We start from the raw sequence: 57,671 nt of genomic DNA, 5'->3' as shown, positions 1-57,671 counted from the left end.
GATGCGATGAAGGACTCCGGCGAGGCCGCCAAGCTGGAAATGCTCAGCCGCCAGGGCATGACGCAGGAGCAGATGGAGCAGTTCCTGGCAGAAACCATCGAGCAATACAATGCCGACCAAGGGAACATCGTCATCGTCAAGCGCATGTCGGATCTGTATGAGCGCCTCGGCCAGCTCGATACGGCGCTGATGTTTTACGATTACGCCCTCACTCTGAACGCCGGTGACGTGGCCCTGCAGCGCAAGGTGGAAATCCTGCGTGACAAGGTGCAGGAACAGAAGATCGCGGATTATGAGCGCGAGATCGAAACTGATCCTGATGCGCCCGACATTGACGACAAACGCGCGCAGCTGGCCGAAATCCGCCGCCAGCGTGCGAGTGTGGTCATCAGCGAGGCCAAGACCCGTGTGGACCGCAACCCGACCGACAAAGGACTGCGCTACGAACTGGGCCAGGCCTACTTCAACGCAGGCATGTACGGCGAGGCGCTGCCGGAGCTGCAGCAGGCGAAGTCGAACCCCAACATGCGTATCAAGGCGATCCTCATGCTGGGACGCTGCTTTGAGCGCAAAAACATGAACGACCTGGCAAAAACCTCGCTGCTGGAGGCTTCCAAGGAACTTCTCGTCATGGATGCCACCAAAAAAGAGGTGCTCTACGAGCTGGCCAACGTGCTGGAAAAAATGGGCGACAAGGCGGGAAGCCTGGACGCGCTGAAGGAAATCTACAACGCCGACTACGGCTACCGGGATGTGGCGCACCGAGTGGAGTCCTCCTACTCATAACTGATCATTTCAGATCTCCCCTGCTGACACCCCGTTTCGTATTCCGAAACGGGGTGTTTTTTGTTTGCCGCCAAATGGTACTGGAAAGCCGGGGCACGTCCGCCATCTTGCAGGCTGATGATATTCGAATTTCTCGCCGCCACTGACGTCTGGACCACAATCAAAGACGGTGCGCCCGTCGTTCTCGCCCTGATCCTGATCGAGGGTCTGCTCTCCGTGGACAACGCGCTGGCGATCGCCGCGATGGCATCCCATCTGGATGAAAAGCAGCGCAAGATGGCGATGAACATCGGCTACATCGGCGCCTATGGTTTTCGCATCGTGGCGCTGCTGACCGCCAGCATCATCATGGACAACCACTGGCTGATGCTGGTGGGTGCGCTCTACCTCGTGTGGCTGATGTGCGCGCATTTTGCGGAACAGGAGGAAGGTGATGAGGATGGAACGGTGAAGGCAGCCCAGCACAGCTTTGGCAAAACGATTGCGATGATCGCTTTTCTCGATCTGAGCCTGAGCTTTGACAACGTGGTCGCCGCCGTGGCCTTCGCACGTGACAGCAAGGTACTGGTTTATGTCGGCGTGACACTCGGCATCATCACGCTGCGACTGGTGGCCGGTTACTGCATCAAGCTGCTGGCGCGGCAGCCCTGGCTGGAACACACGGCGTTTCTGCTCGTGGGGTTCGTGGGTCTGCTGCTGGGGCTGGAACTCTTTTGGGACCAGAGCATCAAACAGGTCGTCGAAATCGGTGGTGTCAGCCTCATCAGCGAGGCGGGCGGGCATTACCACATCGCCAAGGCGGTTAAATTTGCCGGCATCATTGGAATCATTCTGGTGCACCTGGCGTATGAGAAAAACGCGGCGGTCAAAGGCGTGGTGCGCCCGGTGATGCGCCTGCTGCTGCTGCCTGCGCGATTGATTTCTGGTGTGGTCGGGGCTGTTTTTTCTGTGATCTCCTGGCCGTTTCGTGCCGCGTGGTCAGCCGTGACCCGAAAATAAGAATCCCCCGGCTGTGAGGCCGGGGGACTCCGTGAATCATGTGACAGCGTTTTGCGGAACTGATTTCCGGCAAGCGAGTTTGGAGACACTCGAAGGCGGCTTGAGGACAAGCCGCCCTACCTCGCGGTGGGCGAAGCCTGTCTGTTACTGCTTCGGCTTGGTAAGCATTTCGAAGTCGTCGCTGCGGAAGGGGGTCACTGGCAGGCCGTCGATGCTGTAGAGATTGCAGACAGGATTGTCGGACCATGCGTAGCGGACAGCCACGGGTTTGGCGACGCCCTTGGCGCTGACTTCGATCTTGTCCTTGCCGGTGATTTTAGCCTCGGCCCAGGTCCACTTTTTGTCTTCGCCGCAAACCACAAAGCCCTTCACTTCTGTGACATCCACCGTGCGCAGGCTGCTGCCGAAGGTGTCGAGAGTGACAATGGCTTTGTCTCCTGCGAACTCGGCGGCTTTGAACTCGGGGCTGCGATAAGGCAGCTTCATTCCGTAGTCCTTCACGAGCGCCAAACGGGCGAGACGCTCGGCCACGTCACGCTTGTTTTTGGGATGAATGTCATTGGCCTCACCGAGGTCGATGATGACGGCCTGGCCACCGTTTTTGATGGCGTTCTGGGTTTTCGTCTGGCTCTCGCGCAGCTCGGCCCATTGGCTGGCCGTGGCCTGCCCGGCGTCGGTTTTTTCGGCCATGAAGTCGGCCAGTTGCACCCAGTAGAAGGGGAAATCTCCCTGCTTCCACTCATTGCGCCAGTTCTGGATCATGAAGGGGAAGAGGCTGGCGTACTCATAGGCACGTCCGGCATTGCTTTCGCCCTGATACCAGATGGCCCCTTTGATGCCGTAGCCGATGGTGGGGAGGAGTGCGCCATTGTAGATGTTGCCGGGGCGGGCATTGCCGCGCAGCCAAGCATCAGGTGGGGCAGGAGCGCGGGCGGTGAAGGGTTTGCCGACTTTCTTGGCTTCATCCGCCTGCTTCTTCCAGTTGGCGAGATCGGCGTCGTATTTGGTCTTCGCGGCGGGGGAAGTGAGGAAGGCTTCGTTCTTCTTCGTGTTTTCCATCAGCAGCTTGAAGCGGGCGTCTTTTTCGAGTTCGCCGCGATTCACCCATGCCTCGGCAGCACTGCCGCCCCAGGCGTTGTTGATCAGACCCACCGGCACGTCGAGCATGTTGTGCAGGACGCGGCCATAGAAGAAGCCGACGGCGCTGAAGCCGCCGACTGTTGCAGGCGAGCACTCTTTCCACTCGCCTTTGAAGTCCTTTTGCGGCTCCTGAGTGCCCAGGTTTGGCACGGTGATGAGGCGGATGTTCGGATACTTCGCGGTGGCGATCTCCAGATCGGAATCCCAGCTGGAACCGACATTCCACTGCATGTTGGACTGGCCGGAGCAGATCCACACCTCGCCGACGAGCACGTTTTTGAGCTCCTTGGCGGTGGTGCCTTTGATCGAAATCGTGGCAGGTTTCGCGTTGGCAGGCACGGGATCGAGTTTCACGGTCCATTTGCCATCGGCGCCGGCCTTGGCGGTCTTGGTTTGGTCTCCAAATTTCACGGTCACTTCGGTGCCGGGAGCATCCCAGCCCCAGAGCGGATTGGTCTGCTTCTGCTGCAGGACCATGTTGTCGCCAATGATGGCGGGGAGTTTGAGTTCAGCGCGGGCAGTACATGCCAGCGCAGCGAGGAGGGTGGTAAGTGAGAGGAGTCTCATGAATGGGTAAAAAGCAGGACGGAACAAACGCAGCCCGAGGCTGGGTTTCAACAAAGTTTCCATCTTCCTGAGTCAGGCCTGAGCCACCCGCTTGAACCAGCTTCGGAGGCATGGTTCATTTCACGGTGGCCTGCGCCGTCCTGGCTTTCTTCACATCCATCTGTTTTTCAGCCTTTTTCTCCGGCGTCCACAGCTTCCAGATGGGGAGCATGCTGCTGGTGGTCTGGGCGGTGGCGGGTGAGGCACGCTCCATGATGGTGACGTAATCGGACTGATTGACAGGCATCGCTGCTAATTGCTCCAAACGTTCAGAGACCTTTTGATAGGCCTCCCGGGCCGTATCGGCCTGAGTTTTGAGTTTGTCATGATTCGCTATCTTGGATCCCAGATCCAAAGCAACGGCACGCTCTTCCTCGATTTTTTTGTCGAGAATATCCACCTTGCGTTTCAGGGAGAGGATGCCTGCCTGCAGGCCCTGCTGAATTTGCTGCGAAACTGACTCGATCAGATGCTTCGCCCTGGCTATTTTTTCATCGATAGCGACCACTTCGGGATGATCCGCCTTGTGGCTCTTCAGCAGATAGTCGCGATCGTTTTGCAGCACAAAGATCTCCGCCTGCGTCTTGAGATAAATCTGGTCCATCTCCGATAAATGACGTTCCGAAGTCCTGCCCAGGGACTGATAGAAGGCCGAGATGTCCGTCTCGGCGAGTTCCAGATCCAGAATTTCGGTGCGCACCTGCTCCCGCTGCAATTGGAGAGTCCCTAGAAGCTGCGCCGCCTTGTCGTTGCCATTGGTGACGGCGGTCAGGTTGTTTTCACGCTGAAAAACTTCCAGGGCCTCCATTTTATCCTCCATCATCTTCCGCTTTTTCACCGTCTCCTCCAAGAACGTCTTCAAGACCTTCCCTTGCGCCTGCTCGCGAACACTTTGTCTAAAGGCGATGAACTCATCCAGCAGCGCATCGAGATAAACATGCGTATACTTCGCATCATCACCCGTCCCCATGACCTGAATGAGGCCGCTGCCCTTGTTCTGGGATGCGTGGATTTCCACTTTGTGATCCGCCAGCTTGGGATTCAAAACGCGCACACGCTCCGCCGCTCTGTGCTGCATTTGCGAGCTTTCGAGCGTTTCGATGATCGTGCCGTAAAAGTCCTGCATTTGCTCCTGCCAACTGAGGGAATCATTCGCCTCCAATTTTATGCCCGAGACCAGCTTTGCCGTGCTGCGATACACCGGCTGCTGCGGCACGAATTCCACCTTCGTGGCCGCCAGCACCGCCAGCAAAACAACAACGACTGCAAGCACGCTCAGAGCGCCCATGCCAATGCGACCGCGCCAGCGGTTTGTCTTGATGAGGGCCTGCACGCGCTGCTTCACACCGTCGTTGCCGAACATGGTCACGCCGAGACCGCTTTTCATGCGTGAGGGCAGGCCTGCGGCGATTTCGACGAGAGTGCGTGCATACTCCGGCGCATGCTCGGCGTCGCTCACAGCCAGGTCATCCGCCGCGTGCTCTGTTTCGATGCGGAGTTGTTTCCGCGCCAGCCAGGCCAGTGGCTGCCACCACCAGAGGCAGAGCACGGCCTGAGAGAGCCACTGCCACAGCCAATCACCGCGCTGCCAGTGCGCGGCCTCGTGTCGAAGCACTGCGCTAAGGCGGCTCTCATCCCACGAGGCGGATTCGGCGGGCAGCCAGATGACGGGTTTGCGCCAGCCTGTGAGCATGGGTGACGTCAGCTCACTCGCCAACCGATATGCCGTCCCGTCTGGCAGTCCGGCTTCGCTGCCGATTTTCTGCATCATTCGCGATGCGGCACTGCAGCGCCGGCTGAGGGCACGCAGACCCAACAACACCCCAACTACACGGAGACAGAACCACAGTGCCGCCATGCCCAGCCAGAAACACACCGCCCATCTGTCAAAACCATCTGCGATCTTTTCCCATGCACTTTTCTCCGGAAGTTCGAAGAGCGGCAGTTCCACCACGGTCGTTTCGAGCTGAAGCGCCGGAGTCACGTCCACCTGCCATTCCATGACAGCCACTGGCGGCGTCAGATCGGGCATCAGCCTCCATGCGCCGACAATCAACAGCGCCACGACACCCAGCCGCCAAACCGCGCTGCGTGACCGGGCGGAGCGGTGTCGCAGCCCCATGGCAGCCGCCGCTGCCACGCAGAAGACTGCAGCGCTGGTGATGAAGGCGGAGACGAGGAGAGCCAGACCTTTATGCAGAGACAGCGTCAGCAGAGCATGATTGATGAAAGTGTTCATGGCTTGCGTGCCTCCTCGATGAGTTGAATAAGCTTTTGCGCCTCTTCAGCGCTGAGTTTCACATTTCGCTGTCCGAGAAGGGCCAGTGCGGCCTCGCCGACAGAATTGTCGAACAGCTGATTCACCATTCGCGTCAGCACGCCCGCCCTGGCCTTCTTGGTCGAGACAGGAAGCGAGAACCAATCCCGTCCGTTTTCCTGGGTCTTCACCAGCAGGTCTCTTTCGACGAGCAGGCGCAAGATCGATCTTACCGCCGAGTAAGTCGGCGCGTCCGGCAGCTTCTCCTCGATCTCACGAGCGGAAACCCGTTCGTGCTTCATCACGATTTCTATCACCTGCCGCTCGCGGCGGCTCAACTCATTGGAATGTTTTTCGTCCCACATGAGTGTTGATTTTTCAACACCTTTGGCGATTCGTCAAGCGTGATGTTGAAATTTCAGCAGGCCATGCCGGACGGCCGATGACTGGGGTACTGGATGATGATGGAAGTCAGCGCTTGAAACCCTGACGCTTTCATCCCATTTGCAGGTCGCGGGCAGGCATGCGATTCAGCGTGGACCATGCGCTTCCGGCCTCATGACTGATGATTGAAATGGATTCCAGAGAACCAGGCAGCTTCCTCCCGAAGAGTGTCAGCAAGTCCGTGAGAACGGGCCATGGCATGAAGATCGGCATCTTCGCCGGGATTCATGGGGATGAAGAGGCGGGCACGCTGGCCACGCATGAACTCATCGAGTGGGCTGCTGAGAGGCCGGAGGAACTGCATGACTATGAGCTGCATTTTTTTCCGGTCTGCAATCCTACCGGGCGCACGCTGGGCACAAGGCACAGCCACAGCGGGCTGGATTTGAACCGTGAGTTTTGGTTTGGCTCCACTGAGCCGGAGGTCGTCTATTTGGAAGCTGAGTTGCGGCGTGAGCGCTATGACGGGATCATCTCGCTGCACTCTGATGACACGTCTGACGGCTGCTATGGATTCGTCAGCGGTGCGCTGCTGAGCGAGCATCTGCTGGAACCTGCGCTGCAGGCCGCGAGTGAGTTTTTGCCGCGCAACGAGCAGCACATCATCGATGGCTTCCTGGCCTCACGTGGCATCATCAAGGAAGGCTATCTCGGCATCCTCAGCGCGCCGCCAGAGCAGCGGCCGCATGCGCTGGAGATTGTGTTTGAGACGCCTGCGCTGGCGCCGATGGACGCGCAGGTGAAAGCGACGGTGGCGGCGGTGAAGAGGATTCTGGTGGAGTATCGTGAACTGCAGGCGTATGCGGCGAATCTTTGACCTGTTGAAGGTCCCCTCACCGCCCCTGCTTCACACGCAGCAGTTTTTCTCCTGCCGCGTTGAGCGTCTCAAGCTGCTTGGCGTAATGGAAGCGGATGAAGCGGTGTTCGGGTTCGCGGAAGAAACTGGAGCCGGGGACGCCGGCGACGCCGACTTCGCGGACGAACCATTCGGCGGCTTCGGTGTCGGTGGGGAAGCCGAGGGATGAGATGTCCATGAGGACGTAGTATGCGCCGTGGGGCTCGGTGAATGGGAGGCCGGTGGCGCGGAGGTGATTGAGGAAGATGCCCCGCTTCTCGGTGTAGAGAGCGCGCAGGCCGTGGTAGTAGCTGTCAGGCAGTTCGAGTCCGGCGACGGCGGCTTCCTGCAAGGGTGCGGCGGCACCGACAGTGAGGAAGTCGTGCACCTTGCGCGCCTGCGCGATGATGTGCGGGGCGGCCTGCACATAGCCAAGGCGCCAGCCGGTGATGGAGTAGGTTTTGGAGAGCGAATTGCACACGATGACACGCTCCGCTGCGCCGGGCAGCGAGTGCATGTAGACGTGCTCATGCGGTTCATAGACGATGTGCTCGTAGGGCTCGTCAGTGATGACGAAGGCATCGTGCTTTTCGGCGAGATCGAGGATCATCTGCAACTCGGCACGGGTGAAGACTTTGCCGGTGGGGTTGGAGGGATTGCAGACGATGATGGCCTTGGCACCCTGCGCAAAGGCGCGTGCGAGTTCATCGGGATCAAAGCCGAACTGCGGCGGGCGGAGGGGCACGTAGATGGGCTCGGCCCCGGAGAGGATGGCGTCTGCGGCGTAGTTTTCGTAGAAGGGTGAGAAGACGATGACTTTGTCTCCGGGCTCGCAGCAGGTCATCATGGCGCACATCATGGCCTCCGTGCTGCCGCAGGTGACGACGAGGTTTTGATCCGGATCAACGGGGGTGCCGGAGAAATGGGTGATCTTTTTGGCGAGCGCCTGGCGGAAGCGCGGCGCGCCCCAGGTGACGGCGTACTGATGGAACGGGCCACGGGTGGCGCGCTCCAATGCGGTGAGGAGTTCCTCCGGCGGATTGAAGTCGGGAAAGCCCTGGGAAAGATTGATCGCGCCGTGCTGATTGGAGAGGCGCGTCATCGCGCGAATGACGGATTCGGTGAAGGCGTGGAGGCGGCGGGAAGTTGCAGGCATCCTTGCGATTTGGGCGAGAAGCCGCCAACGTGCAACCAACCAATCTGACCCACATGCGCCGCCGAATCTCCCTGCTTGCCCTGCTGCTGACGGCCCCCTGCCTGTTTGCCGCCGAGGAGTGGCAAACCTTGTTCAATGGCCGGGACCTGAGCGGCTGGCGGGCCAATGTGATGCCGGAATCTTTCTCCGTGGTGGATGGAGCCATCCGGGCGCATGCCACCAAGCCCAGCGCCCACTTGTTTTATGCGGGCGACATGAAAACCGGCTTCATGCGCTTCAAGAATTTCGTGTTTGAAGCGACCTGCCGTAGCGAGCCGAATTCCAACTCGGGCATCTTTATTCACACGGACATGACCACGCGGGACAGCGCGCTACATCTGGCCAAGGGCTATGAGATCCAGCTCAACAGCACGACCAAGGAGAAGCGCAAGACCGGCAGCCTGTATGCGGTGGTGGATCTCGCGCAATCGCCGGTGGATGAAAGCCAGTGGTTCAAGCTCCGTGTCACGGTGAGCGGCAAGCGCATCATGATTCATCTCAATGACAAGCAGGTGGTGGACTACACCGAGCCGGACAACGTCAAGCGCCCGCCGGAGCGTGCCGGACGCTTATTTGATCCGCAGGGCGGCGGCATCGCCTTGCAGGCGCATGATCCGGGGAGTGTGTTTTACTTCAAAGATCTCCGCATCAAGCGCCTGCCTTGAAACCTTGCTGATCATGCCTCCTGAACCCTCCCCCCCGCCACAGCTCAAAGAATGGTTTGATGCCGCCCGCTATCGGGCCATCGCCAAGGAACTCGCCAGCATCGCGCCGAAATTTCGTGCGGATGATTTCATGAAGACTGTGCTGGATGGGCTTGAAGCCCGCAGCCTGATGCAGCGGGTGCATCAGTGCGCGGTGGCGGTGGATGCGGCGCTGCCGGGGACGTATCAGCAAAAGGTCCGGGCTCTACAGAAGCTGGCGCCGCGCATCGGGCATGAATTCGTGACGATCTTCCTCGGCGATTTCGTGGCGACGTACGGCCTTGATGATTTCGATTTCTCCATGGAGGCGTTGAGGTTTTTCACGGTCTTTGGCTCGGCGGAGTTTGCGGTGCGACCGTTCATTCTGGCGGATCAAAAACGTGCGTTGCAAATGATGCACGAATGGACGGCTGACCCGGATGATAAGGTGCGCCGCCTCGCCAGCGAGGGATCACGGCCGCGCCTGCCCTGGGGCATGCGTTTGCAGGCGCTGGTGCGCGACCCCGAGCCGACGGCGAAGATTCTGGAGGCGCTGAAGGATGATGACTCGCTGTTTGTGAGGCGATCGGTGGCCAATCATTTGAATGACATCACGAAGGATCATCACGATTATGTTTTGCAGCGGCTTGAAGCCTGGGACCTGGAACGCGAGCATCTGAAGTGGATCGCGAAGCATGCCTGCCGCACGCTGATCAAACGCGGGCATCCGCGTGCGCTGAAGCTCTTTGGCTTTGGCAAAAAAGCGGAGGTCACAGCGAAGCTGGCGGCTTCTCCTTCACGCCTGGAACTTGGGCAGCGCCTTACGTTGACGGCTGCGCTCACTTCGACTTCAAACCGCTCACAGCGACTCGCGATCGACTACGTGGTGCATTATGTGAAGGCGAGCGGAGGCAGTGCGGAGAAGGTTTTCAAGTGGACAGAGATCGACCTGCCGGCGCATGCTGAAATTGAGCTCGTCAAATCGCAGGTGGTGCGCGATTTCACGACGCGGAAACACTACTCAGGCAGGCACCGAGTGGAGTTGCAGGTGAATGGGCAGCGGGTGGCGGAGACGATGTTTGTCCTGGCCTGAATTCTACTGCAGGCTCAGCGATAGAAGGTTTCGAGAATCAAGGTGCAGAGCGCCTGACGATACGTGGCATCTGCGGCATCGCCGGCAGGCCAGTTGGGACGGCCGCGTTTGAAGGAGCCGTCCGGCTGCTGGGCTGCGAGGATTTGCGGCATGACCTGCGAGGCGAAGGTCGTCCACTCGGCCCCGCCATTGAGGAAGAGCGCATTGCTGTAGCCATGCCAGCAGTAGAGATTGCAGTTTTTTTCCCAATCCGGGGGCTCGGCCTGGAGGAAGCCTGAGATGAATTTGACGCCTTTTTTAGCGGCTGGTGTGCTTTTTCCAGCAAGCATGAGATGGCCTGCCGCAGCGCCACCACTGAGGCTCCATTGGTTGTAATGTGCTTCGCGGCTGGCACCGCCGAATCCGCCGTCCTTGGTTTGAACGGAGTCGATGTAGGACAGCGCTTTTTTGATGCAGGACTCCAGCCCGTCGATCTTCAAGCTGGTGGCCTTGGCGACATTGAGCGCCTGGAAATGCCAGTTGGCCAAAGACAGATCTGAACCGCTGCCTGGATTGTAAACGATGGTTTCGCCGCCGTAGGTCCAGGAGCCGCGACTGGTCTGCTGGCTGATGATTGTCTTCATGGCTGTATCAAAGGACTCTCGCAGTCCAGGAAGGCTTTTTGAACCCAAGCGGGCCGTGATATAGGCTTCGCCAACGGCAACGGTGGCAATGGCATGCTCGTAGGTTCCAGCTCCGCCACCACCCTGCCCCTGCCATTTTTCGCTAAAAATGCCGCTGGGGTTCTGTTTGGCGAGGGTGATCAAATAGAGCAACGCTTTCACCACAGAGTCTCCATACTCGGGAGAATCGGGTGTCTCACCGTGGCCAAGGAAACACTGGAGCACGAAGCCGGTCATCGCGCCTTTGTTGCTGCGGCCCCATGAGCCGTCGGGGTTCTGGCTGGTTTTAAACAGATTCAGGGAGGTCACCACCGCTGCATCCATCTCTGGAGTGCCTCCGCCGCGGCGGATGGCCTCCAGGCGAGTGGCGGGCAGAAAGCGGGCGCGGTAAGATTCGGGGAGGCTTTTGAGAGAGGCTTCCGAAAGGCCACCGGGGGCGGTGCTTGCCGGAGCATTCTGCATGGCCAGCCAATGGTCCTTGGCATAGGCCTTGTCTGGGGGGCTGAGATTGTCGATGGCGATCTCAAAGTCCGCGCCGTTCTTCAGGCGGACTTTGACCGCACGCTGGGCGACATTCACGCCGACCATTTCGGCCTCGATGATCTGGCCGCTGGTATTCGTCCAAGAACGCATCTCCGCCACTGCTGCGCCATGCAGCAGCAAGAGACTGAAGGCGGCGATGCACGCGGCGCGCTTCATGATTACTTCACTGCCGCTTTGGCCTGGGCCTGGCTTTCGGCAGAGAGCTTGCTCAGTGCCAGAATGTGCGTGACGCCGGTGGAAGGAATTTTGAGGAGCACGCTGTCGCCCTGAAGTCCTGCGAATTCGGCCTCGATGGTCTTGCCTTCGGTGTTGGTCCATTTCAGGACGCCGCCGGCTGCTGCGGGCATGGCGGCAGCAGGAGCTGCGCCACCGCCGGTGAGGCTGGCGCCTTCATTGATCCAGGCTTTGAAGACGTCGAGCTCAGCAGCGGTGAGTTTGTTCTTGCCTTCCGGAGGCATCACGTCGGCATCGTCATCTGGCAGTGTGCAGTTGATGAACATCGTGCTCTTCATGGCTTCGCCGGGAATGATGTTTTTTCCGGCACCGATCTGCTCGGGCAGCTTGTCATCATCGAGGGCGAGCTTGCCTTTGACCTTCTTGGTGGTGCTGTGGCAGGCATAGCACTTGGTGCGGAAGATGGGGGCGATCTGCGTTTTGTAATCGACCGCAGAAGCAGCGGTGGTGGTCAGGACAAGAGCGAAGAGAAGGCTGAATTTCATGGTTGAGTGCGACATGGAACGATCAAACGGGCGGTTTGCCTAGATTAATTTATGGATTCCGTGCGTTCAGCGAGCGGAGGGGTCGAGCTGACGCAGCTGCTGCAGGGTGAGCAGAATGGCGTCGCGCTGGGCCTGCAGGCGGCTGATGCCCAGCACAGCGCGGCTGCCGGAAAGGGTATTGAGCAAGGGGCTGGCCTCCGGCTGGGAGGAATTCCACAACACGCCGCGCATGGCGCCGGGGTTCTTGGCGGCCAAGGCCTGGTAATCTGCGTTCAAGGCCTGACGTTGTGCGGCAAGCTGCGTGCGGAGAATATCCACGACGTTGCGGGCGGGCATGGCCGCTGATGAATCGGGAGTCTGGGAGGGACCGGCCTGCTCACGAGCCAGCCGTGACTCCATTTCGCGGGCTTGGAGCAGCATTTTCTCGCGGGCTTTTTCTGCGGCCTCCATCGGATCGTAGCAGGCCTCCCAGCGGAGGTCCGGGGTGGTTTTCGCGAAGGCGACTCTGACCAAGCCATCGGCGTGCCGGAGGGAAACATCCTCGGCGCTGACGGCGGTGATCTCGGCGTCGCGCAGGACTTTGCCATCGTCCAGGCTCAGCACGGGAAACTTCCTGCCCACCATGGCGCTGCGGCGCTGGGTGCGGAAACGGTCAAACTGAGCTTTGAGAGCCTTGAGCTCCTCCTGCGTCTGGGAGAGCTCCAGCTGGGTCTTTTTCAGAGTGGTCTGTACCGCCGCAAATTGCTGCATCTGTGCCTGCAGGGAGGACAAATCTGCTTGTGATTGCTCCAGGAGATGGTTGGTCTCATCGACACGGGTCTGCAGGGTCTGATTCTCGATCTGCAGAGCATCGTACTCGGTTTTTTTGACACAGCCGCCCAGCAGCAAGAGCATGGCGGCTGTCACTGGAAGAATGCGAGTAGGGTGCCTGCTCATTTCCAAAGAGAATGTAATCCTATTCAATCCCGTTTGTCACGCATCCCCTACCATGATTTTCAGAATGACGGCCTGGCCTCAAGGCTTGCATTCAAAGTATCCTAGCCGAGACTGAAAGCCCCCCAAACCACCCTTTATGAGCAAAGCCTCCGTCGAAGACATCAAACTCGCCTCAGCAGGCCTCCGTGGCCAGCTGGCCGAGCAGTTCGCTGATACCAGCACCCCGAACATCCCGGAGGACTCCAACATCCTGCTCAAGCACCACGGCTCCTACCAGCAGGATGACCGCGATGTGCGCGCCGAACGCACCAAGGCGAAGCTGGACAAGGCCTGGAGCTTCATGATCCGCAGCAAGATGCCCGGCGGCCGCATCACCGCGAAGCAGTGGATGATCCATGACGACCTGTGCACCAAGGCCTTTGGCAACATGCGCCTGACCAACCGCCAGGGCATTCAGCTCCACGGCGTGCTCAAGGGTGGCCTGAAGGAAGTCATTTCCAACGTCTGCCACAGCGGCCTCAGCACCATGGGTGCCTGCGGTGACGTGGTGCGCAACACCATGGGACCGGCGGCTCCAATCAAGGACGCCGTGCACGCTGATACTCAGAAGCTTACGGAGGAAATCAGCCAGCGCTTCCTGTGGCGGAGTTCGGCCTATGCGGACATCTGGCTCGACGGCGAGAAGCTGGAGCCCAATTGGATCCAAGATCCAGAGGTGAATCCTGCCGTGCGTGAGGTGACAAAGGCCCCTGAAGGTGATGACCCCATCTACGGCAAGGTGTATCTGCCGCGCAAATTCAAGATCGGCGTGGCCATCCAGCCCTGCAACGATGCGGATATCTACTCTCAGGACCTGGGCCTCGTGCCGCACGTGGTGGACGGTGCTGTCGAAGGCTACACGATCACTGTGGGTGGTGGCTTTGGCATGAGCCACGGCCAGCTGAGCACCCGCCCCTTCCTGGGCCAGCCGCTGCTGTATGCGAAGCGTGCGAACGTGGTGGATGCCGTCGAAGCCATCGTGACCACCCAGCGTGACCACGGCAACCGCACCGAGCGCAAAAACGCCCGCATGAAGTACACCGTGCAGAGCATGGGCCTCGACGGCTTCCGCGCCGAAGTGGTGCGCCGCCTGCCGGGCATCGAAACCTTCCCGCCGAAGGAGCTGAACTTTGACAGCGTCGAGGACAAGCTCGGCTGGTACGAGCAGGGTGACGGCAAGCTCTACTGCGCCGTGCATGTGAGCATGGGCCGCATTGTGGACCGCGAAAACGGCCCGCACTACCGCAGCGCTTTTGTGGAGCTCTGCAAGACGCTGGATCTGCCGCTGATCGTGACGCCGAACACGAACATGATCATTGCTGACGTGGCACCCGATCAAAAGGACGCCGTGGATGCCATCCTGGCCAAGCATGGAGTCATCCACGCCGACGGCATGACCCGCGCCCGCAAGGTGGCCCACGCCTGCGTGGCCCTGCCGACCTGCGGTCTGGCTCTGAGCGAGTCTGAGCGTGTGCTGCCGGGCTTCATGGACAAGATCGACGAAGCTCTGCGTGAACTGGGTCTGGAAGACGAGCCGATCCTCTTCCGCATGACGGGCTGCCCGAACGGCTGCGGCCGCCCTTACAACGCCGACTTCGGCTTTGTGGGTCGCTCGCCGAACAAGTACGCGATGTTTGTGGGTGGCAGCATCCGCGGCAACCGCCTGGCCGGCCTGGAGTACAAGACCGTCCTCGGTGAAGAAGTGCCGGTGAAGGTGCGCGCCTTCCTGGAAGCTTTCAAAGCGGAGCGCAAGGATGGTGAGATCTTCGCCGACTGGTTCGCCCGCACCCGAACCACGGGTGAGGCGCCGACGCCGGAGCAGTTCCACATCGAACTGGCTGAACGTGCCGCCAAGCTGGCTGAAGCCAAGACGACGGCTGCTGAGGCGGGTTAATCCTCCCAAAAGCATCGAATTCGAGGCGGCCCGCACCTAGCGGGCCGCCTTTTTTGTGCAGATGGAGCCCACCAACTGAAGAATAAGCACGGAACCAGAACTCACTGTGCTGATTTCCGTGTATTCAGGGGATTCCGTGGCTCAACTCAGGTAATTTCTGAACATTACGGTACTTGTGTGTCGCGTATCTTTGGGCCACAGACTCCACCATGTCTCTCCCGTTCTATCATTACCTGCATCTCATCGGCCTGATCCTTGTTTTCATTGGCTTTGGCGGTCTGTTCTCCAGCGAAGGCGCCAAGAAGGCCATGATGTGGCATGGCATCGGTCTGGTCATCAGCATTGTCTCCGGATTCGGCATGCTGGCGAAGCTGGGCATCATGGGCACGATGCCAGTGTGGGCCTGGATCAAGATCGGCCTGTGGCTGGTGCTGGGCTTCCTGCCGGTGCTGGCGAAGCGTCGTGTGATCGCCGCGCCGCTGGTGGTGCTGATCGCTGCAATCGTAGGTGCGACACTCGCATTCATTGGTTACACCTACAAAACTGGGTTTTCGCTAGGATCGTAAAATCTGCGTTGGCGTAGTGATCACGGTCCTCGGGTTTCTCCAAGGCCAGCCGTTCGCAGCCATCCTTCCATATCACTTCAACGGACTGGCGCTATCGCTGGTCGGTTTGAGGCTGAGCGTGGGCGAGGGAGATTGAGGGGGCGCTGGTCGACGGGCAGGAGTACCCATCGTACTGCTGAGGGGTTCTGTCTTCAGATTTCAGATCGAAGGCGAGACGCCTCGAGCCGTTGACAGGCCGGAGGCCTATCCTCCGATTAAGAGCCGAGGGCTTTGCTTTTTTCGGTGGCGGCGCGGACGGCTTGAATCATGGCGTTGCGGAGGCCGTGCTGCTCGAGTTTTTCGAGGCCGGCGATGGTGGTGCCGCCGGGGCTGGTGACTTCATCGCGCAGGGATGCGGGGTGTTTGCCGCTGGTGAGGACCATTTCTGCCGCACCGGCGACGGTTTGTGCCGCAAGGCGCAGGGCTGCGGCGCGTGGCAGGCCCATGAGCACGCCGCCATCGGCGAGGGCTTCGATGACGGTGTAAACATAGGCCGGACCGCTGCCGGAGAGGCCGGTGACGGCATCGAGCAGTTTTTCGGCGACTTCATCGGCCGTGCCGACGGCTCCGAGAATCTTCTCCGCGAGGGCGGCGTCTTTGGCGGTGGCTTTGCTGCCGCGTGCGAAGGCAGCGGCTCCTTTGCCGACAAGTGCGGGGGTATTGGGCATGCTGCGAATGACGCGCTGCTTGCCGCCGAGCCAGGTTTCGAGATTGGCCAGCGAAACGCCGGCGGCGATGCTGAGATAGAGCCGCGAGCCTTTGACCTGGGAGAGGGCCTCGCACAGGGACTTCATGTCTCCGGGTTTCACGGCGAGGATGATCACGTCTGAGGCTGCCGCGACTTCCGCCGGCGTGCCGGTGATGGATTTGCAGGCGAGGCATTTGCGCAGGGAGTTCACGGCCTCGGGCATCACATCGCTGAGCGCCACATTCAGGCTGGTTTTGCCAAGCGCCTGCTCCACGCCGCGCAGGAGCGCGCCGCCCATTTTTCCACAGCCAATGAGTCCGAGTTTCATCATGAGGCGAATTTGGGGCAGATGTGGCGGCGTGCAAGTACGCCAATCTTGTCTTGCGTTTGGCCCCTGAATTTTGCGATGATACTAGAAATAACCGCTACAAATGCACGTTGACCAGTTTCAGCCGGAAAAGATCCTCGCCGCAGGGCCCTCCGCCAAAGTCTATCGCGGAGTGGAGACAGCGACGGGACGAAAAGTGCTGATCAAAGCCCTGCTGCAGAATCACGAAACCGTGTGTCCGCTGGACCGTGAACGATTCCAACAGATAGCGCCCTCGCTCATGCAGATGCGGCACCCGCACATTGCGCGCCTCATCACACTGCTGCCCACGGAGGATGAATTTGCCTTCGTGTCTGAATTCATGCCCGGAACGAACGGCCGGTCCTTTGACGCCGAGCACAGGCTTTCGCCCAGCGATGTGCGAATGCTGGCGGTGCAGCTCATGCATGCGCTGCAGGTGGGTGAGGAGCTGCGCCAGCCGCACGGCGACCCAAAGCCGAGCAATCTCATCATCGCCGACCACCCGAGCGGCGGTTTGTTTCTCCAGGTGCAGGACTGGGGCCTCTCGCTGGCCCGGAAGACACAACCGCCGGAAACGCTGTGGTTTCGTGCACCCGAGCTGCATGCGGGCGGCGCTCCCACGATGCAGAGCGATTTGTTCACGGCAGCAGGCAGCCTGTTCTGCATCGCCACAAACACCGCGCCGACACTGGGAACGACGGTGGAGGAAATCATGCAGGACTGGCTGGCCTTTGACGCCTGCGAACTGCTGGATCATTTGCGACCGGACTTGGACGAGCCGCTGCGCGACTGGCTGGCATGGCTGCTGAGCCTGGCGCCACAGCAACGCCCAAAGTCGGTGTCGCAGGCGCTGAAAGTACTGATGCAGAGCATGCCTGCAGGCAGCACTTACCAGACCAAGCAGCCGCCCGTGATGGCACCGGGTGCCAAGACCACACAGCTCACATCCAAGACGCTGAAGCCCCGGCCCGTTCTGACCAAAGCTGCGTCAGGGCCTGCTGCCGCATCCCAGCCACTGACAGCTGCCCCAAAAAAACCGTCCCGCAGCCGTGGCCTCGCCACTGTGCTGTTAAAGATCGCAGCACTCGCAGTGATCGGATTTTTCGTCTGGTCCGTGGTTCAGAAATTCGTCCCCGGAGTGTGCCCACCCGCCGCCATCTACAGCAAAACAACACACGCTGTCGCCGCTGCTCCCCAGATCAGGATCAACAGCCACCAGGCGGGCTCCCCAACTCTGGCACTTCCGAAGACCGGAGCCGAAGTCCGCTGAGGGACGAAGCTCCGCCGACAGCATTCTCCATGCGGCAGGCGCTGATTTCGCATGCAGGATGTGCGTACTCCTCTCGTGAAAAGCTCCCCTGCCCTTCTCCTGCTGCTCCTCACCGCACCTGCCTCTGCGGCGGTCGATTTCGTTCGGGACATCCAGCCGATCTTCAGCGAGCACTGCTATCAATGCCATGGCGGGCACAAGCAGGAGGCGGCCTTTCGGCTCGACAACAAACCGAGCGCGCTGAAGGGCGGAGACTTTGGTGTGGCCATTGTCCCCGGCAAAGCGGATGACAGCCGCCTGATGCATGCGGTGCTGGGCACGAACCCCAAAATGCGCATGCCGCGCAAGGGTGATCCGCTGAGCGCGGAGGAGATCGGCAAGCTCAAGGAGTGGATCGATGCGGGTGCCGTCTGGCCTGACAGCGCGAGCGTGAGCATCGAGAGGAAAACTGACCACTGGGCCTTCAAGCCGCCCGTGCGGCCACCCGTGCCTGCGACGGCGAAGCATCCCATCGATGCTTTCATCCGTGAGCGTCTGGCGAAGGAAGGGCTGCGGCCCTCGCCCGCCGCAGCTCCTGAAACGCTGCTGCGCCGAATTCACCTGGATCTCACCGGCCTGCCGCCGACGCCGCAGGAAACTGCGGGCTTTGCCATCGCCTACCAAAAGGATCCCGCAGGAAGCATTCAACGGCTGACCTCCAACCTGCTCGCCAGCCAGCACTTCGGCGAGCGCTGGGCGCGGCACTGGCTGGATGCGGCGCATTACGCAGACAGCAACGGCTACGAAAAGGACCCGATGCGCTTCATCTGGTTTTACCGTGACTGGGTGATCAGCGCCTACAATCGCGACCTGCCGTATGATCAGTTCATCATTCAGCAGCTTGCTGGTGATGAGCTGCCCCAGGCCACGCAGGATCAGATCGTGGCCACCGGATTTCTGCGCAACACGATGGTGAATGAGGAGGGTGGCGTGGACCCTGAGCAGTTCCGCATGGAGTCGATGTTTGACCGCATGGACACCATCGGCAAAAGCGTCCTCGGGCTCACCATCGGCTGCACGCAGTGCCACAACCACAAGTACGACCCCATCTCGCAGGAGGAGTACTACCGCATGTTTGCCTACCTGAACAACGACAACGAGCCCTGGCGCGTGGTGTATACCGCCAGCGAACAGATGCAGCGCGCGCAGATTCTCACGCGCACGGCTGAGCTGGAAGCCAAGCTGAAGCATGACCACGCTGACTGGCAGCAGCGGATGAAAGAATGGGTGGCTGCTGTGAAAGCCGCGCAGCCGCAGTGGCACACGCTGGCCTTTGAGGACGATCCTTCAGGGGGAGAGAAGGCACTGCGTCAGCCGGATGGGAGCATCCTCGCGCAAGGGTATGCTCCGACGAAGAGTGATGTGAAGTTTGCGGTGAAGGGATTCCATGAGGCGAGCGTTCCCGCTGCATCACGCACCATCAGCGCCTTTCGACTGGAGTTGATGAATGACCCCAATCTGCCTGCGTATGGACCGGGGCGATCGCAAAAGGGCACGGCGGCGCTCACGGAATTCCAGGCCGAGATGAAGATCGACGGCAAGATGACGAAGCTAAAGTTTGTGAAGGCCACTGCGGACTATGGCGAACCGGAAAACACGCCGTTGGCCCCCTTTGCCCGTGATCAGGATGTGAAGAAGGACAAGCGTGTCACGGGCCCCATCGCGTATGCGATTGATGGCAAAGCGGAGACCGCCTGGGGTATCAACGCTGGTCCTGGTCGGCGCAATGTACCGCGCAATGCGGTCTTCGTTTTGGAGAAGCCCGTCGAACTCAAACCTGACAGCGAACTGAGCGTGACGCTGAGCATGAAGCATGGCGGCTGGAACAGCGACGACCTGCAAACGATGAACCTCGGGAGGTATCGCATCAGTGTGACTGATGCGCCGAATGCCGAGGCTGATCCTCTCTATGGCAAGAAATCTGAGTTCAGCGCCTTCCGCACCACCGTGGCGGAATGGCAGCCGGTGAATGACGAAATTGAATCGCTGTGGAAGCAGCATCCTGAAGGCACCACCACCCTGACGCTGGACCCGCGCGCGGAACCGCGCATGACCTCGGTGCTCAAGCGCGGTGATTTCCTCAAGCCCGACAACCGCGTGACCGCCGGTGTGCCTGCGGTGCTGAATCCGCTGCCGAAGAATGCGGATGGCTCGCGCCTGACCTTTGCCAAATGGCTGGTGGACAAAAAATCGCCCACTGCCGCCAGGGCTTATGTGAACCGCGTGTGGCAGGCCTGCTTTGGCACCGGACTGGTGGAGACTGCGGAGGACTTCGGCACGCAGGGCTCGCCGCCGAGCCACCCAGCGCTGCTCGACTGGCTTGCGGTTGATTTCATGGAGCATGGCTGGAGCACGAAGCATCTGCTGCGCCTCATCACCAGCAGCGAGACTTACCAGCAGTCCAGCAAGGTGACGCCCCAGCTTTTAGAGCGTGACCCCTACAATCGCCTGCTCGCGCGTGGTCCGCGCTTCCGTGTGGAGGGCGAAGTCGTGCGCGACATCCAGCTCGCGGCGAGCGGTTTGCTCAATCCAGCCATCGGTGGGCGGCCCGTGATGCCGCCTGCACCGGCGTATCTGTTTGAGAAGCCTGCCAGCTACGCGCCCTTCCCGTGGAAGGTGGATGAGGATGAGAACCAGTTCCGCCGCAGCGTCTATGTCTTCCGCCGCCGCAGCACGCCGTATCCGTTTTTAAGCACCTTTGACGTGCCCAATGGCGAGAGCGCGTGCATCCGCCGCTCGAAAAGCAACACGCCACTGCAGGCCCTGATGACGCTGAATGAAACCATGAGCATGGCCGCCGCCAAAGCTTTGGGCGAACGCATGTGGAAGGAAGGCGGCAGCGATGATGCCGCGCACATCGCCTACGGCTTCCAGCTTTGCACCGGTCGCCAGCCGAGCGCCAAAGAAACGGCTTTGCTAGTGGACATGCTCAAGCGCCACCAGCCCAAGCCTGGTGAGATCGACTCGCATACTTTGATCGCGCGCGTGCTGCTCAATCTCGACGAGACGATCACGAAGGAGTGACGGTTCACGGCTCGCGCTTCATGCGCCATAGCCAGTCTTTGTCTTTGGTTCCACCGTCGTCCTTCGCATCGGGTCCGGCGGACCAGAGCAAGTAGCCGCCTTTTTCGAAGCGATAGCCCAGCGGCTGTGTGGGCCGTGATGGATCCGTGACATCGAAGAGCTTCAGGTCGGTCTTCACCAGATCGAGCGATGCAGGAAAGCTGCCGTTTTTCATGCGATGCTTCTCCAAGGCACAGGCCATGATGAGGCAGCGGCGGTGGAAGAGCCTCTCGGCGGCGGCTCGCGTGATATCGCCGATTTGCGGAATGGCAATGGCTCCGAGAATGCGACGAGGATTGGGCCAGGAGTTTTCCATTTTGCTTCGGCGGTGCACGATTTCCGCTCTGGAACCTGACGTGAGCCAGGCTTCGGGACCGGGTGGTCCAAGCTGATCAAGCATGCACTCAGCATAAAAGGCGATGTTCGCTTCGTGCCAGCCGATGGGGCCGTTCATCATGGCAAAATAAAAGGCATCCTCCGCCACTCGCTCCAAGAACGGCGCTTTTAAGGATCGGTTGGTTATGTCATGCAGCAAGTGGCGGTGCTTTCTCAAATACTCGAGCTGGAAAAACATGCCGAGGATCTCCTGGCCATGAGCGGATTGATACTGCTGCAAATCATCAAACTGACCCAACCGCACCTGCAGACGGCTCAGTGACTCTTCCGTCCAGGCGGGATGGCCGAGGGCCTCGTGCAAAGCGTCAAACGTGACCTCATGCAAGGCTGACGGAACCAGGCAGCCGATGATACCACCACGTGCCATTCCCTCGCTGATGCGAAGCATGATCAAGGCCGTGCTCACGGTCTTTGCCGCATCCCCGACCAACGCCGCGCTGCGCAGATGGAGGCCGAGCTGAAGCTGGAAATCGTTCAGTCCGAGGAAGTCGGGAAAGGATGCCTGCCAGGGATTATCTCCGACGGCCTCCAAGGCTTCCCTCTGGCCCGGTTTGATGACTGAGAAAGGTTTGTTCAGGCCCACAGCAAGCTTGGGCAGCAGGCCATTGCCATCTCCCAGTTCGCGGGCAAGGACCGTGGCGGGTGACTCAGGAACATTGATACCCCGGTTCTTGATCCAGGTGACCAGATCGAGCCTATCGCCTTCGCCATCCTTGGATTTGGCGATCTCCGGGCGGATGAAGTCCTTCGGCAGCAGTGCGTTTTGGGGAGGAACGTATCGCAGGTTCAGCGTGCCTGGCTTCTTCACACGCAGCCAGCTTTCGAGCATTGGATTGGCGAAGTAGTTCTCCTCGTCGGTCACCTTCGGCGGCATGAGGGCTGTCGGATCGCCCGTGCCCAGCCGCTCCACCATACGGCGATGGACTGCCGCCAGTTCACGGGCACTGCGCCAGTTTTCCCACTGCCAGAGAACGGTGATGAGAGAGATGAGGCAAACGAGCGTCCAGCCCATGCGGCGATTCCACACGAGGCGGGCCAGCCAGCGGGCGAAACGAACAGTATACCAGGAGTTCATTGCAGTTCCGTATTGAGTTTCATCCGCCACAGCATGTCCTTGTCTTTTGCACCGCCATCATCGTTTGCATCCGGTCCGGCGGACCAGAGCAGGTAGCCACCAGATTCAAGACGATAGCCGGGCATCTGTTTGGGTCTTGCTGGATCGTTGATGGGGAAGGGCTTCAGGTCATCCAACACTGCATCAAGCGACAGAGGGAACGAGCCATGCTTCATGCGATGCTTTTCCAAGGCGCAGGCGATGATGAGGCAACGGCGGTGGAAGAGCACACGTGCAGCGGCATCAAAAAGATTGCCTATGTTCGGCAGCGTAAGCGCACCGATCTTTCGACGCATGTTCCAGCCGAGGTGGCGATATTCATCATCGCGCCGTTTTTTGAGAACCTCGCCACGCGCTGTGCCGTCCATCCATGCGTTCTCACCCTTCGGCCCGAGCATGTCGAGATAGGTCTCCGCAAAGAAGGCGATGTTTGCGTCATGCCAGCCGCTGGGTCCGTAACGGTACGCCAGTCGAGTTGCACGAGTAGCCCATGAGTCATCTTCGTTTACAAGAAGGAGCTCTTTGCTGGCAGAGCCACCTTTGCGGCAGCTTTCGCGGATGTGAATGCCCGCGCCAAAGCCAGTGAGGATTTCCATGCTCATGCCGCGCTCCATGACGTCAAGGTCGTTGATCTTGCCGAGCTGCAACTGCAGCATTCGCAAGCCTTCCTCGTTCCACGCCGGCTGGCTGAGCGCATCCTGAACCGCCTCGAAGGCGAGTCCGTGTGTGGCAACGCTGACCAGCGAACCGATAAGCCAGTGATGCGAAGTGGCGGCCTCTGGAATCAACCGCAGCAGGATGAGCGCGGTGCTGCGTGTCTTCTCCACATCGCCCGCTGCCGCTGCCACACGCAGGTGAAGCCCGAGATCACGCATCGTGTCATTCACATTGCCCATATTTGGCTGGATCGCTGCATAAGGATTGGCCCCGGCTGTGGCGTATTCTTCGCGTTGAGCTGGTTTCAACGCAGAGAACGGCCTTGAGAGGCCCGCAGCGAGCTGGGGCAGCAGACCATTGCCGTCACCGAGTTCGCGGTTCATGACGATGGCGGGCTTTTCTCCTTTCAAATCTTGGGCAGCGGCCCAAGCGCTGAAGTCGATGCGGGAAGTTTTGTCCGCGTCGTTTTCGATGATTTGCGGCTTCACAAAGCCAGGAGGCAAAAACACGTTTTTCGGAATGATGTAGCGAAGCTGCTTCCCATCCCGATGCAGCCACTGTTCGACGACGAGCAGCGCGAAGAGATTTTGCTCATCTGGCACGCCCGGTGCCGCGAATGCGATCCACTCATCGGTGCCGATGCGCTCAACCATTCGTTGATGGGCGGCCTTCAACTCAAGTGCGCTGCGCCTGTTCTCCCACTGGTAGTAGAGTGTGAGTAACGAGATGAGGCATACGAGTGTCCAGCCCGTGCTGCGATTCCACACGAGGCGGGCCAGCCGCCGGACGACGCGCACACTATAAAGGCGGAATGGGGCCTTGGTGCCGGGGGTGGAGGAGTTCATGGGCGAGCTGTTCGATTTGCTGGCGGTTGGCGAGGAGTTGCGCGGGTGTTATCGGGGGCAGCTTGGCGTAGCTGCTGAGGGTGGATTGCGGAATGGCCTCGGGCGTGGTGATGCGGAAGAAGAAGGCCAGCAGCCAACACGCGACGAGTGGCAGGCGGAGGGGGCGAGGGATGGAGGAGAGCAGGCGGAGGAAGAACTTCGGCGTGGCAGTGTTTTGGAGTGTGCCGGGCCTTAAGCGTTTTTGAGCATTCTCTGGTTCGCGAAAAGCTCCAGAGGGCTGGAGCACTCCAGGACGCTGTCGCGAGGCTTGGAGGGCTTCTTCCAAAACACGCTCAAGGAAGGCGGGCGGAGGATCGCGCCAGCGCTGGGCGCGGAGGGTGGATTCGATGTCTTGGTTCATACCAGGGTGTGTTTTTGGGCGCGCAGTTTTTCGAGGCCGTAGCGGTACCGGCTGGCGACGGTTTGGGTGGGAAGGCCGAGGAGTTCGCCGATTTCGCGAAACCCCAGGTCCTCCCACACATGCAGGTGGATGACGCTGCGCTGTTCTTCGGGAAGAGCGGCGAGTGCAGCGGTGATTTGAGCGCGTGTTTCCTCGGCCTCGGCATCAGCGGCGGGCAGAAACCAGCCGGGAGATTCGTCTGCGAATCTTTCCATCGCATCTTCACGAGTGGAACGACGACGCAGGGCATCGAGAGCGAGATTGCGCGTGAGCGTGAAGATGACGGCGCGCTCGGACTGCGCAGTGGTGATCACCGCAACATCCCGGGCGAGCTTGAGAAACAATTCCTGCACCACCTCCTGCGCCAGCGACTCATCCTTCGTCACCGACCACGCAAACCGATACGCACTGCTGGCGTAGTCGGCATGGAGTCGGGCGAGGGTGGCTTCAGTGGGCGGCATCCGTGGTCAGTTTGACAAACGACGCACGGGTTGGGAGATTTTATTTAATTCAAATCGCCAACGCGTTCTCAGCGTCACCGAAATGGCCGACATGGAGGCCCATGCGGTCCATGAGGGCAATGTGGAGGCGGCAGAGTTTGCGGTTCGGATCGGCGCTGTGATCGTGGAAGCGACCGCCCTGGATGGTGCCGCCACCGCCGCCGGCGAGGACGACTGGGAGCTGGCGGGAATCGTGGGCGTTGCCATCAAAGAGGCTGCTGGTGAGCATGATCATGCTGTTTTCGAGGAGGGTGCGCTCGCCTTCATTGGTGGCCTGCATTTTGCCGAGGAACTCGCCCCAGAGCTTCACCTGGTGCTGGTTCACGCGCTGATACATGTCCAGGCGGTGCTCGTCATTGGCGTGATGTGAGAGCTCGTGAATGCCGCCGCTGATGCCTTCCAGGCTGGGGAAGCGCATGTTGGAGAGGTCGTTGTTCATCATGAACGTGGCCACGCGGGTGCGATCCATCTGAAAGGCGAGGAGCATGATGTCGAACATGAGGCGCAGATGATCTTCCGCGCTGGTGGGGATGCCGGCGCCGGGGCGCTGCATGGTGGGCACCTTCACAGTGGGCTGCCAGCCAGTGCCTTTGGTTTCGGCCTGGCTGATTTTTTCGGCCAACGCCACGCGCTGCTCGATCTCGCGCACGGAGGTGAGGTATTCGTCGAGCTTCTGCTTGTCGCGCTGGCTGAGCTTGGGCTTCAGCGCACCGGCGTCTTCGAGCACGAGGTCGAGGATGCTCTTGTCACGCTTGCGCTTGCTGCCGTCGTCAAAGAGCTGATCAAAGGCCTGCTGCGGGAAGATTTCCTTCGGCGCGGGTGTCGTGGGTGTGCTCCAGGAAATGTAGGCGGAGTAGATGGAGGTGAAGCCGGAATCCGTGCTGTAGCTGGGGCGCTCGGTGCCGAGCACGACGCTCGGCATGGGCGTGAACTTGCCCGTTTGTGCCGCGACGAGCTGATCCATCGTGGTGCCTACTTCCACATCGGTGGTGGTCTTCTTCACCTTGAGGCCGCAGAGCACGTTCATCTTCGGATAATGACCGCCTTCACCTTCCACGGTGGTCGGATTCCACAGGCCCTTGAAGACGCTGATGTGTTTCTTGAGCGGCTCCAACGGCGAGAGCGACTTCATGAACTCCATGCCAGCAGGGCCCTGCGTGGCGCCCCAGTGATGAGGATTGACGCCGTTGCCGGTGAAGCACACGGCGAGACGGCGTGGTGCGGTGTTGTTTTTGACCGCTTCGGCTCCGAAGGAGCTGATCGATTCAAACCACGGCAGCCCAAGGGCGACACCGGTGCCACGGAGAAATTTGCGACGGGAAAGGTTCATAGGGGTAAGGCGGTTTGTTTATTGATTGGCGGCCACGGCGGGTTCGCTGCGGCGGTTGAGGAACTGGCGGCTGTTGACGACGTCGAGCACGGCGGCGGAGAACTTGCCGTTGTTCTGCTTGAGCGCGGCCTGCATCTGACGGAGCAGCGCTTTGTCGCTGGGCATCGTCTGACGGCCCAGAGCGTAGCCGAGGAGCTTGCGGCAGAACTGCGCGTTGAAATTGGTTTCGTTCTTTTTGAGGTAGTCGCGCAGTCCGGCGAGGCCCTGGAATTTGGTGCCGTCTTTGAGCTCGCCGGTGTCGTCGATCTTGCCACCGGTTTCATCAGCGACGCGGAAGCGGCCGATGGGGTCGAAGCTTTCGAGGGCGAAGCCGAGGGGATCGATGCGCTCATGGCAGACGGCGCAGGCGGCATCGGTGCGATGGATCATGAGGGCTTCACGCAATGAGGCGGGCTTCACGGCGCTGTCCGGAAGCTTCGGCACGTTCGGTGGTGGCGGTGGTGAACTGAAGCCGAGCACGACCTGATAGAGGTAGTCGCCGCGGACGACGGGGCTGGTGCGATTTGGGCGCGAGGTCTTGGTCAAAATGGCGCCCATGCCAAGCAGGCCGCCGCGATGCTGCTGCCCGACTTTGACTTCGCGGAACTCGCCGCCGGTGACGCCGGGAACGCCGTAGAATTTGGCGAGGCGCTCGTTGAGGAAAGAGTAGTCGCCACCGATGATGTCTCCGACGCTGCGGTCATCACGCACCAAGTGAGCGAAGAACTCGATGGTCTCGCGCTGCATGTCGTTGCGGAGTTCGGTGGTGAACTCGGGATACTTTTTCTCATCGACGGTGCTCTTCTCATCGAAGCCGTTGAACTTCAGCCACTGGCCGGCGAACTCCTTGGCGAGGGCGGTCGCTTTCGGATCACGCAGCATGCGCTTCGTCTGTGCGGCGAGGACTTCAGGCTTCAAGAGGCTGCCATCGTCTGCGGTCTTGCGCAGTTCCCAGTCGGGCTGTGAGGCCCAGAGGAAATAGCTGAGGCGGGAGGCGAGCTCATGGGCGTTCAGCTTCACGTCACCGGGAGCGGCGTTGGCCATGGGCAGCGTCTCGGCTTTGAAGAGGAAATAGGGGGAGACCAGCACGCGCACGACGACCTCACGGGCTGCCGATTCACGGTCGAGCTCCTTCTTGCGGCCTTCAAAGTAGAGCGCATCCAGCTTCTGGATTTCTTCGCTGGCAAGCGGCCGACGCCAGGCGCGGCCGGCAAATTGATGCAGATGTCCGAGCATGGCTCCATCATACTCTTTCTGCTGCTGCGGATTGAGATTTGGCTGGGCAGTGTAGCCAAAGTCCTTCTTCATTGCCGCGAGATAGTCGCGGTCTTTGGGGCCGAGAAGCTGCCCGAGCTGATCGTCGCTGAAGTAATAGACGGTGATGCCGGGCTTGCGGCGGTAGAGATTGCTGGCGACTTCTTCAAGACGGCGCTCAAACATGTCCGGGAAGGCCTGCTTCATGACACCAAAATCCCTCATGGTGTTGCGAGCCGCATCGGTCTGCGTTTTCCAGACGGTGAGAATGCCCGGCATGATCTTGGTGACATCCCGCGGCTTGTCCGCTGTGAGTGCCCACTGGATGGTGCCGTCATTAATGTCGGGATTTTCCAGATCCAGCCGGGCCTCGGCGTGGATCCAAGTGACGTTTTCCGGCAGCGGCAGATTGACCACAAGCGGTGCGGCGATGGCGAGAACCCCAGGCTCGATCTTGCGGCCCTGCGGATGTTTGCCGAAGGCGCTCTTCACGCGTTCGAGTTCGGCGATGCGCTGCTTCAGAGCCTCTGCATTGGCAGGAGGGGGAGTCGCGCCGAGGGCTTTGTTGTCTTCGGCCAGCTGCTTGTTGAGCCAGTCCATGTAGATCAGGGGGCCCTTGGTGGTTTTCACATCGAGCTTGGTGATGAGCGCGATGTCACCTTTGTTGCCGTCGCCGTCATCGCCAATGCAGAGGAAGGCCTGCTTTTTGCCTTTCACCTCAATGTTCATCTGGTAGGGACGGATGCCATCGGCGTCCTGCTGCTGGCGCTGCACGCCGCTGCCAGCCTTCTTCGGATTGTTCCAGGAGAGCAGCTGCGCCTGGATGGCCTTGGCACCGTCTGTCACCGCCTGCGGCACCTGGCCGGGCTTCGTGGCATCCGGGCCGGGCAATTCACGCCAGGCAACGCGGGTGAGATCAAGGAAGCGCGACTTCGGCTCGGTGGCGTTCACGAGATTGTTCCAGTTCTGCAGGAAGGGCAGCTTCAAGCCGGTCTCTTTGGCGAGCTGTTCGAGAGGTGTCTGGAAATGCTTGTGCTTCCAGCAGGCGACCATGTAGTCCGCCTCACGCATGTCCTCGCCGTCCTGGGGCAGATGAGGCGCCGACTTCTGCTGGTACCAGACGTATAGAGCCTGCTGCGCCTGGGCTTTGACCTGCTCAGGCCCGCGCAGGCCGATGCGCTGCGGATTGAAAACGATGCCTGTGCCCGGCATGATCGTGGCGTGATCAGCCACCTTGCGTGCGGCCCCGAAGTATTTGTCCAGCGCCGCCGGGCTCATAAAGAGCACATCGCCCGTATTGCTGAAACCTTCACCGCCGCCACCGTCAGTCTGGAATTCCTTGGCGAAGCCGTAGTCGTGACGGGTGAGATCACGAATGGTGTAATCATATTCGGCGTTGGTAAGCCGGCGCATGGTCACAGGACCGGGATCGCCGGACTGCGCGGCGGCGAGGGCGTCGAGTTCGCCATTCACCCAGCCGAGGAGCGCGGTGTGCTCCTGATCGCTCATCTGGTGCGCCTTGGGCGGCGGCATGTCGCCGTTTTCGATGGTGTCCTTGACCTTCAGCCACACTTCAAAATGCTTGGTGAGCTGTGGATCCGCCGCAAACTGCTGCAAATCGACGTCGCCTTTGGTCTTTTTGGGGTTGTGGCACTCGTAGCATTTGGCCTTCAAAACGACCTCCGCGTCCTTCCAAGCGGGAGCAGCGGAAAGTGAGAACGAGCCGACGACAAAGGCGGCCAAAGAAAGATGGCGTGTATTCAGAGACATTGGGGGTACAAAAGATACGAACAAAAGACGGCATTTAATCAGCAGCTTCCGCTCCTTTTTTGCGCTTTCTTGTGCTAGGAATCATGCGAAAGCATCTGCTGGCTGAGACGTATCATTCATACCCCCATGAGTTCCTCCTTTTCACATCATGCCCCGAATCTGGAGCATGCGTTTTTGACGCGCCGCGAACTGCTGCAACGCGTGGGCATGGGCTTTGGCACGATGGCGGCCGGATCCTTGTTCACTTCGCAGGCTTCCGCAGCCACGATGGACCCGATGGCGGTGAAACGGCCGCACTTTGAGCCGAAGGCCAAGCGGGTGGTGCATTTCTTCATGAACGGCGGGCCGTCCCACGTGGACACCTTCGACCCCAAGCCGATGCTGGACAAGTACGATGGCAAACCGCTGCCGAACGTGCTCAAAACCGAGCGCCCGACCGGGGCGGGTTTCAAATCCCCCTTCAAATTCACCAAACGTGGCGAATGCGGGCTCGAAGTGAGCGAAGTCTTTGAAAAGACCGGTGCCTTTGCGGATGACATGTGCGTGATCCGCTCGATGCACGCCGACGTGCCGAACCATGAGCCCTCGCTTGGCCTGATGAACAGCGGCGAAGGCCGGCTGAACCGCCCGACGATGGGCTCCTGGGTGACCTACGGTCTGGGCAGTGAAAATCACAACCTGCCCGGCTACATCGCCATGTGCCCCGGTGGCATGCCAACGCGGCGCACGAAGAACTGGCAGTCGGCCTTCCTGCCCAGCGCCTATCAGGGGGCCTACATTAATACGGAGGACACCCGGGTGGAAAAACTCGTGGAATTCATCAAGAACGGCTCGCTCGACTTGAAGCAGCAGCGCCGCCAGCTGGACCTGCTGCAGGAGCTGAACCAGCGCAATCTGGTGCAGCAGGACCGCGACCAGCAGCTGGAAGCCCGGGTGCAGAGCTATGAACTGGCCTACCGCATGCAGATGGAGGCCACGGACGCCTTCGACATCATGAAGGAGCCGGAATCGATGCGGAAGATGTACGGCGACCACGCTTTCGGCCGCCAGTGCCTGATCGCCCGGCGTTTGCTGGAGCGCGGGGTGCGTTTCATCCAGCTCTGGACCGGCGCGGGCCAGCCGTGGGACAATCACGACGAAATCCTTGAGCACCGGAAGCTCGGTCAGCAGACAGACGGGGCGATTGCCGCGTTCATGAGCGATCTGAAGCAGCGCGGACTCTGGGATGACACCCTGATGATGTGGGGCGGCGAATTTGGCCGCACGCCGGCGGTGGAACTGCCGACGCCCGGCGCCAATGCTGGCAAGCAGCACGGCCGTGACCACAACCACTACGGATTCACCATGTGGCTGGCGGGCGGCGGGGTGCGCGGCGGCTACACGCATGGCTCCACCGATGAATTTGGCTTCCAAGCGACCGAAAATCCGGTGCATGTGCATGACCTGCACGCCACGATTTTGAACATCCTGGGCTTCGATCACGAAAAATTCACGTACAAGTATGCCGGGCTCGATTTCCGCCTCACGGGTGTGAACGAGTGTAAGGTGGTGCGGGAACTGCTGGCCTGACGGGACCGGGAAAGCCAGCCACCGGCCCCTTGCAAGGCTGGCGCACACGTTTACAGTCGCCGCCTCATGCATCGAAAAATCTTCTTCGCCCTGGCTGTGCTGGTGGCACTCGTCTTCACGATGACCCTCAAAGCCCAGGCCCAGCAGCCTGCGCCCGCCGCTGTTTCAGGAGCCGCCGTGGTCACGCATGCTCCCGCCGAAGACAATCCCTATGGGGACGTGCTGACCTTTCAGGGATTCGTCAAGCGCACCGGCGTCATGGCCTACCCGCTGATCATTCTCTCCATGATCGCGTTTTTCATGATCGTGCTGTTCGCCTTCACCGTGCGTCAAGGCACCGTGGTCAGCGATGCGTTTATGAATTCAGCGGACGCCCTGATCCGCAAGCAGGACTACCTGGGGCTGCTGGCGGTGTGCAACCGCCGCAACGAGTGCATCGCCCGCATCACCTCCAAGACCCTGGACTTCGCCACACGCAACCCGACCGCGAGTTTTGAAGAGGTCAAGGAAGTCACCGAAGCCGAGGGCAACCGCCAGTCCAGCCTGCTGCTGGCCCGCATCGCTTATCTGGGTGACGTCGGAGCCATCGCTCCCATGCTTGGCCTGCTCGGCACGACGCTGGGGATGATCACCACCTTCCATGAAATCTCCGGCAAGGGTGTCGGCGGCTCGAACCAGCTGGGACTCGCCCAGGGGGTGTCCGAAGCGCTGCTTTGCACGGCCTCGGGCCTCGTCATCGGCATTCCATCCCTGATGTTCTACGCCATCTTCCGTGGCAAGGTGAACCGCCTGATCTCCGAAATGGAAGCTGCGACGACCCATCTGATGGCCCTGCTCGCGGTGCAGTACAAGCGTGCCGCACGCGCCGTGGCCGGTCAGTAAACAGGCAGATCACCACCCGCGATGAACTTCCGCAAACAGCATTCCATCGAACCCTCGCCCATGCAGCTCGCGCCGCTGGTGGACGTGCTGTTCCTGCTCGTCATTTTCTTTGCCGTGACCTTCCAGTATGCCAAGGAGGAGCAGGTCATGGACGTCAGCGTGCCTGCCGCCGACGAAGGCAAGGAGAAGGAGTCCCGCAATGTGGGCGAGATCATCATCAACATTAAAAAAGACGGCGAGATCCTCGTCAACGGCCAGAAGTTCAACACCGACGAGTTGCTGGTGAAACTGAAGAACATCGTCGCCCTCTACAAAGACCAGGCGGTGATCCTGCGGGGTGATGAAGGCACCCCCTACCAGAACGTGATCCGAGTGCTGGACACCTGCCAGAAGGCTGGCATCTGGAACATCGCCTTTGCCACGCGCAAACCTGAAGCCGACCAACCTGCTGCCACGCCCAAGTGAGATGACCGCCGCGAAGTTCCCAACCGCCTCGCGCAGTCATGCGCCCCGTTTCATTCCAGCGCTTTTCTGCCTGGTGGCGTTTTCGTCCATGGCCCAGCAGCCCGCCCCGCCGCGTGCCCTGCCGGTGGAAGATGATGTGCCGAAGGCCATTCCTGTGAGCCCGCCGAAGGCACAGCCCGTGCCGGATGCGCCGCCGAGGACCAAGGGGCCTGATGATGACATGTTCGACTTTGCCACGCTGGCCTATGACCGCCAGGAGTGGGGCATGGCCGCGCAGTCGTATGCGAAGTACCTGCAGCAGTACCCCAGCGGCAGGCAGGTGCCGGACGCGCTCTACCGCATTGGTGAGTGCTACATGAAGCAGAACCAGCTCAAGCAGGCCGCGGGCTATTACGAGGAAGTCGTGAACCGCTATCCGGACAGCGAGGGAGCCCCCTCCTGCGCCTATCGCCTCGGCGCGATGATGTTCAACGATTCCAAGTTTGCCGACTCGGCCAAGTTTTTCGGCTTTTCCGAAACCAAAACCAAGAGCGCCGCCGTCCGGCTGGCCGCCGCCTACAACAAAAGCCGCGCCTATGAAATGCTCGGGGACAAGGCCAAGCAGGCCGCCGCCTTGAGCAGTGTGATCGCGGTGACAACGGAAAATCCTTACCGCGAAACTTCGCTGCTCACGCTCGGCAGCATCTATCTCGGTCAGGACAAAAAGGCCGAGGCACTGCCTATTTTTGACGAACTCGTCAAGACCAGCGCCGACCGTACCATCATCGCCGAGGCCAGCATCCGTGCGGCGGTGCTCTATGCCGAGCTTCAGAAGCCGGAAGAGTCCATCGCGATGTTTGAAAAGGCGCTGCGCATGCCGGAGACGACCGAGCAAAACCGGGCCATCTCCCTCGTGGGCATCATTCAGGCGCTGTTTGCCAAGGGCGATTACGACGGGGTGATCGACTACTACAACAAGAACTCCGAGATCCTGCCGCAGGGAGACTCACGTGCGAAGATGCTGCTGCTCGTCGGCCACGCCTACCGCATGCGGAAGAGCTACGCCCGCGCCGTCGAAGTTTACCTGCTCATCGAGCAGTACCATCCCGACACTGAGGAAGCCTTCAGTGCGGGATACTGGAAGCTGTACTGCTTCTACCTGCTGAATGACAAAGACCTGGGCGAGTTCGCCACCGCCTTCATCACACGTCAGGCACCGAAGCACCCGAATCATGAATACCTTTCGCTGGCACGCCTGATCCGCGCTGATTTTTACTTCAACAAAGGCGACTACCAGCAGGCGGCACTGAGCTACAATGATGTCAGCATCGACAAACTGCCCGAAAAGCTGCGCCCGGGCACGCTCTTCAACATGGGCTGGGCTCAGGGTGAGGCTGGACGCCATCAGGAAGCCGTCGGCACCTTCACCCGTTTCATCAACGAAAATCCCGGACACGAATTCCTCCCCAAAGCCTACGCCCGCCGTGGCCTCGCGAACCGTGATGCCCGCGATCTGCCGAAGGCCAAGGCTGACTTTGAATTCGTCACCAAAGAATTTCCCAAATCCGACGCCTGCGAACTTTCCTGGCTGCAGCTCGGCTTCATCGCGATGGAGCAGAAGGATCCGAAGGCCATGATCACCGCCTTTGAAACATTGCTGAAAAAATTCCCCACCACCACCGCCGCCGCACAGGCCTACTATGGCATCGGCCGGGGCAACTTTGACCAGAAGATCTACGACAAGGCCGTCCCTGCCCTGCGCCGCTCCATTGAACTCGACAGCAAGGGCTACCTCGAAAAGTCCAGCCAGCTGATCATCCTCTGCGACTACGCACGCCAGAACGCCGACAATCTGGCCAAGACCATCGACAGCTACCTGCAGTCCAAGCCCGAAGGACAGGTGCCCCCGAACATTTTGAAATGGCTCGGTCTCAAGCTCTACAGCAGCGACGATTTCAACCGCGCCGCCCGCTTCCTCGAACTTGCCGTCACGCCGCAGAACCCGGAAAACACCGAACCCGTCGTGTGGAACTACCTTGGCATGGCGCAGCTGAACAACCAGAAGTACGACGCCAGCATTCAAGCCACGGACAACTTCCTCAAATCCGAACCCGACAGCGCGACGCGCTCACGTGCGCTGCTGACCAAGGGCCGCGCCCAACTGGGCAAGGGCCTCTTTGAGGAAGCGGACAAGGTGGCCCAGGAAGCGCTTCAAGTCGTCAAAGATGGCAGGCTTCAGGCCGAACTCCTCATCCTCGAAGGCGACATCTACGCGGCGCAGGGCGACAAGCTCGCTGCGGAAGGCCAGAAGGATGCCGCTGTGGGCAAATGGAAGGACGGTGCTGCCAAGTATGCCGTCCCCAGCCAGTTTTTTGACGATCCGGATGTCACTCCCAGCGCGCTCTACAAAGCCGCCAAGGTGTTGGAGAAAGCCGGAGATTCGGCCAAAGCCAAGCAGATGCTGCAGCAGCTTCAGCAGCGTTATCCGAAGTATCAGCCGAAGTAAGCAACCGGGGAACTTGTGACGCGAGCGGTCTTGATGATCATGACCGCTTGTTGCGATCCCAGCTTTCACCCTGACCGCGTTTGCCGCCGCCTCCACCGCCAAAGTTTCGCGGAGGGCGCTCCTCCTTCGGCCGCGCCTCGATCACGCGCAGGGGGCGTCCACCGACATCCTTGCCATTCAGCGCATTGATCGCCGTGAGCGCTTCGGTTTCCACCGGCATCTCCACGAATCCAAAACCGCGTGAGCGGCCGGTCTCGCGATCTTTGACGAGACGGGCGCTGGAGACATTGCCGAAGGGGGCAAACTCGCTTTGCAGATCCTCATCCGTCAGGGTGTAGGGAAGATTGCTCACATAGAGGTTCATCGCATCAGGTATCGAAGGCGAGCCATGGAGCACGTGTCAGAGAACAGGTCATGGCGTGAACCCGATTTTCCGTGTCTGCGTCCATCGAGGGACGCACACGATTGGGAAGGTACGCGCTGGGCGGAGGGGTGTCAAACCGTCCCTGCGCCGCCAAAACCGCCCCACGGTCCGGTGGGGAAAGTTTCAGTTGCGGAGAATCCATGAATTCGTATCCGAGTTCCACGTCCCATATCAACACGCGCACCATGAAATACATTCTCACCCTCGTCGCCTCTCTCAGCCTGCTGGCTGGCGTTTCCTCTGCCGCCGAACCGCTGAACACCGTTTGCCCCATTTCCGGCAAGCCTGCCAGCCCGGCCATCACCAGCACCTACACGAAGACCGTGGCCGTCTGCTGCAACCGCTGCAAAGCCCAGTTCACCGCTGCTCCCAAGGGCTACCTCAACAACATCCTCGCTGCCACCGCCGGCCAGTGCCCGCTGAGCAAAAAGAAATCCGATCCTTCCATCACCGTGACCTACACACGCCAGGTCGCTTTTGCGGATGCCGCCAGCAAGACCGCCTTCGACGCAGCGCCTGACAAGCAAATCAAGGAAGTGCGCCAATAACCGGGAGCTTTCATTTCACCCCACAAGCGGAGCTGCGGCATGCGGCTCCGCTTTTTTCATGCCTGTATGATTCAGCGTGTCTTCGAATGCCGTTCCCCTTAGTCTCCCAATCTGTGAAAGCCAAAGCTGCCGCCACATCTGCCATCGATGCATTACGCGATCTTTTCGACGTGCTGCCGGATGTGCAGGCATGGATCAAGGATGCGAAACGCCGCTATCTCTGGGTGAACCACACCTTCCTGCTGAATTATGGCATGCACCGTCTGGACGAGGTGCTCGGCAAAACGGATGATGATCTCTCACCTGCGCACCTCGCGGCGCATTTCCGGGCAGGCGATGAAGCGGTGCTGGCAGGGCAGACGGTGCAGGGCCGCCTGGAACTCGTCGGGCGCTTTGACCACACGGCGGCATGGTGCTTCACCACCAAGCGCCCCGTCTGCGATGCCCGGGGCCGCATCGTCGGCACCGCAGGCATCACGCGTGCGCTGGATGCCGCGCAAATCGATCAACGCAGCGACATCCGCCTCGGCGTCGTCATTGCCCTCATGACCCGCCGCCTCGGTGAATCGGTGACGAACACTGAGATGGCGCGGGCGGTCGGCATGTCGCCACGTGCCTTTGAGCGCAGTTTTGTACGTGAATATGGTTTACCACCGCAGCAGTATCTGAAGCGCCTGCGCATCCAGACGGCCTGCCGCCTGCTCGTGGATACGCGTGAGTCCATCGCGGCGGTGAGCCTGCGCTGCGGCTTCGCGGATCAAAGCCACCTCACCCGCGAATTTCGCCGTGTCACAGGCCTCACGCCGGGTGCTTATCGCGACAAATACGCTGCCGCGAATATTCCACGCCCTGCCGTTTCTGTTCTATCCCGGCGCCGGACGAAGCGATAGCATCTCCGCACCATGAAGCTCCAACCAGGCACCACCGTCGTCAAAAACGGCCAGCTCGTCGATGGCACGGGCAAACCAGCTGTTCCAAACGCCACTATCATCATCACTGATGGAATGATCAGCTACGCAGGTCCGACAGCGGATGCCCCACCGGCTCCGCCTGAGGCACGCGTCATTGATGCAGGTGGTGGCACGATCATGCCGGGGCTCATTGAGGCGCACATCCACCTCACCTACTTCAATGTGTCCGAGTTGCAGGATCTCGACATCAAGTTCCCTGTGGAATACGTCACGCTGCAGTCCGCCGTGAATGCCAAGACCGCTCTCGAATGCGGCTACACGGCGGCGCGCAGCGGCGGCTGCCTGCACAACATCGACGTGTGGATGAACAAGGCCATCGAGGAGGACATGATCCCCGGCCCGCGCCTCAGCACCAGCGGTCGCGAAATCTGCGGAGCTGGCGGCTTGATGGACTGGAATCCTGACTACCGGCGCATCGGCATGGAGGGCATTGTCTTCATCGTGAACGGTCCCGAGCAGGCGCGCACCGCCGTGCGCAAACTCGTCAAGGACGGCATCGAGTGGGTGAAAACTTATCCCACAGGGGACGCGGCATCTCCTGACATCAACGACCACCACACGCTGTGCATGACCTTTGATGAAATGCATGCTGTCGTGGCCACGGCTCACAACCACGGCCTCAAAGTCACCGGCCACTGCCGTGCCACCGAGGGCATCCGCAATGCGCTCAAGGCTGGATATGATGCCATCGAGCATGGGACCTTCATGGATGACGAATGCCTCGATCTCCTGCTCAAGCGCAACGTGCCGATGTGCCCCGGCCTCGGATTCGAGCTTTTCAGTGTGCAGCGTGGCAAGGAGTTCGGCCTGTCCCAGCGGGTTCTCGACGGCCATCAGGAAACTCTCGAAGCCGGTGCTGAAAGCTGCCGCAAAGTACTCAAAGCCGGTGGGACCATGGGCCTCGGCGGCGACTACGGCTTTGCCTGGACGCCGCACGGCACCTACGCCCAGGAGCTGACTTTCTTTGTGAATTACGTCGGCTTCTCCCCGCTCGACACGATCAAGTGCGCTACGCTCGGCGGCGCGAAGATGATGGGGCGCGAGAAGGAGATCGGCACCCTCGAAGCAGGCAAGCTGGGCGATGTCCTCGTGGTGAAAGGCGACGTGCTCAAAGACATCTCCATTCTCGAAAACCGCGACAACCTCCTGGCCGTCATGCAGGGCGGCGTGGTGAAAGCTGGAACACTGGTAGAGCCTGCGAGTTTCTAATGCACCGTTTCGTTCCATCGTCATGAAGCCAACCCTTCTCCTCGCCGCCCTTCTGGCCACCCATTCTTTCTCCGCCGATATCCAGGTGGAAAAGCTCGGCTCCGTCCTGCACTTCAGCAGCGGTGGGAAGACGATCTGTGATTACCAAATGGAAGCAGGCGAGGTGCCTGAAGGCGTATCCGCCGTCTTTAAACACGGCGCGCATCTGCATCCGGTCTATTCGCCCAGCGGCAAGCTCGTCACGGGCAATCATCCCGAGGATCACCGCTGGCATCGTGGGATCTGGATGGCGTGGACAAAGACGGAGTTCGGCGATTCACATCCCGATTTCTGGAACCAGGGCAAAGGCGACGGCAAAGACAATAGCGGCGACCAAATCCTTGCTGAGGTGCGTTTCGACAAACTGGACAAGAGCTGGGGCAGCGCGGACAACGGTGGCTTCGTCAGTCAGCATCTGTTTCTCGACCACAGTCACACGCCCGACACGAGGGTGCTCAATGAAACCTGGGAGGTCGCGGTGGCGCAGAAGGATCTAGACGGAACACCCGCCAACATCATCGACCTCACCAGCACGCAGACTTGCGCGGGCAACCAGCCGCTCAAGCTGCCGAAGTATCACTACGGCGGTCTTGGTGTGCGCGGCAACCTCGCCTGGAATCCGGTCGATGCCGTCACGATGCTCACCAGCGAAGGCCATGACCGACTCAAAGGGGACTCCACCAAGGGCACGTGGGTTCACATTGGGGGTCAGGTTGATGGCGCACCCACTGGTATGGTGATCCTGATTCATCCCTCGAACTTTCGCTTCCCGCAGCCCCTGCGCCTCAACCCCAAGAATCCGCAGCTCTGCATCGCTCCATCGCAAGATGGCGACTGGTCCATCGAGCCCGGCAAACCCTACGTCTCTAAATACCGCGTTCTCGTCTTCGATGGCGCGCCCGATGCCAAATGGATCGAGGCCCAGTGGGCAACCTATTCCAACACCAAGTAATTTTTTCCCATGCTCTCCCGCTTACTAACTTTCGTATTTTTTGCGTCCGCATTCGGTCAATCCCAGGCAGCCGACAGCCTCTTCGACAAATCCAACCTCGCCGCGTGGTGCATCGTGCCGTTTGATGCTGGCAAGCGCGGCCCGGAAGAGCGTGCGGCCATGCTGGAAAAAATGGGCGTGAAGAAATTCGTCTATGACTACCGCAAGGAGCACATCCCGCAGTGGGACGACGAGCTGAACGCGCTCAAGAAACACCACATCGAGCTCATGGGCTGGTGGTTCCCGACCGTCTTCAATGATGAAGCAAAGCAGACGCTCGAACTCTTCAAACGCCATGGCGTGCATCCGCAGCTCTGGGTGAATGGCAACGGCGGCCCCATCCAGGTCAAGGACGAGGCGGATCAGCAGGCCCGTGTGACCAAAGAGGTCGAGCGCCTGCAGCCGATCTGCGAAGCCGCGGCACCGCTGGGCTGCCAAGTCACGCTTTACAACCACGGTGCCTGGTATGGTGAGCCGGAAAACGCCATCGCCATCGTGGAGGCTCTGAAAGCCAAAGGCATTAAGAACGTGGGCATCGTTTACAATCTGCATCATGGCCATGGTCATCTGGACCGCCTCGCCAAAGTGCTGCCACGCATGCTGCCGCATCTGCTATGCTTCAACCTCAACGGCATGGACATCGATGGCGAAGCCAAGGGCCGCAAGATCCTCCCGCTCGGTGTGGGCACGGAAGATGTGAAGGTGCTGCGCATCGTTCGTGCGAGCGGTTACTCGGGCCCCATCGGCATTCTGAACCACACCAACGAAGACGCTGAAGGCCGCCTGCTCGACAACCTCGACGGCCTTGCCTGGCTCGTGCCTCAGCTCGATGACAACCCTCCCGGACCGAAGCCCAAGTACCGCACCTGGAGCGACAAGCCTGCAGCCACCAGCTTCATCACCAAACCCGCCATGACCGGCGAGGGCGTGCCCTCTTTGAACAAGGAATTCGGCGAGGCGCTGAAGGGCAGCTACTTTGAGCAGGACAACGAGCCCTTCCGTGCGCTGCCGCTCACCATCGAGTGCCGCGCCATGCTGACTGGCAAAGATCACTACAACATCCTCATCGCCTCCGACGCCAAATCATCCGCCACGCATTGGGAGCTCTACACGCATGCGAAACGCGGCACGCTCGCGCTCTTCATGCCCGGCCGTGGTGGTGACTTCGACTCGCAGGTGAATGTCTGCGATGGCCAATGGCATGACATCCTCGCCAGCATCGACGAAAAGAGTGTCGTGCTTTGGATTGATGGCAAACAGGTCTTTGAAAAGCCTGTGCAACCGATCAAGGGCACGCCCAAAGCAGGCGGCATTGCTTTCGGCAGCCTTGTGGATGGCAGCATCGGCTGTGACGGCCTCATTGACGATGTGCGCATCGCACGCGGCGTGATGAAACCGCGCAAGGGCACCGCTCCGCGTCTGCGCATGGACAACACCATTGGCCTCTGGGATTTCGACCACCTCGACGCCCTCATGCCGCCCAAGGCTCCGCCGCCCGCCGCCTTCAAGCCCGACCTCAAACCGCTGCATCCCGAGGACAACGTCCACTGGCAGGAATTCGTCAATCGCGAGCGTGTCTTCGACTTCTACGGCAAGCAGGCGCTGCAGTTCATGAAGCAGAAACCGCTGCCCGAACTGATCCCGCAGTTCCCCGGTCTCGATGGCGGCCAGCAGGGCCACTGGGGCAATCAGAACGATCAGGTGACCTGGAAGGATGGGCGCTTTGCGAACTCTGACCTCGGCAGCGTCTTTAGCTGTGTTTTCAAAGGCGGGGGGGCCACGATTCCGAAGGGAATTTGTGTAAGGTCAGGAAATAAATCAGCCTGTTTCGATCCTGAGCTTTGCGCTTTTGTCATCGGATGGCAGGATGGCTTCATTCGACTCAACGACAATCGCCACGGTTTTATGGGTGGCGGGCAACTGGTTGGCAAGGTGCTAGGCACCATTACCAAAGGTGATTTTTCTCAACGAGATTATCTTGGCTTTTATCGACATGGGAACGGAGTCCTATTCTCATACTCGCTCAAAGGTCGTCGCTATCTGTCCACGATGGATGCTGAGCATCAGGAACACGAAAAGCTTGCACATCTAACCAAAGGCGGCTCAGCCCAATGGCCGCAGTGGATCGAAACCCAAGGCAAGCTCGGCACCCAGCAGCCCTTCGCCACCGATACCATCGAACTGCCTTTCAAAAATCCGTACGGCACGCTGTTTTTCATCACCGCGCATGATTTCTTCAGCGACGGCACCGCTGCCATCGCCACGATGACGGGCGAAGTCTGGCTGGTGAAAGGCATTGATGAGAAACTCGATAAGATTCGCTGGAAACGCTTCGCTACCGGGCTGAACCAGCCGCTGGGCATGAAAATTGTGAAGGACAAGCTCTACGTCCTTGGCCGTGATCAGATCACCTGCCTGCATGATCTGAATGGCGATGACGAGGCCGATTTCTACGAGTGCGTGACCAATGCCATGCAGACCTCCCCCGGCGGTCACGACTTCATCGTCGGACTCGAAACGGACAAGGAAGGCCGCTGGTATTTCGCTTCGGGAAATCAAGGTGTCTGCCGTATCACGGGCCGCGACAACCTCGAAGTCCTCGGCACCGGCTTCCGCAATCCCGATGGTCTCGGCATCTCGCCGGATGGCCGGTTCATCACCACCAGCGGGCAGGAGGGCGACTGGACACCCGCTTCATCCATCTTTCAGATTGAGCTGGACCACAATCTCGGTGCCCACTTCGGCGCGGGTGGTCCGAAAAACGGCCAGCCTCCGGAGCCGGTGCTGATGTACATGCCGCGTGGCGAGGATAACAGCGCGAGCAGCCAGGCCTTCATCACGAGCGAGAAATGGGCAGCTCTCAAAGGCGACGGCAATTTCGTCCATCTCTCCTCCGGCGGTGGCAGCGCGTGGCTCGTCATGCGGCAGAACGTCAAAGGCCGCTGGCAGGCCGCCTCCGTGAAGATCAGCGGTAACTTTGACTCCGGCCCGCAGTGCGCGCGCTTCAATCCGAACGACGGCCACCTCTATGTGAACGGCATGCAGGGCTGGGGCAGCTACACGCCCAAGGACGGCTGTTTCCAGCGTGTGCGCTTCACCGGTGGCGAGAAACCGGTGCCCATCGGTTTCGAAGCCCGCGACAATGGTGTGCTGCTCCGCTTCAACCAGCCCGTGAAGGATGCCGATGCCGCCACCTGCTTTGCGCAGTGCTGGAACTACCGCTATGGGCCGCAGTATGGCTCGCCCGAGTATTCTGTGAAGTATGCTGATACACCTGGCCACGATCCGCTGGAAGTGCGCAGCGTGCAGAAGCTGGACGGCGGCAAGACGCTCTTCCTCGAAATCCCGCAGATCGTCACCGCGAGCCAGATTCATCTCCATGTGAGCACCGGCCACGACCTCTTTCTCACCGCGCATGCTTTGGCCGAACCCTTCACCGAGTTCCCTGGCTACGCCAAAATCGCGAAGACCAATCACGCCGCGCAGATCGGCCTTGAAGCACCGAAGTCAGCCAAGCCCAACCCATGGGCCAAAGGCGAAGGGGGCCGCGAAATCATCATCGAAGCCGCTCTGGGCCTGCAATACGTGCAGAAGCAGCTCACCGCGAAAGCTGGTGAAAAACTCACCATCGTTTTCAAGAACCCCGACGTGGTGCCGCACAACTGGATGCTCGCCAAACCCGGCACGCTGCAAAAGATCGGCAACCTCGCCAACCTCATGATCACCGATCCGCAGGGGCTGGCCAAACACTACGTGCCGGATTCCGACGACGTGCTCGCCTACACGGACATGACGAATCCGCAATCCAGCTTCACCATTCACATCACCGCCCCGAAAGAGAAAGGCGAGTACCCTTACCTCTGCACCTTCCCCGGCCACTGGATGGTGATGAATGGGGTGCTGAAGGTGGAGTGACCCCAGTACAAGCCTCCAGCTTAGCACGGAAGGCATGCATTCCACGTGGCTCACATTGGCATATTTTTTAATGCAGCTAGTTCATTGGACTCAAAGCCGATGAACTTCATTTAACAGTGAACTTTTTTGCCCTTTGCACGTCAGACAAGTAGATGCTGCGTTGTCTGTTCCTCTTCCTCCTCATGGGCCTCACGCTCAGGGCGGAGCAGTGTCTGGTCATCGGCGACAGCCTGACCAAGGAATACGAAGCCGAATTCCCCGCCCTCTTTCCCAACAACCCGGCTTCCTGGCAGGCACGGAACTGGATCGAGATTCTGCATCAGCACCGCACCGATTGGTTCGACACTGGCACCTGGAGCGCCTATTCTGACCCCCGCCTCACCGGTCACCGCTTCAACTGGGCTTTCCCGGGTGCCACAACCACCGACATCCGCGACCAGCTCAGCAGCATTTACAACTTCTGGTGGACGAACACGCTCAAAAGCCAGCTTCGCACCGACGTGCAACGCGTCGTCATCTTCGCCGGCGGCAATGATGCCGACAGCTACTACGCCGATCTCTACAACGGTGCGGTGGACGCCTCGGTCACCAACACCACCCTTGGCAATCTGCAATGGATCATCAACTACGTGCGCACGGTGAATGCCACGGTGCCCATCGTGCTGGTCAGCGTGCCCCATGTGGGCTGCACGCCGAAGATTCAAGCAGGCTATCCCACCGACCCCGTCAAGACAGCTCGCGTCACCGCCGCCATGGATGCTTTGAACGCAACCCTCGCCGCATATGCGCAATCGCAAAACATCGGCTTCGTCCCCGGCGTGTATGACTTCACCAAGGCGCTCATCACCCAGCCCTTCCGCATCAAGGGCATCGAATTCTATCGCATGGCAGACGCTGATGCTCGCACTCGCTACACTTTCTCTGGAGACGGCTTCCACCCCAACACCTGCGCCCACACCAAGATCGCGCAGATGGTCGTCGACGCCTTCAACGCCAAGTATCCGTCCACCGCGATCACGCCGCTGACTGACGACTATATCATCTCCACCGTCCTCGGCCTTGATCCAAACATCCCCCTCACCGAGTGGCTCGCATCGCAAGGACAAAGCGGCAGCTTCACCGACGACTCAAATCACAACGGCATTCCCAACGGACTCGAGTTTGCACTGGAAGGCCTCACCGATGTCTCCAGCTTGCCCAGACCCGTAGTGCAGAATGGCGCGCTGACGATGACTTATCGACCGCGCGCCGTCTTCACGGAGTGGGGGACCATTCAGGCGCAGTCATCGGCCGATTTGCTCAACTGGAACGACATCGGAACGGCACAAACGACGACGAACCCAGACGGCACCATCACCGTCAGCGTGAATACGGTTGGAAAAGGTTTTGTGCGGCTGAAGGTCACGCCTGGAGGATAGGCCTCCGACCTGTCAGCGGATCGAGGCGTCCCGCCTTCGATCTTCTGACATAGGCTGGAAGCCTCAAACCATCGTCAGGCAGGATGCCTGACCTCCGGCTCATGCAGCCGCGACTGCTGTCTGCCCCTGCACGCCGAGTCCTTCGACTCCGAGTTCGATGACATCGCCGGGCTTCATGAAGAGAGGCTCAGGCTTGAAGCCGAGGCCGACGCCGGGAGGCGTGCCGGTGGTGATGATGTCTCCGGGCAGCAGGCTCATGAACTGGCTGAGGTAGCTCACCAGCGTCTTCACGCCGAAGATCATCTGCGCGGTGCTGCTGTTCTGAATGGTCTTGCCGTTCAGCGTGAGCCAGAGCTTCAAATTCTGCGGGTCTGGAATCTCATCGCTGGTGGCGAGGAAAGGCCCGATAGGCGCGAAGGTGTCGCAGCTCTTGCCTTTGACCCACTGACCACCACGCTCCAGCTGCCATTCGCGCTCGCTGTAGTCGTTGTGCACGCAGTAGCCGGCCACGTGGCTCATGGCGTTTTCTTCGGAGACGTAGCTGGCTTTTTTGCCGATGACGAAGGCGAGCTCGACCTCCCAGTCAGTCTTCTTCGAATTGCGCGGGATAACCACATGGTCGTTCGGGCCGACAATGGCGCTGGTGGCTTTGAAAAACACGATGGGCTCCGCCGGAATCGGCATGCCGCTTTCCTTGGCGTGGTCGCTGTAGTTCAGACCGATGCAGATGATCTTGCTCGGACGTGCGATGCATGGACCCAGGCGGGTGTCAGCACTCACCGTCGGCGCAGTGGCCGCGTTGGCCTTGGCCCAGGCGGCGAGGCGTTCCAGCCCATCGCCCCCGAAGAATTTTTCATCGTAGTCGCTGCCAAAGGCGCTCGCATCAATGCGGCGGCCGTCTTCGAGTTGAAGGCCGGGTTTTTCTTCTCCTGGGTTGCCGAAGCGGATCAGTTTCATGGTGGTTTAGTTGGTGTGATCTTGTTGTTTGAGGGGGTCGCCTTCGTGATTCGTGTAGCGGCCGATGAGCGGATACTGCTCGAGTTCGGCCACGGTGCCGGTGACGGGGAAGCTTTCGCGACCGACCCAGTAAACGGCCGCCGCAGCGATGTCTTCCGGCATGAGCAGGCGGCCCATCGGCACGGCGTAGGCAGGCAGGCGGTCCGGCCAGCCTTCGCCGAGTCCGTCGCCAAGTTTCACCTGGTATTCGTTTTCCGTCAGCGTCCAGCCCACATTGAGCTGGTTCACGCGCACACGGTCCGTGCCAAGTGCGTCGGCCAGATTGCGTGTCATCGTCATCAGCGCGCCCTTGGACATCGAGTAAGCCAGCAGATTCGCCTGACCGCAGTGGGCGAGCACCGAGCCGATGTTCAGCACGACACCCCGGTTCTTTTTCAATTCAGGCAGCAAGGCACGGATCAGGAGCATCGGCGCACGCGCATTCACGGCGATGATGCGGTCAAACATGGCGGCATCCGTCTCAGCGATGCGTGCGCGATTGGTCAGAGCCGCGTTGTTCACCAGCGCATCCACCTTGCCGAAGGCGGCGATCGCGTCGGCAGCCAGCTTGGCCGGATACGCGGCATCCGCCAGGTCTCCCTGGCAGAAGGCTGCTTTGTCCTTGCCGAGTTCCTGGCACAAGGCCTCGCCACGTGCCGCGTCACGGCCATGGAGGATGACTTTGGCGCCTTCGGCGACAAAGCGCCGCGCCATGAATTCGCCGATGCCGGTGGTGCTGCCGGTGATGAGGATGACCTGGTCTTGAAGTCGCATATTCGGGGTGGTTTTGGTGAATCGCTTTCTATGGCGAGCCATTGGCGATGCTCAAGGCTGCAACACGGCCAATTTAGGATTTGGCATCGGCCGGATGAGGCGCGTGAGCTGGAGAAAGGTGCCTCACTTCTCCAATGCCCATGCGATGCCGTTGAGCAAAAAGCGCCGGAAGGCGGGCAGCTTGAAGTCATCCCAATGCCCCAGCGAGGTGTAAAAGATGCGGGACTTCTTTTCGCCGTAGGCATGAGTCCATGCGACGGGCTCCGTTGCGGTTCCTGCCAGCGTCCCCATCAAAAGCGGCGTGGTTCCGGCCTGCAGTGGTGTGTTTTTGTACAGACCGCCGTGTCCGACGAGTTCAGCCACGGTGACGCCACGCAGGATGGGATGTGCCTCCGCACCCGGCACGAGGGTGATGGTGGCGGCGTCTTTGCCATAGTGGCCGGTGTAGTTGCCTCCCAGCACCTGCGGGTCAAAGTCCTGCCAGATCGCCAGTCCCGCTTTGGGCTCGGGTTCCTTGGGACGCAGCGCAAAGCAATGGCTGGCCGTGCGGATTCCGACCAGGGGCTTGCCGGCGGCAAGATGGGCGCGCACGGTATTGATGACCTCCGTCGTCGGCGTGCGGCGCCGCACACTGATGAAGAGAAGATCTGCATCACGCATGGCCTCCACGAATCCTGGGAACTGATTTTTGTCCGCCGCGTCCGCCTGAATGATGGTAACGCGATAAGGAGCGGCCTTCAATTCTTTGGCCGCAAACTCCGGCAAGGTTTCCCAAGTGTGGTACTCATCCTCGCCAATCATGATGACTATGTGAGGTGGCTCCGCCGCTTGCAGCTGCCATGCGAAGACGACTGCAACGAAGAGCAAGGTGCGAAAAACAAAGGACAGGTTCATAGGATTGAAAGTCTAATCAGGGTTTCGATGCTGCTTGCAGTGCAGCCTTGGCCGCCGCCCAGTCTGGGTTTGGCAGAGCTTCCCACACGCGCAGATGGCGGAAGCTGGCCTCAGTCCCTGCCCCCAGCATGATGCTGTGCTTGGCAACTCTGATGAGAGGATTGCTCAGGGTGGTGCTCTTGCCATCGAGCGTGCCCACCACCTCATTGCCTTTGATCTCCAGCACCACCGTATGCCATTCGTTGAGTTTGACCGGAGTCAGGACGCGGCTCGTCGTCCCCTTCTCCCGCTGCTTGGTGGCGGGGTTGATGCGGTCGGCATCATACGGCGTTAAAAACAGGCCGCCCGGGCCGATGCTGAGCGCGATCACATAGTCTTTCACATCCGTCGCCTTCGCAAACAATGAGCGATACTTGCGGCCCTCATCAGGCACATCGTTCAGCCGCACTTCGCATTGGATGATGGCGTCGGTGAATTGAAAACCAAACGACGCCGTCGCGGGATGATTGGCTGCGGGACTTTCAATGCCGGTAAAGCAACCATCGGTCGTCTTCCACTGCCCGGACTTTCCACCCGCAGGCCCTGCATTGTAGCGCCAGCCGGTAAACCCGCTGGCAAAACCAACGGGCTTTCCCGTGACCGGCGCGAGCGGGGGCGCGAAGTCTTCGCTGACCAGCAGTTTGCCACGGGTGGTCATCAGCGTTTTCGGCAGTTCATCAGCGGCCAGAGCGCCGCAGGTCCAGGCGCAAAACAAAAGAGTAAGGGTGGCTTTCATGGGGGATGGTTATCGGCTGAGGTTGGTCAACACTTCCTGCGCCTTGGTCTCAAAGATCTTCTGCCACTCAGGCGCAACCAATGTGTCGCAGTCTTCCTGCGCGTAGCCAAGGTTGAGGCGCTGCTCCACGGTGGGGGTGTACCAGATGTAACCGTTGGTATAGCCGGAGACGTGGGCATTCGCATCCTTTGCGGCTTTCTTGATGTTCAGGCCCACCTGAACCGTGACCTCTCCCGGAAATGTCACCAGTTTGAAATCTCCCACACGCAGCCCGCAGACCTCGGCATCCAGCGTTTTTTCACCAGCGGCCAGGGTTTGTTTCAGATGCATTTTCAGCAGCGCCAGGTTTGCATTCAGCCGCGTGAGCCGCTCCATGATTTCGATGTTGGCGAGGTAGTTTTCCACCAGCAGGCGATTGTCCGCATCGAGCTGTGAGATGGCCTTCCGATCAAGCGACTGATCGTGCAGATAACTCTGCGAGTAGTGCGATGGCGTGTCCGGCCAGAGCTTGTGCTGGAGCAGCAGCGGCAGGAAACTTTTGAAGTTGATGTTCGTGGACTTGAGCGTGGCGACGAGTTTCTTCTGCTCCGCCTCGATGTTGCTGATGCGTGCGGTGTAATCCGCCGCGCGTGGTACTGCGATGGTGGCATTGCTCACTTTGAGCACTCCATCGCCTTTGGTTTCGATCTTCCGTGCCGCAGCCAGAACGGTCGCACCAAGCATCGTGCCGAGCGGCTCCGCATCCGGAGTGCGCGTGACTTCTTTGTAGCGCACCGGATTGATGTCGCCACCGCAGCCCTGCACGAAGAAGGCCATCGCACCACCGCCAAGTGCCTCTTCAATGACCTTGGAAGCGAAGCCGGGATAATCGGCTGAGCAGCCCTTGCTCGGCGGATTCATGATGGGATGGCAGGCAAACTGGTAAAGCACGGCCAGGGGTGTGCCATCCATGCGATCCAGGCGCAGCAGACCCACCTGCGGATCAATCGGCCCCACGCTGGCCACATCCTCATCGCGCGGCATTGAGTACGCACGGCGCATGTCCACCGTGCTGCCATCCTTCATCTTGAGCCGACGGTTTTCGCTGATGCGCGTCTCCGAACCAATGCCGCTCCCCGCCTTCACTGGGACGAGATTCTTCGCCGCCTCCTTCACCGCCTGAATAACGAGCGGCTCCAGATCGCCACGCACGATGCCGTGACAGTGGCTGGCATTGACCACGACATTTGCGGGCGGAATGCCCAGATCCTGCAAGCCGGTACGCACCGTTGCCATGAAACCATTGCCGACGCGCCCGATGCCACCCACCGCCACCGCATCCAGCGTGATCACCACCGCCGTGGTGCCGCCGCTTTTCAAGACGAGAGCTTTGGCAAAACAAGGATCATTCACCAGCGGAACGGTGCGGTCTGTGATGTCGACTTTGGCAACACCAGCGAGCATTTCACCTCTGGCAGCGGCCACGCAGACGAGCAGGAGAAGACAGATGAATTTCATGGCTCGTTACTTCTGCAGGGTCCATGCCACGGCATTGAGCAACAGTCGCTGCACATCCGCACTGCGCATGTCTTCGGGCGCTCCGAGACTGGTGTAAAAAATGCGGGCCTTGCCAGGTCCATACGTGCGCGTCCACGCGACCGGCTGAGGAGGGGTGGCGGCTCCGGCCTGCGCGGTGCCGATGAGAATCGGCGTGGCATCTGCGGCCAGCGGCAGCACTTGGTACAGGGACTGATAACCACGGATGTTCGCCACATTCACGCCATCCAGCAGCAGCGTCTTGACTCCATCCGGCACGCTGACGCTGTAGGGCAGGCCCTTGATTTCATAGCCGGTATTCTCCCCGCCGAGAACCTCATGCGTGAACTCCGGCCATGGAGCCAGACTGGCATCCACGACTTCATTCGGCTTGGGAAGAAAAGCATGATTTGCCGTGCGGATGCCCAGCAGCGGCTTGCCAGCGGCAAGGTGCGCACGAATGGCCGCCATTTCCTCCTTCGGCGGAAAGCGGCGGCGGGAGAAAAGCACCAGCAGATCCGCGTCCTTCAATGCTTCGACGAGTCCGGCAAAGTGATGCATCTGCGGCTTGTCACCATCAATGATTGTGACGTGATGCCCTAGCGGCCGGAGTTCCTTCTCCGCGAAATCACGCATCGTCCTTGGCGCTTCATAGTTGTTGGGATCTTCCACCGTCATGATGACGATGTTCGCGGCAGACGCCGCGCAAGTGAGCAGTGCGAAGCAAAGCAGGATGGATTTCATGACAGGTTTCATTGAAGTGACGAAAACAGCTCTTCAAGCCCGGCGACGATCTTCGTCGCGGCATCGACTTCGAGGCAGGCTGACCTCGCACGCCAGGTTTCATAGCCGCCGAGCTTGTGCTGCTCAGGCGTGGGCAGGTAGCCGTGGTAGGCATTGGCAAGCGACACTGTGAAGGTCTGCGGATGGCGCTTTTTCATTCCAAGACCGATCTCCACGAAGACTTCAGCGGGAATGGCCGAGACGCGCAGATCGCCGATCTTGAGGACTTGCAACGGCGCGGAGACTTCCTTCGGAAAGTCCGCCAGCAGAACTGTTTCACGCGCATACACCTGTTCCATGCTCTCCATGCGGGGGAAGAGCTTCGACTGCTTCGTCACCGCGCTTGCTTTTTCCACCTCCTCCTTCGTGGGAATGCGCAGGCCCAGAGTGACTTCCTTTTGCGCCACACCCAGCGGCACCCAGTCATGAAACTTCAGCGTTTTGCAGGCCCCAGCCACGGCCTGCGCCACATCATTTCCGACGATCCTGATGCGACCATACGGCCCCTCTTTGGCCTGACCACCGCGGAAGTCGATGTTGTTGATGTCACCGCTGGCACCGTTTGACATGATGCCCACGAAGGGCGGATCCTGCCGGTCTGCACCAAGGAGCTCACCAACGCGATTGGCAAACACACCATAGTAGTCAGCCGAGATATGGCCGGGGCCCACCCCGCCCACGTAGTGCAGCGAATAGTTCGCATAGAGTGCGATGGGGTTTCCCTCTGCTGACTGCACGCTGATAAAACACACCTGCGGATCTGTGGGACCTGCGGGTTCAAGCAGATTGGGATTGTTGACACCGGGGTTCGTCTTCACCTGATCCGTCGTAACCCCGTGCGGCGTGGGGGGAATGCCGCCGGGCTTCATTTTCCAGCGGCGGTTGTACACATGCTGCGGCACATCCACACTGCCCCACGCGATTTTGGCAGGTGCCAGATTGCTCAGCGCACGCTGCACGCCATCGGCGATGCGTTTGGCAAGGAAGCGCTGATACATGGGGTTCGGCTCGCTCTGGCCCACCGCCTGCGCGGTGCCACAGGAGTGCGAGTGCGTGGCGGACATGAGCATGTTCTCCGGGGGCAGACCCGTGGCCTCCTTGACCATCTTCTTCGCTTCATCGAAAATGCCACGGCCAATGACGCAGCTGTCCGCGACCACCAGCACGAGCTTCGTTTTTCCATCGTCGAGGGCGAGGCAGCGGGCGTGAAGTTCATCGTGGATGAACACTGCCTTGCCGTCCTGAAAGCCCCCGTTGATCGAACTGCCGAGCTCAGGCGTGATGTTGCTGGTGGCGGCTCCGGCTTTGAAAACTGGGGCGGGATCAGCCGCATACGCGGTCGAAAGGAGAGTGCAGAGGGCGAAGAGAAGCGGTCGCATCCTCTCCATACGGTCGCCAAATGCGGACTCAATCGGCCAACTCTTGCGTCTGCGTATTCGGTGCCCACCAGATGACAAAGATGCCCAGTCCGTAGATCGACGCACAAATGGCGCCGACGCGTGCGTAATCGCCGCCGAGCGCGGTGAAGAGGTATCCCGCAGCCAGCACCCCGACCGCGGTGCCAAAACGGCCGGAATTGTACGCCAGACCGCTGCCGGTGGCACGGACACGCGTGGGAAACAGCTCCGGCAGATAGAGGGCCAGCCAGCCAAAGAACAAGGTGGCGACAAAACCCTGGGCGCAGACGATCGGATGAAACGAAGCCTGCAGCGGCGCGGTCAGCTGGAACATCGCATAGGTGATGCTCACCGTGGCCAGGCTGATCAGGCAGTAGCTCAGGCGACGGCCGAGCCAGATCGCGCACTGCCCGCCCAACAGGCTGCCAAGCGTGGCCCCCAGCGCCCACCAGCCCTGCGTGGCCGCCTTGTAGTCCCCATGCGCAGCACCGGCGATCTTGTCAGACCATGGAATCATCCACTTGCTGGCAGACCACGCGCCGATCATGGGAATGGAGCTCAATAAAATGCCCAGCAGGGTAAAGCGGATCAACGCGGGCTGAAACAATTCACGCAAGGGTGTCACGGGACTCTTCGCCATGCCACGAGAGGCCAGCCATTTGGGCGACTCCGGTAAAGCCACGAGCACAAACAAGCCCAGCAGCGCAGGCAGGCCCGCAAACTGAAACACCCAGCGCCAGGAATCCGGGGTGATGTGCCACTGCCGCGCCACCTGAGAGAGCGCCAGAACGCCGAAGTTCAATCCGGCCATCATCGCGCCAGAAACCAGCGGACGCGAAGCGCTGGACCAGCACTCCGAGACGAGCGCGATGCCATTCGGCCACAAGCCGCCGACTCCCAGCCCCACCAGAAAGCGCAGCACGAGCATCTGCTCCTGTGTCTGCGCATAGGCACCCATCGCGGCAAAGAGGGAATAGAACAGGATGCACACCCCCATGGCCCGTGTGCGCCCCACACGATCGCCAAAGCTGCCGAGTGTGATGCCACCGATGGCTGCCCCGAGCATCAAGGCGGCGGTGAAGCGCGCAAACCATTCGCCCCCGAGCTCCGCCGTAAAACCAGCACCAAGAAGGCTTTTCGATACCGAGAGCGAGGCCACCGGCATCAGGCCGAGTTCCACTCCGTCAAAGACAAGAGCCAGAAAAACAGTGACGAGCACCAGATAGCGTTGGGCAGTATTCATGGTTTCAGAATGGCCTGTATTACTGCGCTGTTGTCCGCCTCGCCAAAGCCAAGCGCTTCCGCCTTTTCGAGCAATTGCCGATGTGTTTCGCTCAGCGGCAGCGGGATCGCACTCGCAGCCAGCATGAGACGTACATCCTTCAGATGCTGCGAGAGCTTGGCCTGCGGCGTGAAGTCCTGCGTGATCATTTTTTCGCCCTTCGTGTCCATGATGCGGGAGTAGGCCATGCTCCGGCGCATCACATCGAGCGTTTGAGTGAGGTCGAGATCCAGTTGCTGTGCAAAGGCAATGCCTTCCGCCAATGCGGCGCGATTGAGGCCCAGCACGAGATTTGTCACGAGTTTCATCTTCGCTCCGCTGCCACAAGGCCCCACATGCACCACCTCGCGGGCAAAGCGATCAAGCCACTCACGACATTGTTCGAAAACAGCCACATCACCCCCGACCATGACCAGCACGTCGCGCTGCAGCAATTGCGTGCTGCTGCCGGAAACTGTCGCATCCAGATAACGCACGCCCTGCGCTTTGAGTTCAGCTCCTAGAGCGGCCATTTCACCCGGATCTCCGGTCGTGGTATCAATGAGTATCTGGCCGGGCTTCAAGGTGGCGGCACGGAGCACATCACGAACGATGTCAGAATTAGGCAGGCAGAGGAAAACAACATCGCAGTGAGCAAACACATCGTTGGCGGTCGGTGCATTGATGCAGCGGGTGACATCCACATCCCAGCCGCAACTGGCCCCGGTCATCTTCATCACAGCACTGCCCATCAGGCCCATGCCGATGATGCCAGGAGTGCTGTCATGCGCTTCGCTCATGAAAGGCCAAAGAGCTGACGTGCATTGCCCGAGAGGGCGCTAAGCATCGTGATCTCGATGCCGCTGGCCTCCATGCTTGCCAGCTTGGCATTCACATCGAGATAATGCGCTGGCACCTTGCGCAGCCAGTCGCCAATTTTGAGAAAGGCCATGCCTTTGTCGTCATACACCAGCGGCTCCACTTTGCGTTTCCGCATCATGTCCACCACCTCGGGAAAGAAGAGGTGGCTCTGGCAGTCGATGATGCCCGCAGGTGGCGCGGCAGCAGCAGCCACGGCGCTGCTCGCCACAGTGGCGGTGAGAAAGTGACGGCGTTTCATGGGGTCATCATTCAGATGGTTGCAGGCATCGTTTCACCAAAATCATCTGCCTCACCAATGTCAGTTCACCGCCCATCAGCTCCAGGCTGATGGGCGTGAACTGATTTATGTGGAACTATCCGTCGATGTTCCAGCCGTCGCGGTACTCCTTCTTCATGAAGGCGTTCGCTTCGGGTGTGTCCGGGCTGGTGCCGGTTTTACCATCGTATTGGATTTTCTTGCCGGTGCGGTAGGCCACGAGGCCGAGCAGCATCATCTCGATCATGTTGGCGCTGTAGCCGAAGTTGCAGGCAGTGGGCTTGCTCGGATCGCGGCAGGCGTCAAACCACTGCTTCTGGAAGTGGCCGAGATCAGGCAGCATGTCCTCCTTCTTGCGCGGCTTGTAGTAGCTCATGTCGGCATCGTTGCCGTAGGGCAGGATGAGACGTGAGTCGAAGTCCGCGATGAGGAAACCCTTCGTGCCTTTGAACATGGCACCATGGCCGATCTGCGTCAGATCGATGTGTTTCTTCGGCGAGCTTGGCATCGCGCCACCCTGATACCAGGCGACCGTGATGGGGCCGCGCCAGTCGTTTGCGGGCAGTTCGAAATGCGATTCACATTTCACCGGCGTCACGTCGGAATTGTAAGCGTCGCCCTTGGCCTCGGCGGAAGTGGGCAGGCCACCGTCCACGGCGTTCCAGAGCAGGTCCATCGTGTGGCTGCCCATGTCGCCGATCTGTCCGGCGCCGAAGTCCCAGAACATGTTCCAGGAGAGGCAGTTCGCGCCAGCTCCGCCGGAGAAGTAAGCGGGATTGTACGGGTGGAACGGCGATGGGCCGAGCCACAGGTCGTAGTGGAATCCTTTTGGCGGCTCACCTTCCTCAGGGAAGTAACCCGGCTTTGGAATCTGGCGATTGCCCCAGGCGTAGGCGGCTTTCAGTTCGCCGATGGCACCGTCACGGATGAGTTCGCGCACGCGGTTGAAATTCGGGTTCGCATGCCGCTGCATGCCCACCTGCGTGGCCAGCTTGTCCTTCTTGGTCTCCCACGTCGCACGCACGATGCGTGCTTCATTGACGGTGATGGCCAGCGGCTTCTCGCAGTAGCAGTGCAGATTGCGCTTCAATGCCCAGTTGGCGATGAACGCATGCGTGTGGTCGGGCGTGCAGACAACGACGGCATCCAGACCTTTGTGATCAAGACACTTGCGCCAGTCGATATACGTCGTGGCATTCGGGAAACGCTTCAGCGCCTCTGGAAAGCGCGCCTCATTGATGTCACACAGCGCGACGACATTTTCCTCCGCGATGGAGTCGTAATGTGCGAGACCGCGACCCCACACGCCAATGAGGGCGACATTGAGTTTGTTGCTGGCGGCATTCTGTCCAAACAGCGGGCGGGTGATCATGCTCCCGGCGACGAGGCCGGCAGCACCGACGAAGCGGCGACGTGAGAGAGGCGTGGGTTGGGTGCTCATGGCACCGCATGAAACGACACACCGAGTCGATCTCAAGCACCAAGGTTGGCTGATTCCCGCTTTTCCCCCGGCCAGAAAGGGCGGGTAAAACGAAGCTTGCTTAGCAGACGCCCATTTCAGAAAATCAGTTAACAAATTTAATGCCATGGAAATTCCTACCGCCGCCAAAACCCTGTTGGAGCACAAGGGCCGGGACATCTGGACCATCTCGCCAACGGCCACCGTCTTCCAGGCCATTCAGATGATGGCCGAGAAAAACATCGGCGCTCTGCCGGTGATGGAAGGCACCAAGCTGGTCGGCATCATTTCAGAGCGCGACTACATGAGCAAAGTGGCGCTCCATGGCAAATCCTCCAAGGAAACGCCCGTCAGCGAAATCATGACGCGGGAACCGGTGACCGTAGGGCCTGAGCAAACCGTCTCCACCTGCATGGAGATCATCACGGAGCATCGCATCCGCCACCTGCCCGTGCTGGATGGCGAGGAACTGCTCGGCATTGTGTCCATTGGCGATCTGGTGAAGTGGATCATCGCCACCCAGCGCATGACGATCGAGCAGCTGAATGCCTACATCTCCGGCGGCTACTCCGCCTGAGCGCATCACACCAGGGAGTTCGGCCTGCTCCAGCGGATCTTGCCCAGCAGCAGATCGCCTTTGAATCCATGCTTTGGCAGCATGCCGCCATCGGTCACCCACGATTCATTCGGTGAGATGTTGGTGGTTTGAAAATTGCCCATCAGCGGCACTTCATCCGGTGCATTCACGCCATCGCCTTCCAGCGGCAGCACGATGCGCTCTGTGTCGCGGATGAGACGCAGCGTTTTCAGGTCCACCTGCGCCATGAAGAGCGGCGCGCGCCAGCGCATCACCTTCACATTGCTGGCGTCTTTGCGGGTATAAACCAGATGCAGCGCCTCGCTGTGCGGCAGCCAGTGCTGCTGAGTCGTGCTCATTTCCAACGGTGTGCCGTCGTCCCAGCACCAGGGCTGTTTCTCTTCGAAGTCGAGCCCGTCATCACTCGCGGCGACATACCCGCGATTGTCCTCTGCCCGCAAAGTCGCATAAAACTTCCCTCGATAACGCACGAGAGATGGCTCCAGCAGTCCGCGACCTGCCGCATGCTTGATCTCGCGGCCAACCTTTTGAATGGCCAGGGTCTCGCCATCAAACGAGCAGCGCACCCCGGCGGCGGAACGGCCGGTCTGCTGCGCGCCAAAAGACATCACAAAAGCAATGCTGCCATCTTCCAGCACCTCGCGCTGGCCGCAGTTGTTCGTGTAGATATTCGCGCCGCGCGGATCATCCCAGATCAGCCGCTTGCGCTCCAACCAGCGGCCATCCTTGTAAACCGCATACACCGGGCAGCGTGCCGGCTGGTTGCGGTCAAACTTCGGACCTTTGTAAAAGACGTTGTGTCCCATGGCCAAAACGGTGCCGGTTTTCGCATGATACTGCGGCACCACATCGCACACGCCTTCATCGCCACGACCGTCCGTCGTCGGCACACGGCCCAGTGGTGGCACTGGCTGCGGTTCTGACCATGTCTGGCCCAGGTCCCGCGATTCCATCCAGTGCACCGGCAGGAAGAAGTCCGAGCCGCGAATCTCCTGCATCGTCATAAACACCACCGGCCCGTCCTTAAACACCACCGGCCCGTCCTTTGACGGCACGAGGCAGGGCCGCGGATGAAACCACGACGGCCCGCTGCCATCGCGCCCATGCTTGAGCGTGACTTTATCAATGGAGGCAATCAGCGGAGGCGCTGACTGCCCGCAGGCCAGATTCACGGCCAGCATGCCCGCCGCGCTCTGTTGCAGGAAACGACGGCGGTTCATAAAAGTCGTAATGGCAGGTTACTTCGCCTTCGTCTTCTCGGGCAGGCCCTGACCAGGCTTGAGGTCGAGATTGGCCGTCATGTCCTCTTCCGTCACGGTCGAGGCCACGCCATCCGCAGGGATCTTGGCCTTCGCCGTCCATAGGATCGCGTTCAGCACCAGCTTGCGCTGCTCGTTGTTGGCCCAGCCTTTGTGGTAGTGGCCACCGGTGAAGCCAAAGCCGCGGCCGCCGTCAGCACGCTCGCAGGCCCAGGCGACATGCTGCTTCTCCTGCTTCTTCACGGACTCACGCACCGCCGGGTTGCCGCTGTGCGCGCCATCCGGACGGCTCATCGTCGATTCAGGAGCCACATCGCTCAGGATCGGAGTCACGCCTTGCATGTTTGGGCGGAAGCGCATGAAGAAATACCATTCGTCATTAGTGCCAAAAGGCTTCACGCCGGAGCTGATCGGGTGCGCCGGCAGTTCCTTGAAATTGGCATCCCAGTGGGGGTTCACGCTCCAGTTGATCTCAAAGCAGCCGCCCATCCAGTCGATGAACTCTTTGCCGCCCTTTTCAATCGTCGGCTCCACCGCGTAATGCAGCGTCAGAAAGCCGCAGCCGCGCTTCATTTCTTTGTCGAGCTGGGCCAAATGGTCTCCCTGCAGGGCCGGATGTCCACCGCCGCCGTCCGAGTAAATGACGACCGTGTCCGCCGAGGAAAGCTCCTCCTGGGAGGGCCACTCGCCATTCAGGTGAAATTTGATGTCCACCTG

48 protein-coding genes (2 of these 48 cut by a window edge) are annotated in these 57,671 nt (G+C 60.1%); 20 read left to right on the top strand and 28 right to left on the bottom strand.

Going from position 1 to position 57,671, the window contains the following annotated elements:
- Positions 1–786: the 3' portion of a tetratricopeptide repeat protein gene (locus WAW39_RS13460; protein WP_422319645.1), read on the top strand. 588 nt of this gene lie to the left of the window's left edge; the window shows 786 of its 1,374 coding nt (coding positions 589–1,374); the start codon falls outside the window, past its left edge; its stop codon occupies positions 784–786.
- A gap of 117 nt (positions 787–903) precedes the next feature.
- Positions 904–1,785 (top strand): TerC family protein, encoded by an 882-nt coding sequence (locus tag WAW39_RS13455; protein WP_422319643.1) that lies wholly within the window; start codon positions 904–906, stop codon positions 1,783–1,785.
- A gap of 144 nt (positions 1,786–1,929) precedes the next feature.
- On the opposite strand, the gene WAW39_RS13450 is transcribed toward WAW39_RS13455, so the two are convergent.
- From WAW39_RS13450 to WAW39_RS13440, 3 genes are all read right to left on the bottom strand, one after another.
- Positions 1,930–3,492: a sialate O-acetylesterase gene (locus WAW39_RS13450; RefSeq protein ID WP_422319641.1), complete on the bottom strand. Its 1,563-nt coding sequence runs from the start codon at positions 3,490–3,492 to the stop codon at positions 1,930–1,932.
- Between the two features lie 115 nt (positions 3,493–3,607).
- Positions 3,608–5,770, bottom strand: coding sequence for a M56 family metallopeptidase (locus WAW39_RS13445; RefSeq protein WP_422319639.1), 2,163 nt, complete (start codon positions 5,768–5,770; stop codon positions 3,608–3,610).
- On the bottom strand, positions 5,767–6,153 hold the full coding sequence (locus WAW39_RS13440; protein ID WP_422319637.1) for a BlaI/MecI/CopY family transcriptional regulator: 387 nt from the start codon (positions 6,151–6,153) through the stop codon (positions 5,767–5,769). The genes WAW39_RS13445 and WAW39_RS13440 overlap by 4 nt, the downstream gene beginning before the upstream one ends.
- A 209-nt stretch (positions 6,154–6,362) precedes the next feature.
- Here WAW39_RS13440 and WAW39_RS13435 point away from each other — a divergent pair, with 209 nt between their 5' ends.
- Positions 6,363–7,049 carry a M14 family zinc carboxypeptidase gene (locus WAW39_RS13435; protein WP_422319635.1) on the top strand — a complete coding sequence of 229 codons (687 nt, stop codon included), beginning with the start codon at positions 6,363–6,365 and terminating at the stop codon, positions 7,047–7,049.
- A 16-nt stretch (positions 7,050–7,065) separates the two neighbouring features.
- Here the strand turns inward: WAW39_RS13435 and WAW39_RS13430 are convergent, their stop codons facing one another.
- Positions 7,066–8,223 carry a pyridoxal phosphate-dependent aminotransferase gene (locus tag WAW39_RS13430; RefSeq protein ID WP_422319633.1) on the bottom strand — a complete coding sequence of 386 codons (1,158 nt, stop codon included), beginning with the start codon at positions 8,221–8,223 and terminating at the stop codon, positions 7,066–7,068.
- A gap of 53 nt (positions 8,224–8,276) precedes the next feature.
- Between WAW39_RS13430 and WAW39_RS13425 the strand changes: the two genes are divergently transcribed.
- Positions 8,277–8,927: a 3-keto-disaccharide hydrolase gene (locus WAW39_RS13425; RefSeq protein ID WP_422319631.1), complete on the top strand. Its 651-nt coding sequence runs from the start codon at positions 8,277–8,279 to the stop codon at positions 8,925–8,927.
- A 13-nt stretch (positions 8,928–8,940) separates the two neighbouring features.
- Entirely contained in the window at positions 8,941–10,038 is a 1,098-nt protein-coding gene (locus WAW39_RS13420) for a DNA alkylation repair protein (protein WP_422319629.1), read from the top strand.
- Positions 10,039–10,052: 14 nt separating this feature from the next.
- On the opposite strand, the gene WAW39_RS13415 is transcribed toward WAW39_RS13420, so the two are convergent.
- From WAW39_RS13415 to WAW39_RS13405, 3 genes are all read right to left on the bottom strand, one after another.
- Positions 10,053–11,399, bottom strand: coding sequence for a prenyltransferase/squalene oxidase repeat-containing protein (locus WAW39_RS13415; RefSeq protein ID WP_422319627.1), 1,347 nt, complete (start codon positions 11,397–11,399; stop codon positions 10,053–10,055).
- A gap of 2 nt (positions 11,400–11,401) precedes the next feature.
- Entirely contained in the window at positions 11,402–11,962 is a 561-nt protein-coding gene (locus tag WAW39_RS13410; protein ID WP_422319625.1) for a c-type cytochrome domain-containing protein, read from the bottom strand.
- 66 nt (positions 11,963–12,028) lie between these two features.
- Positions 12,029–12,898: a hypothetical protein gene (locus WAW39_RS13405; protein ID WP_422319623.1), complete on the bottom strand. Its 870-nt coding sequence runs from the start codon at positions 12,896–12,898 to the stop codon at positions 12,029–12,031.
- Between the two features lie 136 nt (positions 12,899–13,034).
- Here WAW39_RS13405 and WAW39_RS13400 point away from each other — a divergent pair, with 136 nt between their 5' ends.
- Positions 13,035–14,831, top strand: coding sequence for an NADPH-dependent assimilatory sulfite reductase hemoprotein subunit (locus tag WAW39_RS13400; protein WP_422319621.1), 1,797 nt, complete (start codon positions 13,035–13,037; stop codon positions 14,829–14,831).
- 209 nt (positions 14,832–15,040) lie between these two features.
- Positions 15,041–15,397 carry a hypothetical protein gene (locus WAW39_RS13395; protein ID WP_422319619.1) on the top strand — a complete coding sequence of 119 codons (357 nt, stop codon included), beginning with the start codon at positions 15,041–15,043 and terminating at the stop codon, positions 15,395–15,397.
- A 254-nt stretch (positions 15,398–15,651) separates the two neighbouring features.
- Here WAW39_RS13395 and proC read toward each other — a convergent pair whose 3' ends face one another.
- Positions 15,652–16,455, bottom strand: a complete 804-nt coding sequence (proC, locus tag WAW39_RS13390) for a pyrroline-5-carboxylate reductase (protein ID WP_422319617.1) — start codon at positions 16,453–16,455, stop codon at positions 15,652–15,654.
- Between the two features lie 100 nt (positions 16,456–16,555).
- Between proC and WAW39_RS13385 the strand changes: the two genes are divergently transcribed.
- Complete coding sequence (locus tag WAW39_RS13385; RefSeq protein WP_422319615.1) at positions 16,556–17,743, top strand: serine/threonine protein kinase; 1,188 nt, start codon at positions 16,556–16,558, stop codon at positions 17,741–17,743.
- A 75-nt stretch (positions 17,744–17,818) separates the two neighbouring features.
- Positions 17,819–20,806: a PSD1 and planctomycete cytochrome C domain-containing protein gene (locus tag WAW39_RS13380; protein ID WP_422319613.1), complete on the top strand. Its 2,988-nt coding sequence runs from the start codon at positions 17,819–17,821 to the stop codon at positions 20,804–20,806.
- A gap of 4 nt (positions 20,807–20,810) precedes the next feature.
- On the opposite strand, the gene WAW39_RS13375 is transcribed toward WAW39_RS13380, so the two are convergent.
- The 6 genes from WAW39_RS13375 to WAW39_RS13350 are packed head-to-tail and all read right to left on the bottom strand — an operon-like array spanning position 20,811 to position 29,189.
- Positions 20,811–22,316, bottom strand: coding sequence for a hypothetical protein (locus WAW39_RS13375; RefSeq protein WP_422319611.1), 1,506 nt, complete (start codon positions 22,314–22,316; stop codon positions 20,811–20,813).
- Positions 22,313–23,857: a hypothetical protein gene (locus WAW39_RS13370; protein ID WP_422319609.1), complete on the bottom strand. Its 1,545-nt coding sequence runs from the start codon at positions 23,855–23,857 to the stop codon at positions 22,313–22,315. The genes WAW39_RS13375 and WAW39_RS13370 overlap by 4 nt, the downstream gene beginning before the upstream one ends.
- Positions 23,811–24,257: a hypothetical protein gene (locus tag WAW39_RS13365; RefSeq protein ID WP_422319607.1), complete on the bottom strand. Its 447-nt coding sequence runs from the start codon at positions 24,255–24,257 to the stop codon at positions 23,811–23,813. The genes WAW39_RS13370 and WAW39_RS13365 overlap by 47 nt, the downstream gene beginning before the upstream one ends.
- Positions 24,254–24,757, bottom strand: coding sequence for an RNA polymerase sigma factor (locus tag WAW39_RS13360; protein WP_422319605.1), 504 nt, complete (start codon positions 24,755–24,757; stop codon positions 24,254–24,256). Before WAW39_RS13360 ends, WAW39_RS13365 begins: the two co-directional genes overlap by 4 nt.
- Before the next feature lie 49 nt (positions 24,758–24,806).
- Complete coding sequence (locus tag WAW39_RS13355; protein WP_397381053.1) at positions 24,807–26,126, bottom strand: DUF1552 domain-containing protein; 1,320 nt, start codon at positions 26,124–26,126, stop codon at positions 24,807–24,809.
- Positions 26,127–26,144: 18 nt separating this feature from the next.
- A complete protein-coding gene (locus tag WAW39_RS13350) occupies positions 26,145–29,189 on the bottom strand; it encodes a DUF1592 domain-containing protein (protein ID WP_422319602.1) in 3,045 nt (1,014 codons plus the stop codon).
- 126 nt (positions 29,190–29,315) lie between these two features.
- Here WAW39_RS13350 and WAW39_RS13345 point away from each other — a divergent pair, with 126 nt between their 5' ends.
- The 4 genes from WAW39_RS13345 to WAW39_RS13330 all read left to right on the top strand — a co-directional run bounded on the left by WAW39_RS13345 (position 29,316) and on the right by WAW39_RS13330 (position 34,590).
- Positions 29,316–30,758: a DUF1501 domain-containing protein gene (locus WAW39_RS13345; RefSeq protein ID WP_422319600.1), complete on the top strand. Its 1,443-nt coding sequence runs from the start codon at positions 29,316–29,318 to the stop codon at positions 30,756–30,758.
- Positions 30,759–30,824: 66 nt separating this feature from the next.
- The gene (locus tag WAW39_RS13340) at positions 30,825–31,640 is read left to right on the top strand and encodes a MotA/TolQ/ExbB proton channel family protein (protein WP_422319598.1); all 816 of its coding nucleotides are present in this window, start codon (positions 30,825–30,827) and stop codon (positions 31,638–31,640) included.
- A gap of 21 nt (positions 31,641–31,661) precedes the next feature.
- A complete protein-coding gene (locus WAW39_RS13335; protein ID WP_422319596.1) occupies positions 31,662–32,105 on the top strand; it encodes an ExbD/TolR family protein in 444 nt (147 codons plus the stop codon).
- Positions 32,056–34,590: a tetratricopeptide repeat protein gene (locus WAW39_RS13330; protein ID WP_422319594.1), complete on the top strand. Its 2,535-nt coding sequence runs from the start codon at positions 32,056–32,058 to the stop codon at positions 34,588–34,590. The genes WAW39_RS13335 and WAW39_RS13330 overlap by 50 nt, the downstream gene beginning before the upstream one ends.
- Positions 34,591–34,627: 37 nt before the next feature.
- Here the strand turns inward: WAW39_RS13330 and WAW39_RS13325 are convergent, their stop codons facing one another.
- Complete coding sequence (locus WAW39_RS13325; RefSeq protein ID WP_422319592.1) at positions 34,628–34,954, bottom strand: RNA recognition motif domain-containing protein; 327 nt, start codon at positions 34,952–34,954, stop codon at positions 34,628–34,630.
- 245 nt (positions 34,955–35,199) lie between these two features.
- Between WAW39_RS13325 and WAW39_RS13320 the strand changes: the two genes are divergently transcribed.
- The 6 genes from WAW39_RS13320 (at position 35,200) to WAW39_RS13295 (ending at position 44,105) form a co-directional block, all read left to right on the top strand.
- Positions 35,200–35,562 (top strand): hypothetical protein, encoded by a 363-nt coding sequence (locus WAW39_RS13320; protein WP_422319590.1) that lies wholly within the window; start codon positions 35,200–35,202, stop codon positions 35,560–35,562.
- 113 nt (positions 35,563–35,675) lie between these two features.
- Complete coding sequence (locus WAW39_RS13315) at positions 35,676–36,452, top strand: helix-turn-helix domain-containing protein (protein WP_422319588.1); 777 nt, start codon at positions 35,676–35,678, stop codon at positions 36,450–36,452.
- A 12-nt stretch (positions 36,453–36,464) separates the two neighbouring features.
- Entirely contained in the window at positions 36,465–37,742 is a 1,278-nt protein-coding gene (locus WAW39_RS13310; protein WP_422319586.1) for an amidohydrolase family protein, read from the top strand.
- Between the two features lie 22 nt (positions 37,743–37,764).
- A complete protein-coding gene (locus tag WAW39_RS13305; RefSeq protein ID WP_422319584.1) occupies positions 37,765–38,733 on the top strand; it encodes a PmoA family protein in 969 nt (322 codons plus the stop codon).
- 9 nt (positions 38,734–38,742) lie between these two features.
- Positions 38,743–42,687 (top strand): LamG-like jellyroll fold domain-containing protein, encoded by a 3,945-nt coding sequence (locus WAW39_RS13300; RefSeq protein ID WP_422319582.1) that lies wholly within the window; start codon positions 38,743–38,745, stop codon positions 42,685–42,687.
- Between the two features lie 182 nt (positions 42,688–42,869).
- Entirely contained in the window at positions 42,870–44,105 is a 1,236-nt protein-coding gene (locus WAW39_RS13295; protein ID WP_422319580.1) for an SGNH/GDSL hydrolase family protein, read from the top strand.
- Positions 44,106–44,204: 99 nt separating this feature from the next.
- On the opposite strand, the gene WAW39_RS13290 is transcribed toward WAW39_RS13295, so the two are convergent.
- From WAW39_RS13290 to WAW39_RS13240, 11 genes are all read right to left on the bottom strand, one after another.
- Positions 44,205–45,062, bottom strand: coding sequence for a fumarylacetoacetate hydrolase family protein (locus WAW39_RS13290; RefSeq protein WP_422319578.1), 858 nt, complete (start codon positions 45,060–45,062; stop codon positions 44,205–44,207).
- A gap of 6 nt (positions 45,063–45,068) precedes the next feature.
- Positions 45,069–45,875 (bottom strand): SDR family NAD(P)-dependent oxidoreductase, encoded by an 807-nt coding sequence (locus WAW39_RS13285; RefSeq protein ID WP_422319576.1) that lies wholly within the window; start codon positions 45,873–45,875, stop codon positions 45,069–45,071.
- 123 nt (positions 45,876–45,998) lie between these two features.
- Positions 45,999–46,769 carry a ThuA domain-containing protein gene (locus WAW39_RS13280; protein WP_422319574.1) on the bottom strand — a complete coding sequence of 257 codons (771 nt, stop codon included), beginning with the start codon at positions 46,767–46,769 and terminating at the stop codon, positions 45,999–46,001.
- A 16-nt stretch (positions 46,770–46,785) separates the two neighbouring features.
- On the bottom strand, positions 46,786–47,544 hold the full coding sequence (locus WAW39_RS13275; RefSeq protein ID WP_422319572.1) for a hypothetical protein: 759 nt from the start codon (positions 47,542–47,544) through the stop codon (positions 46,786–46,788).
- A gap of 9 nt (positions 47,545–47,553) precedes the next feature.
- Positions 47,554–49,041 carry a hypothetical protein gene (locus WAW39_RS13270; protein WP_422319570.1) on the bottom strand — a complete coding sequence of 496 codons (1,488 nt, stop codon included), beginning with the start codon at positions 49,039–49,041 and terminating at the stop codon, positions 47,554–47,556.
- Between the two features lie 6 nt (positions 49,042–49,047).
- Complete coding sequence (locus WAW39_RS13265) at positions 49,048–49,803, bottom strand: ThuA domain-containing protein (protein WP_422319568.1); 756 nt, start codon at positions 49,801–49,803, stop codon at positions 49,048–49,050.
- An 8-nt stretch (positions 49,804–49,811) separates the two neighbouring features.
- A complete protein-coding gene (locus WAW39_RS13260; RefSeq protein WP_422319566.1) occupies positions 49,812–51,221 on the bottom strand; it encodes a hypothetical protein in 1,410 nt (469 codons plus the stop codon).
- A 28-nt stretch (positions 51,222–51,249) separates the two neighbouring features.
- The gene (locus WAW39_RS13255) at positions 51,250–52,482 is read right to left on the bottom strand and encodes an MFS transporter (RefSeq protein WP_422319564.1); all 1,233 of its coding nucleotides are present in this window, start codon (positions 52,480–52,482) and stop codon (positions 51,250–51,252) included.
- The gene (locus WAW39_RS13250; RefSeq protein ID WP_422319562.1) at positions 52,479–53,300 is read right to left on the bottom strand and encodes an NAD(P)-dependent oxidoreductase; all 822 of its coding nucleotides are present in this window, start codon (positions 53,298–53,300) and stop codon (positions 52,479–52,481) included. Before WAW39_RS13250 ends, WAW39_RS13255 begins: the two co-directional genes overlap by 4 nt.
- Positions 53,297–53,620 carry a hypothetical protein gene (locus tag WAW39_RS13245; protein WP_422319560.1) on the bottom strand — a complete coding sequence of 108 codons (324 nt, stop codon included), beginning with the start codon at positions 53,618–53,620 and terminating at the stop codon, positions 53,297–53,299. The genes WAW39_RS13250 and WAW39_RS13245 overlap by 4 nt, the downstream gene beginning before the upstream one ends.
- A gap of 115 nt (positions 53,621–53,735) precedes the next feature.
- Positions 53,736–55,079: a Gfo/Idh/MocA family protein gene (locus tag WAW39_RS13240; RefSeq protein WP_422319558.1), complete on the bottom strand. Its 1,344-nt coding sequence runs from the start codon at positions 55,077–55,079 to the stop codon at positions 53,736–53,738.
- 145 nt (positions 55,080–55,224) lie between these two features.
- On the opposite strand from WAW39_RS13240, the gene WAW39_RS13235 reads away from it, so the two are divergent.
- Positions 55,225–55,674 carry a CBS domain-containing protein gene (locus tag WAW39_RS13235; RefSeq protein WP_422319556.1) on the top strand — a complete coding sequence of 150 codons (450 nt, stop codon included), beginning with the start codon at positions 55,225–55,227 and terminating at the stop codon, positions 55,672–55,674.
- Between the two features lie 5 nt (positions 55,675–55,679).
- On the opposite strand, the gene WAW39_RS13230 is transcribed toward WAW39_RS13235, so the two are convergent.
- Together WAW39_RS13230 and WAW39_RS13225 are read right to left on the bottom strand one after the other, a co-directional pair.
- Entirely contained in the window at positions 55,680–56,915 is a 1,236-nt protein-coding gene (locus WAW39_RS13230; RefSeq protein ID WP_422319554.1) for a sialidase family protein, read from the bottom strand.
- A gap of 18 nt (positions 56,916–56,933) precedes the next feature.
- Positions 56,934–57,671, bottom strand: partial view of a ThuA domain-containing protein gene (locus tag WAW39_RS13225; RefSeq protein ID WP_422319552.1) — the 3' portion only. The gene runs 174 nt beyond the window's last position; only the last 738 of its 912 coding nucleotides appear in the window; its start codon lies off the right edge, out of view; its stop codon occupies positions 56,934–56,936.

This window comes from Prosthecobacter sp. (assembly GCF_049294395.1).
Lineage (GTDB): Bacteria > Verrucomicrobiota > Verrucomicrobiia > Verrucomicrobiales > Verrucomicrobiaceae > Prosthecobacter.
The sequence above is the reverse complement of the archived record's forward strand: the minus strand, read 5'-3'. Positions and strand labels throughout refer to the sequence as shown.

Coding starts and splice junctions, on each gene's coding strand:
- WAW39_RS13455 (WP_422319643.1), top strand. CDS start 904: ATGATATTCGAATTTCTCGCCGCCACTGACGTCTGGACCACAATCAAA.
- WAW39_RS13450 (WP_422319641.1), bottom strand. CDS start 3,492: ATGAGACTCCTCTCACTTACCACCCTCCTCGCTGCGCTGGCATGTACT.
- WAW39_RS13445 (WP_422319639.1), bottom strand. CDS start 5,770: ATGAACACTTTCATCAATCATGCTCTGCTGACGCTGTCTCTGCATAAA.
- WAW39_RS13440 (WP_422319637.1), bottom strand. CDS start 6,153: ATGTGGGACGAAAAACATTCCAATGAGTTGAGCCGCCGCGAGCGGCAG.
- WAW39_RS13435 (WP_422319635.1), top strand. CDS start 6,363: ATGGATTCCAGAGAACCAGGCAGCTTCCTCCCGAAGAGTGTCAGCAAG.
- WAW39_RS13430 (WP_422319633.1), bottom strand. CDS start 8,223: ATGCCTGCAACTTCCCGCCGCCTCCACGCCTTCACCGAATCCGTCATT.
- WAW39_RS13425 (WP_422319631.1), top strand. CDS start 8,277: ATGCGCCGCCGAATCTCCCTGCTTGCCCTGCTGCTGACGGCCCCCTGC.
- WAW39_RS13420 (WP_422319629.1), top strand. CDS start 8,941: ATGCCTCCTGAACCCTCCCCCCCGCCACAGCTCAAAGAATGGTTTGAT.
- WAW39_RS13415 (WP_422319627.1), bottom strand. CDS start 11,399: ATGAAGCGCGCCGCGTGCATCGCCGCCTTCAGTCTCTTGCTGCTGCAT.
- WAW39_RS13410 (WP_422319625.1), bottom strand. CDS start 11,962: ATGAAATTCAGCCTTCTCTTCGCTCTTGTCCTGACCACCACCGCTGCT.
- WAW39_RS13405 (WP_422319623.1), bottom strand. CDS start 12,898: ATGAGCAGGCACCCTACTCGCATTCTTCCAGTGACAGCCGCCATGCTC.
- WAW39_RS13400 (WP_422319621.1), top strand. CDS start 13,035: ATGAGCAAAGCCTCCGTCGAAGACATCAAACTCGCCTCAGCAGGCCTC.
- WAW39_RS13395 (WP_422319619.1), top strand. CDS start 15,041: ATGTCTCTCCCGTTCTATCATTACCTGCATCTCATCGGCCTGATCCTT.
- proC (WP_422319617.1), bottom strand. CDS start 16,455: ATGATGAAACTCGGACTCATTGGCTGTGGAAAAATGGGCGGCGCGCTC.
- WAW39_RS13385 (WP_422319615.1), top strand. CDS start 16,556: ATGCACGTTGACCAGTTTCAGCCGGAAAAGATCCTCGCCGCAGGGCCC.
- WAW39_RS13375 (WP_422319611.1), bottom strand. CDS start 22,316: ATGAACTCCTGGTATACTGTTCGTTTCGCCCGCTGGCTGGCCCGCCTC.
- WAW39_RS13370 (WP_422319609.1), bottom strand. CDS start 23,857: ATGAACTCCTCCACCCCCGGCACCAAGGCCCCATTCCGCCTTTATAGT.
- WAW39_RS13365 (WP_422319607.1), bottom strand. CDS start 24,257: ATGAACCAAGACATCGAATCCACCCTCCGCGCCCAGCGCTGGCGCGAT.
- WAW39_RS13360 (WP_422319605.1), bottom strand. CDS start 24,757: ATGCCGCCCACTGAAGCCACCCTCGCCCGACTCCATGCCGACTACGCC.
- WAW39_RS13355 (WP_397381053.1), bottom strand. CDS start 26,126: ATGAACCTTTCCCGTCGCAAATTTCTCCGTGGCACCGGTGTCGCCCTT.
- WAW39_RS13350 (WP_422319602.1), bottom strand. CDS start 29,189: ATGTCTCTGAATACACGCCATCTTTCTTTGGCCGCCTTTGTCGTCGGC.
- WAW39_RS13345 (WP_422319600.1), top strand. CDS start 29,316: ATGAGTTCCTCCTTTTCACATCATGCCCCGAATCTGGAGCATGCGTTT.
- WAW39_RS13340 (WP_422319598.1), top strand. CDS start 30,825: ATGCATCGAAAAATCTTCTTCGCCCTGGCTGTGCTGGTGGCACTCGTC.
- WAW39_RS13335 (WP_422319596.1), top strand. CDS start 31,662: ATGAACTTCCGCAAACAGCATTCCATCGAACCCTCGCCCATGCAGCTC.
- WAW39_RS13325 (WP_422319592.1), bottom strand. CDS start 34,954: ATGAACCTCTATGTGAGCAATCTTCCCTACACCCTGACGGATGAGGAT.
- WAW39_RS13320 (WP_422319590.1), top strand. CDS start 35,200: ATGAAATACATTCTCACCCTCGTCGCCTCTCTCAGCCTGCTGGCTGGC.
- WAW39_RS13310 (WP_422319586.1), top strand. CDS start 36,465: ATGAAGCTCCAACCAGGCACCACCGTCGTCAAAAACGGCCAGCTCGTC.
- WAW39_RS13305 (WP_422319584.1), top strand. CDS start 37,765: ATGAAGCCAACCCTTCTCCTCGCCGCCCTTCTGGCCACCCATTCTTTC.
- WAW39_RS13300 (WP_422319582.1), top strand. CDS start 38,743: ATGCTCTCCCGCTTACTAACTTTCGTATTTTTTGCGTCCGCATTCGGT.
- WAW39_RS13295 (WP_422319580.1), top strand. CDS start 42,870: ATGGGCCTCACGCTCAGGGCGGAGCAGTGTCTGGTCATCGGCGACAGC.
- WAW39_RS13290 (WP_422319578.1), bottom strand. CDS start 45,062: ATGAAACTGATCCGCTTCGGCAACCCAGGAGAAGAAAAACCCGGCCTT.
- WAW39_RS13285 (WP_422319576.1), bottom strand. CDS start 45,875: ATGCGACTTCAAGACCAGGTCATCCTCATCACCGGCAGCACCACCGGC.
- WAW39_RS13280 (WP_422319574.1), bottom strand. CDS start 46,769: ATGAACCTGTCCTTTGTTTTTCGCACCTTGCTCTTCGTTGCAGTCGTC.
- WAW39_RS13275 (WP_422319572.1), bottom strand. CDS start 47,544: ATGAAAGCCACCCTTACTCTTTTGTTTTGCGCCTGGACCTGCGGCGCT.
- WAW39_RS13270 (WP_422319570.1), bottom strand. CDS start 49,041: ATGAAATTCATCTGTCTTCTCCTGCTCGTCTGCGTGGCCGCTGCCAGA.
- WAW39_RS13265 (WP_422319568.1), bottom strand. CDS start 49,803: ATGAAATCCATCCTGCTTTGCTTCGCACTGCTCACTTGCGCGGCGTCT.
- WAW39_RS13260 (WP_422319566.1), bottom strand. CDS start 51,221: ATGCGACCGCTTCTCTTCGCCCTCTGCACTCTCCTTTCGACCGCGTAT.
- WAW39_RS13255 (WP_422319564.1), bottom strand. CDS start 52,482: ATGAATACTGCCCAACGCTATCTGGTGCTCGTCACTGTTTTTCTGGCT.
- WAW39_RS13250 (WP_422319562.1), bottom strand. CDS start 53,300: ATGAGCGAAGCGCATGACAGCACTCCTGGCATCATCGGCATGGGCCTG.
- WAW39_RS13245 (WP_422319560.1), bottom strand. CDS start 53,620: ATGAAACGCCGTCACTTTCTCACCGCCACTGTGGCGAGCAGCGCCGTG.
- WAW39_RS13240 (WP_422319558.1), bottom strand. CDS start 55,079: ATGAGCACCCAACCCACGCCTCTCTCACGTCGCCGCTTCGTCGGTGCT.
- WAW39_RS13235 (WP_422319556.1), top strand. CDS start 55,225: ATGGAAATTCCTACCGCCGCCAAAACCCTGTTGGAGCACAAGGGCCGG.
- WAW39_RS13230 (WP_422319554.1), bottom strand. CDS start 56,915: ATGAACCGCCGTCGTTTCCTGCAACAGAGCGCGGCGGGCATGCTGGCC.